This is a genomic window from Chryseobacterium proteolyticum, assembly GCF_046591535.1.
Classification (GTDB): domain Bacteria; phylum Bacteroidota; class Bacteroidia; order Flavobacteriales; family Weeksellaceae; genus Chryseobacterium; species Chryseobacterium proteolyticum.
Map to the genome: position 1 here is coordinate 115,343 of NZ_JBJLWK010000001.1, position 57,671 is coordinate 173,013.

General features: G+C 37.2%; 46 protein-coding genes (2 of these 46 running past the window's edge). 23 read left to right on the plus strand and 23 right to left on the minus strand.

Annotation, left to right across the window (positions count from 1 at the left end):
* The 14 genes from galK to ACJ5H0_RS00530 form a co-directional block, all read left to right on the plus strand.
* On the plus strand, window positions 1–957 hold the 3' portion of the coding sequence (gene galK, locus ACJ5H0_RS00465; RefSeq protein WP_411246706.1) for a galactokinase. The gene continues 228 nt to the left of window position 1, outside the view; the window shows 957 of its 1,185 coding nt (coding positions 229–1,185); its start codon lies beyond the left edge, outside the window; its stop codon occupies window positions 955–957.
* The gene (locus ACJ5H0_RS00470; RefSeq protein ID WP_411246707.1) at window positions 941–1,990 is read left to right on the plus strand and encodes a UDP-glucose--hexose-1-phosphate uridylyltransferase; all 1,050 of its coding nucleotides are present in this window, start codon (window positions 941–943) and stop codon (window positions 1,988–1,990) included. The genes galK and ACJ5H0_RS00470 overlap by 17 nt, the downstream gene beginning before the upstream one ends.
* Window positions 1,991–2,073: 83 nt before the next feature.
* Entirely contained in the window at window positions 2,074–2,868 is a 795-nt protein-coding gene (locus ACJ5H0_RS00475) for an HAD family hydrolase (protein WP_411246708.1), read from the plus strand.
* A 55-nt stretch (window positions 2,869–2,923) separates the two neighbouring features.
* Window positions 2,924–3,658, plus strand: coding sequence for a helix-turn-helix transcriptional regulator (locus ACJ5H0_RS00480; RefSeq protein WP_172278220.1), 735 nt, complete (start codon window positions 2,924–2,926; stop codon window positions 3,656–3,658).
* Between the two features lie 71 nt (window positions 3,659–3,729).
* Window positions 3,730–4,263, plus strand: a complete 534-nt coding sequence (locus tag ACJ5H0_RS00485; protein ID WP_411246709.1) for a dihydrofolate reductase family protein — start codon at window positions 3,730–3,732, stop codon at window positions 4,261–4,263.
* Between the two features lie 328 nt (window positions 4,264–4,591).
* A complete protein-coding gene (locus ACJ5H0_RS00490) occupies window positions 4,592–5,284 on the plus strand; it encodes a type 1 glutamine amidotransferase domain-containing protein (RefSeq protein WP_411246710.1) in 693 nt (230 codons plus the stop codon).
* Window positions 5,285–5,335: 51 nt separating this feature from the next.
* Window positions 5,336–6,319: an alpha/beta hydrolase gene (locus tag ACJ5H0_RS00495; RefSeq protein ID WP_411246711.1), complete on the plus strand. Its 984-nt coding sequence runs from the start codon at window positions 5,336–5,338 to the stop codon at window positions 6,317–6,319.
* Between the two features lie 472 nt (window positions 6,320–6,791).
* Window positions 6,792–6,986, plus strand: coding sequence for a hypothetical protein (locus ACJ5H0_RS00500; RefSeq protein ID WP_273647725.1), 195 nt, complete (start codon window positions 6,792–6,794; stop codon window positions 6,984–6,986).
* Window positions 6,987–7,043: 57 nt separating this feature from the next.
* A complete protein-coding gene (locus ACJ5H0_RS00505) occupies window positions 7,044–7,496 on the plus strand; it encodes a hypothetical protein (protein ID WP_411246712.1) in 453 nt (150 codons plus the stop codon).
* Entirely contained in the window at window positions 7,493–8,407 is a 915-nt protein-coding gene (locus ACJ5H0_RS00510) for an alpha/beta hydrolase family protein (protein ID WP_411246713.1), read from the plus strand. Before ACJ5H0_RS00505 ends, ACJ5H0_RS00510 begins: the two co-directional genes overlap by 4 nt.
* Window positions 8,408–8,567: 160 nt before the next feature.
* On the plus strand, window positions 8,568–9,362 hold the full coding sequence (locus ACJ5H0_RS00515; RefSeq protein ID WP_411246714.1) for a hypothetical protein: 795 nt from the start codon (window positions 8,568–8,570) through the stop codon (window positions 9,360–9,362).
* A 180-nt stretch (window positions 9,363–9,542) separates the two neighbouring features.
* Window positions 9,543–10,409, plus strand: a complete 867-nt coding sequence (locus tag ACJ5H0_RS00520) for an AraC family transcriptional regulator (protein WP_411246715.1) — start codon at window positions 9,543–9,545, stop codon at window positions 10,407–10,409.
* A 72-nt stretch (window positions 10,410–10,481) separates the two neighbouring features.
* The gene (locus ACJ5H0_RS00525) at window positions 10,482–11,537 is read left to right on the plus strand and encodes a hypothetical protein (protein ID WP_411246716.1); all 1,056 of its coding nucleotides are present in this window, start codon (window positions 10,482–10,484) and stop codon (window positions 11,535–11,537) included.
* A gap of 201 nt (window positions 11,538–11,738) precedes the next feature.
* Window positions 11,739–12,554 (plus strand): helix-turn-helix domain-containing protein, encoded by an 816-nt coding sequence (locus ACJ5H0_RS00530; RefSeq protein ID WP_411246717.1) that lies wholly within the window; start codon window positions 11,739–11,741, stop codon window positions 12,552–12,554.
* A 1-nt stretch (window position 12,555) separates the two neighbouring features.
* Here ACJ5H0_RS00530 and ACJ5H0_RS00535 read toward each other — a convergent pair whose 3' ends face one another.
* From ACJ5H0_RS00535 to ACJ5H0_RS00550, 4 genes are all read right to left on the minus strand, one after another.
* On the minus strand, window positions 12,556–13,002 hold the full coding sequence (locus ACJ5H0_RS00535) for a YybH family protein (RefSeq protein WP_228456939.1): 447 nt from the start codon (window positions 13,000–13,002) through the stop codon (window positions 12,556–12,558).
* Between the two features lie 321 nt (window positions 13,003–13,323).
* Window positions 13,324–13,959, minus strand: coding sequence for a universal stress protein (locus tag ACJ5H0_RS00540; protein ID WP_411248031.1), 636 nt, complete (start codon window positions 13,957–13,959; stop codon window positions 13,324–13,326).
* A gap of 62 nt (window positions 13,960–14,021) precedes the next feature.
* Window positions 14,022–14,468, minus strand: coding sequence for an inorganic phosphate transporter (locus ACJ5H0_RS00545; protein ID WP_411246718.1), 447 nt, complete (start codon window positions 14,466–14,468; stop codon window positions 14,022–14,024).
* Entirely contained in the window at window positions 14,446–15,435 is a 990-nt protein-coding gene (locus ACJ5H0_RS00550) for an inorganic phosphate transporter (protein ID WP_411246719.1), read from the minus strand. Before ACJ5H0_RS00550 ends, ACJ5H0_RS00545 begins: the two co-directional genes overlap by 23 nt.
* Before the next feature lie 334 nt (window positions 15,436–15,769).
* On the opposite strand from ACJ5H0_RS00550, the gene ACJ5H0_RS00555 reads away from it, so the two are divergent.
* Entirely contained in the window at window positions 15,770–16,405 is a 636-nt protein-coding gene (locus tag ACJ5H0_RS00555) for an FMN-dependent NADH-azoreductase (protein WP_411246720.1), read from the plus strand.
* Between the two features lie 171 nt (window positions 16,406–16,576).
* Here the strand turns inward: ACJ5H0_RS00555 and ACJ5H0_RS00560 are convergent, their stop codons facing one another.
* Window positions 16,577–16,723, minus strand: a complete 147-nt coding sequence (locus ACJ5H0_RS00560; protein ID WP_172278248.1) for a bacteriocin-like protein — start codon at window positions 16,721–16,723, stop codon at window positions 16,577–16,579.
* Between the two features lie 27 nt (window positions 16,724–16,750).
* A complete protein-coding gene (locus ACJ5H0_RS00565) occupies window positions 16,751–16,894 on the minus strand; it encodes a bacteriocin-like protein (protein WP_172278250.1) in 144 nt (47 codons plus the stop codon).
* A gap of 317 nt (window positions 16,895–17,211) precedes the next feature.
* Between ACJ5H0_RS00565 and ACJ5H0_RS00570 the strand changes: the two genes are divergently transcribed.
* Both ACJ5H0_RS00570 and ACJ5H0_RS00575 read left to right on the plus strand, forming a co-directional pair.
* On the plus strand, window positions 17,212–18,087 hold the full coding sequence (locus ACJ5H0_RS00570; protein WP_411246721.1) for an alpha/beta fold hydrolase: 876 nt from the start codon (window positions 17,212–17,214) through the stop codon (window positions 18,085–18,087).
* Window positions 18,088–18,140: 53 nt separating this feature from the next.
* Entirely contained in the window at window positions 18,141–18,734 is a 594-nt protein-coding gene (locus ACJ5H0_RS00575) for a dihydrofolate reductase family protein (RefSeq protein ID WP_411246722.1), read from the plus strand.
* Between the two features lie 41 nt (window positions 18,735–18,775).
* Here ACJ5H0_RS00575 and ACJ5H0_RS00580 read toward each other — a convergent pair whose 3' ends face one another.
* From ACJ5H0_RS00580 to ACJ5H0_RS00605, 6 genes are all read right to left on the minus strand, one after another.
* Window positions 18,776–19,672, minus strand: coding sequence for an aminoglycoside phosphotransferase family protein (locus ACJ5H0_RS00580; protein WP_411246723.1), 897 nt, complete (start codon window positions 19,670–19,672; stop codon window positions 18,776–18,778).
* A 116-nt stretch (window positions 19,673–19,788) separates the two neighbouring features.
* The gene (locus ACJ5H0_RS00585; RefSeq protein WP_411246724.1) at window positions 19,789–21,213 is read right to left on the minus strand and encodes an MATE family efflux transporter; all 1,425 of its coding nucleotides are present in this window, start codon (window positions 21,211–21,213) and stop codon (window positions 19,789–19,791) included.
* A gap of 279 nt (window positions 21,214–21,492) precedes the next feature.
* A complete protein-coding gene (locus tag ACJ5H0_RS00590; RefSeq protein WP_411246725.1) occupies window positions 21,493–21,675 on the minus strand; it encodes a hypothetical protein in 183 nt (60 codons plus the stop codon).
* Between the two features lie 181 nt (window positions 21,676–21,856).
* The gene (locus ACJ5H0_RS00595) at window positions 21,857–22,786 is read right to left on the minus strand and encodes a bifunctional helix-turn-helix transcriptional regulator/GNAT family N-acetyltransferase (RefSeq protein WP_411246726.1); all 930 of its coding nucleotides are present in this window, start codon (window positions 22,784–22,786) and stop codon (window positions 21,857–21,859) included.
* A 138-nt stretch (window positions 22,787–22,924) separates the two neighbouring features.
* Complete coding sequence (locus ACJ5H0_RS00600) at window positions 22,925–23,773, minus strand: universal stress protein (RefSeq protein ID WP_411246727.1); 849 nt, start codon at window positions 23,771–23,773, stop codon at window positions 22,925–22,927.
* A gap of 24 nt (window positions 23,774–23,797) precedes the next feature.
* A complete protein-coding gene (locus ACJ5H0_RS00605) occupies window positions 23,798–24,244 on the minus strand; it encodes a MarR family winged helix-turn-helix transcriptional regulator (protein WP_411246728.1) in 447 nt (148 codons plus the stop codon).
* 237 nt (window positions 24,245–24,481) lie between these two features.
* Here ACJ5H0_RS00605 and ACJ5H0_RS00610 point away from each other — a divergent pair, with 237 nt between their 5' ends.
* A complete protein-coding gene (locus tag ACJ5H0_RS00610; protein WP_411246729.1) occupies window positions 24,482–25,612 on the plus strand; it encodes an alpha/beta hydrolase-fold protein in 1,131 nt (376 codons plus the stop codon).
* A 51-nt stretch (window positions 25,613–25,663) separates the two neighbouring features.
* Here the strand turns inward: ACJ5H0_RS00610 and ACJ5H0_RS00615 are convergent, their stop codons facing one another.
* From ACJ5H0_RS00615 to ACJ5H0_RS00640, 6 genes are all read right to left on the minus strand, one after another.
* Window positions 25,664–28,765 carry a non-ribosomal peptide synthetase family protein gene (locus tag ACJ5H0_RS00615; protein WP_411246730.1) on the minus strand — a complete coding sequence of 1,034 codons (3,102 nt, stop codon included), beginning with the start codon at window positions 28,763–28,765 and terminating at the stop codon, window positions 25,664–25,666.
* A 389-nt stretch (window positions 28,766–29,154) separates the two neighbouring features.
* Window positions 29,155–30,081, minus strand: a complete 927-nt coding sequence (locus tag ACJ5H0_RS00620) for a hypothetical protein (protein WP_411246731.1) — start codon at window positions 30,079–30,081, stop codon at window positions 29,155–29,157.
* Window positions 30,082–30,147: 66 nt separating this feature from the next.
* Window positions 30,148–31,257, minus strand: a complete 1,110-nt coding sequence (locus ACJ5H0_RS00625; RefSeq protein ID WP_411246732.1) for a hypothetical protein — start codon at window positions 31,255–31,257, stop codon at window positions 30,148–30,150.
* 306 nt (window positions 31,258–31,563) lie between these two features.
* Complete coding sequence (locus ACJ5H0_RS00630; RefSeq protein WP_411246733.1) at window positions 31,564–32,118, minus strand: response regulator; 555 nt, start codon at window positions 32,116–32,118, stop codon at window positions 31,564–31,566.
* Window positions 32,111–32,776 carry a sensor histidine kinase gene (locus ACJ5H0_RS00635; protein ID WP_411246734.1) on the minus strand — a complete coding sequence of 222 codons (666 nt, stop codon included), beginning with the start codon at window positions 32,774–32,776 and terminating at the stop codon, window positions 32,111–32,113. Before ACJ5H0_RS00635 ends, ACJ5H0_RS00630 begins: the two co-directional genes overlap by 8 nt.
* Window positions 32,754–35,126 (minus strand): ligand-binding sensor domain-containing protein, encoded by a 2,373-nt coding sequence (locus tag ACJ5H0_RS00640; protein ID WP_411246735.1) that lies wholly within the window; start codon window positions 35,124–35,126, stop codon window positions 32,754–32,756. The genes ACJ5H0_RS00635 and ACJ5H0_RS00640 overlap by 23 nt, the downstream gene beginning before the upstream one ends.
* 351 nt (window positions 35,127–35,477) lie before the next feature.
* Between ACJ5H0_RS00640 and ACJ5H0_RS00645 the strand changes: the two genes are divergently transcribed.
* A complete protein-coding gene (locus tag ACJ5H0_RS00645) occupies window positions 35,478–35,954 on the plus strand; it encodes an OmpH/Skp family outer membrane protein (RefSeq protein ID WP_411248033.1) in 477 nt (158 codons plus the stop codon).
* A 118-nt stretch (window positions 35,955–36,072) separates the two neighbouring features.
* On the opposite strand, the gene ACJ5H0_RS00650 is transcribed toward ACJ5H0_RS00645, so the two are convergent.
* Complete coding sequence (locus tag ACJ5H0_RS00650; protein WP_411246736.1) at window positions 36,073–37,197, minus strand: endonuclease/exonuclease/phosphatase family protein; 1,125 nt, start codon at window positions 37,195–37,197, stop codon at window positions 36,073–36,075.
* Between the two features lie 190 nt (window positions 37,198–37,387).
* Between ACJ5H0_RS00650 and ACJ5H0_RS00655 the strand changes: the two genes are divergently transcribed.
* Both ACJ5H0_RS00655 and ACJ5H0_RS00660 read left to right on the plus strand, forming a co-directional pair.
* Window positions 37,388–37,981, plus strand: a complete 594-nt coding sequence (locus ACJ5H0_RS00655) for a TetR/AcrR family transcriptional regulator (protein WP_411246737.1) — start codon at window positions 37,388–37,390, stop codon at window positions 37,979–37,981.
* 113 nt (window positions 37,982–38,094) lie between these two features.
* Window positions 38,095–39,360 (plus strand): MFS transporter, encoded by a 1,266-nt coding sequence (locus tag ACJ5H0_RS00660; protein WP_411246738.1) that lies wholly within the window; start codon window positions 38,095–38,097, stop codon window positions 39,358–39,360.
* A 62-nt stretch (window positions 39,361–39,422) separates the two neighbouring features.
* Here the strand turns inward: ACJ5H0_RS00660 and ACJ5H0_RS00665 are convergent, their stop codons facing one another.
* The 3 genes from ACJ5H0_RS00665 to ACJ5H0_RS00675 form a co-directional block, all read right to left on the minus strand.
* Complete coding sequence (locus ACJ5H0_RS00665) at window positions 39,423–39,596, minus strand: hypothetical protein (RefSeq protein ID WP_411246739.1); 174 nt, start codon at window positions 39,594–39,596, stop codon at window positions 39,423–39,425.
* A 161-nt stretch (window positions 39,597–39,757) separates the two neighbouring features.
* Entirely contained in the window at window positions 39,758–39,916 is a 159-nt protein-coding gene (locus tag ACJ5H0_RS00670; RefSeq protein WP_411246740.1) for a hypothetical protein, read from the minus strand.
* 227 nt (window positions 39,917–40,143) lie between these two features.
* On the minus strand, window positions 40,144–41,007 hold the full coding sequence (locus ACJ5H0_RS00675; protein WP_411246741.1) for a helix-turn-helix domain-containing protein: 864 nt from the start codon (window positions 41,005–41,007) through the stop codon (window positions 40,144–40,146).
* A 342-nt stretch (window positions 41,008–41,349) separates the two neighbouring features.
* On the opposite strand from ACJ5H0_RS00675, the gene ACJ5H0_RS00680 reads away from it, so the two are divergent.
* Complete coding sequence (locus tag ACJ5H0_RS00680; protein ID WP_273647752.1) at window positions 41,350–42,480, plus strand: 1-acyl-sn-glycerol-3-phosphate acyltransferase; 1,131 nt, start codon at window positions 41,350–41,352, stop codon at window positions 42,478–42,480.
* A gap of 120 nt (window positions 42,481–42,600) precedes the next feature.
* Here the strand turns inward: ACJ5H0_RS00680 and ACJ5H0_RS00685 are convergent, their stop codons facing one another.
* Window positions 42,601–43,230 carry a class I SAM-dependent methyltransferase gene (locus ACJ5H0_RS00685; RefSeq protein WP_411246742.1) on the minus strand — a complete coding sequence of 210 codons (630 nt, stop codon included), beginning with the start codon at window positions 43,228–43,230 and terminating at the stop codon, window positions 42,601–42,603.
* A gap of 1,012 nt (window positions 43,231–44,242) precedes the next feature.
* Here ACJ5H0_RS00685 and ACJ5H0_RS00690 point away from each other — a divergent pair.
* A protein-coding gene (locus ACJ5H0_RS00690) for an SDR family NAD(P)-dependent oxidoreductase (RefSeq protein ID WP_411246743.1) crosses the window boundary here: on the plus strand, window positions 44,243–57,671 show its 5' portion. It continues 3,575 nt past the right edge of the window; the window shows 13,429 of its 17,004 coding nt (coding positions 1–13,429); it begins with the start codon at window positions 44,243–44,245; its stop codon lies beyond the right edge, outside the window.

The following is a 57,671-nucleotide window of genomic DNA, read 5'->3' on the forward strand; positions in this document are numbered from 1 at the left end:
GAATATACATTTGATGTCACAATAGAGGTAAAACCTGTACCGCAAATGTGGATGAACTATATTCTGGGCGTTTTCAGCCAGTTGCAGAAGTCAGAAAACCAGTTTTGCGGAATGGAAATTGTCTTCAGTAGTACCATTCCAATGGGATCCGGACTTTCTTCTTCGGCAGCCCTTGAATGTGGCTTTGCCTATATCCTCAATGAACTTTTTAACCTTCATCTCACCAAGAAAGAAATCGCGGTGATCGGGCAAAAATCAGAACATACTTTTGCAGGAGTTCAGTGCGGAATTATGGATCAGTTTGCCTCCGTTTTCGGAAAGGAAAATAAGGTCATTATGCTCGACTGTAATTCTTTGGAGCATCAATATTTTGATGCCGACCTTAAAGGATACAGCCTGCTGCTTTTTGACAGCTGTGTAAAGCATAGTCATCTGACATCCGGCTATAACGAAAGACGTAGAGATGTAGAACACGGCAAAAAAGTCTTATGGAAAAATTTCCCTGAGATTGAAAAATTCCGGGATTTTACATTGTCTATGCTTGATCATACAAAGGAAGAGATGGGTGATATTTCATACAAAAGATGTCTCTATCTGTTGAAAGAAATCCAAAGAGTAGAAATGGCGGCCAAAGCAATTTCGGAAGGAAATATTGAATATCTGGGAACACTTCTCACAGAAACCCATGCCGGGCTGTCCACTGAATTTGAGGTCAGTTGTATTGAACTTGATTTTTTGGTTGAAAACACATTGCAGAAGGAAGGGGTTCTGGGAGCAAGAATCATGGGAGGCGGCTTTGGGGGCTGCAGCATCAACCTGATTCAGGAAAACAGAGCTGAAGAAGTGATTAAAGCCATCAGTGAAAAATATCTTGAACATTTTAATATTCAGATGAAAGTGTATCAAGTTAAAATTTCAGACGGGATAAAAGAATACACCAATGAATACATCATTTGACCGTAATAAACATCCCCACAGAAGATACAATCCTCTCCTGAATGAATGGATACTGGTTTCTCCCCAACGGGCAAACCGGCCCTGGCAAGGACAGAGAGAGAAGACCGCAGCAGATGATCGTCCTGCCTATGATCCGGACTGTTATCTCTGTTCCGGAAATATTCGTGCTAACGGAGCCCGCAACCCTGACTATAAAGGGACTTACGTTTTTAATAACGATTTCGGGGCGTTGCTTAATGAAGAGGTTGATTTCTCAGAAGGACATTCAGGATTTTTTACCCTGCTTCCGGAACGTGGAATCAACAGGGTTGTTTGCTTTTCTGAAGACCACAGCCTTACCTTACCGGAAATGTCCGTGGAACAAATAAAAAATGTGGTGGATGCATGGCAGGCGCAGTTCATTGAATTAGCCGCTTTGGACCATATTAATTATATTCAGATTTTTGAGAATAAAGGAAGCATCATGGGATGCAGCAATCCTCATCCGCACGGCCAGATATGGGCACAGTCATCAGTTCCGGCAATGGTTCAGAAAACCCAGGATCAGTTGAAATCTTATTTTGAAAAGAATAAAAGAACATTGCTGGAGGACTATATTGAGCAGGAAATAACGGCCGGCGAACGTATGGTCACAGAAAATGAAAATTTTGCAGCATTAGTGCCGTTTTGGGCATCATGGCCTTATGAAACAATGATTATCAGTAAACAACAAAGAGAAAATATTGCAGCATTTTCTGAGGATGAAAAAGAATCACTTGCAGCCATACTCAAGGACCTGACTACAATTTATGACAATCTTTTTGAAACGTCATTTCCTTATTCTGCGGGAATTCATCAATCACCTACGGACGGAAAGCAACATCCGGAATGGCATTTTCATATGCATTTTTATCCACCGCTGCTCAGGAGTGCGGAAGTAAAGAAATTTATGGTAGGGTATGAAATGCTTGCAGAGCCTCAGCGAGACATTACCCCGGAACAAAGCGCGGCAATATTAAGAAACCTGCCCCGGATTCATTACAAGAAAAAATAATAAAATCAATACCTTTGGAAAGAATATGCAGATGGTAATTCTGATACATACAGAATATAACATCTCTTTTTCTCAATAAAATTATGGAACAAATTAAATTAATTGTGACGGATATGGATGGGACGTTTCTGAATTCCAACCATGAAATGAGCCCTGAATTTTCGGATATTTATAAAGAACTGAAAAAAAGAAATATTGTATTTGTTCCCGCGAGTGGCAGGCAGATGCCGGGGATTACCCATTATTTCGGGGATATAGAGAGTGAGATCGGCTTTATCGCTGAAAATGGAGGTTATGTGATCTATAAAGATCAGGAGCTTTTTGCTGATATATTGGAATATAAATATATTGTTGAGATCATCAAAGCGGTTCGGGAAATACCGGGAGCGAAAGCGGTACTCTCAGCTAAAAAAATGGCATATTATGAAACCGAAGATCACCAGTTTGTAGATTTTTTCTCAAAGTATTATACCGAAAATATGAAAAAGGATGATCTTACTGAAAGAATTGATGATACAGCCTTTAAAATAGCAGTCTATCATCCTGAAGGCTCTGAAGAATATCTGTATCCGGTTTTGAAAAGATTTGAAGAATTTGGTCTGGAAGTGGTTGTTTCGGGAGAATACTGGCTGGACATTATGAATAAGGATATCAATAAAGGAAACGCTTTGAAAATCCTTCAGAAATCTTTGGGAATCTCTCCTGAAAATACGATGGCATTCGGAGATTATATGAACGATATAGAAATGCTGAAGAATGCCAAATATTCTTACGCGATGAAAAATGCACACCCGAACGTAAAGCAAGTGGCCAATTTTGAAGCGTGTACCAATGACAGCTTTGGAGTTTTAAAAACAATCAAGGGCTATCTGGACTGATTGTAGGCATTGGTAGTAAGAAATGCAATAGAATATCGGGCTATAAAATAAACCCATGGAGTATAAAAAAGTACATCCGCATAAAGCATTAGAATCCTTCATTCATTTCTATTGGGAATTGAAAGGAAATGAACAGGAAGAGCAATGGGAAAGAGTTTTTCCGGATGGCTGTGCTGGTATACTAATGAATGTAGGAGATCCTTGTTTGACGGATAACGGTTCGGTCGTAATGGAGTTCGGAAAAACTTATGTAGTGGGAGCAATGACTTCATTCAAAGATAGTTTTATTGATACTGATACTCATTTAATCGGTGCATGCCTGAAGCCGGCAGCTTTTGCCAATTTCTATAATTATACTTCACAGAATGAGCTGGTAGACGACACGATTGAATTTGAAAAATCAAATTCCTTTAACGTTGACAAAGCATTAGAGGATACTTTCCATTATTTTGATCAATTCTTTTCCGCTAGAGTACAGAATAAGAACAACAAGTTACAACCTGTACTTAACGAGATACATTCTGCAAAAGGAAAAATCAGCATATCTGAGCTTGCAAAAAGGAATTTCACGTCCGTAAGACAATTGGAAAGGGATTTTAAAAGACTTATCGGAATATCACCAAAAGAATATACCAATATAATCCGATTTCAGAATGCTTTGCACCTGATCAGAAATCCGGATCAAAACAGGAGTCTCTTAGATATTGCATTTGAATGTGGCTACTATGACCATTCACACCTTAGCCATGAAATCAAAAGAAATACAGGACTTTTGCCATCGTTACTTTAATTTGTCGCATTTTTACAAAGTATACCAGGCTGGGTAAAAGTAAATTTGCAGATACATTAAAATTCAAAACAATGCGAAAAATATCACTTTTTATTGCGATGAGCTTAGATGGTTATATCGCGCAACCCAATGACGATTTAAGCTTTTTAAAACTTGTAGAGAAAGAAGGCGAAGATTATGGCTATGCGGAATTTACTTCTCAAATTGATACCATAATTATTGGTAGAAGAACCTATGATTATGTAGTAAATGAAATCGGAGCATCTCATTATGATAATGGGGAACGGGATGTTTATGTAATTACCAGAACAGAAAGGCCGCAAGTAGGCAGAACGATTTTTTATACGGGTAATTTAACCGGATTGGTTGAGCGTTTAAAATCAGAAAACGGTAAAAATATTTATTGTGACGGCGGGGCGGAAATAATTAATGAATTATTGAAGCAAGACCTGATAGACGAGTTTGTAATTTCGGTTGTCCCGGTTTTGTTAGGTGATGGGACAAGACTTTTTAATGACAGAAGACCAGAACAGGTACTTGAATTTATTACCGTAAAAACATTTGAAACCGGTTTGGTACAACTTCACTACAAACATAAAAAGTAATAAGAAAGCCGCTCTTCTGAATACTCCCAGCACAAATAAAAGTTCAGTAATAACATGCAATAATGTTTCATTATTATCTATAACAAATACTGTTATTGGAGTGTTCATCATCTTAGTTAGTCATATAATTTTGTTCATAAACAGAGATTCGGTTACATTTTGTATGGATTCGGTTACAGTGAGCAGATTTTTTTTTGTATATTTTAGTCTCTCAAACAGGATATTATATTCTGTTGGGCATTAAAAAACACATATATATCAATAATCTGCTGAATATAAATTATAGAGAATGGATTTGGAAGGCAGATTTTAAAGTAAAAAAATACTGATGAAAAAACTCTTACTGATCGTAACAAATGTAAATCAATATGCAAGTGGATTGGCAACAGGGTTATGGCTAAGTGAACTTACTCATATTTATCACGCTGCAAAAGAAAAAGGCTGGGTTGTCACTATTGCCAGTCCTAAAGGAGGAGATGTACCTATTGATCCAGAAAGCTTAAAACCTTTGGTTTTGGATACAATCACCAGGAATTACCACGAGGATCTTTTGTTTATGAAAGAATTAAACAGCTCCAAAAGTCTTAATGAAGTAAAAAACGAAAATTTTGATTGTATTTATCTGGCGGGCGGTCATGCTACGATGTACGACTTTCCAGATGATGTAACCTTACAGGTTATCATTAAAAACCAGTTTGAAAAAAGTAAAATGGTAGCTGCTATTTGCCACGGAGTAGGAGGGCTGCTTAACGTAAAACTGTCCAATGGTGACTATCTGATCAAAGGCAAGTTAATCACTGGATTTGATTGGTTTGAAGAAACGATAGCGAGAAGAAAAAGAGAAGTTCCTTTTAATTTGGAAGCAGCGATTAAAGAACGGGGAGCTAATCTAAAAAAAGCTTTTATACCCATGACTTCTAATGTTGTCGTATATAATAATCTCGTGACCGGGCAAAATCCATTCAGCTCTAAGGAAATGGCAAAAGTTGTTGTAAAAGAGCTTGTGAAAACACAAAAATAAATACGCGGATAGGTCTTTATTATTTACATATTAATCACTAAAATTTTTATTATGGCACAATTTCTTCCTGCGGAAAAAGATCCGCAAATCTTAAGAGAAATCAGAGAATTTCTAGACGCGCTTAACAATAGCGGTGGTAAACCTTTGGAAACGATGACACCTCAGAATGCGAGACAAGTTTTAATAGACGCTCAAAAATCAGTAGAGTTCGATTTTTCTGACATTGTAGAGACAGAAAGAGAAATTACACAAGATGGTATTACAGTAAACATCCACATCGTAAAGCCTGCCAATGCCTCTTCTGATAAGCTTCCTGTATTTATGTTTACCCATGGTGGGGGCTGGGTTTTGGGTGATTATCCTACCCATAGGAGATTAGTTAGGGATTTAGTGGTCAACAGTGGTGCAGCTGCTGTTTTTACAGATTATACTCCCTCTCCTGAAGCACAATATCCGGTAGCTATAAACCAGATATATGCCGCTACAAAATGGGTGGCCGAAAATGGCGCTGAAATCGGTGTTGATGGGAAAAATTTGGCAGTTGCAGGAAACAGTGTAGGAGGAAATATGACAGCTGTACTCTGCCTGATGGCAAAAGATAAAGGAGGTCCTGAAATTAAATTCCAATTATTATTATGGCCGGTAACAGATGCTGATTTTACGCGGGAATCATGGCAGAATTATGCGGATGGTCGTTTTTTAACTGCTTCATTAATGAAGTGGATGTGGAATAATTACCTTCCGGATCTGGAAAAAAGAAAAGAATATTATGCTTCACCATTCCAGGCATCACTGGAAAAACTGAAAGGGCTTCCGCCTGCATTGGTACAGATTGCAGAAAATGATATTCTGCATGATGAAGGTTTGGCCTATGCAAGAAAATTAGATGAGGCAGGAGTACCTGTAACTATCGAAACCTATAACGGATTTATTCATGACTACGGATTACTTAATCCTCTTGATCACATTGAAGCGATCAGGTTCTCTTCGCAACAGGGAGCTTTAGCTCTTAAAAAGGCCTTATTTTCAAAATAATTGAACCAGAGACCCATCTTTGATTATTATTAAAAAACGGATGATGGATTGATATTCGGGAGTAAACCTTTATTCTCTAAAAACCAAATGGCACCATTGAAGATGAATGGTGTCATTTTTTTATATCGGTTGAACGGTGTAACTTTTTTATAGATTATCTTTAATCCAGCTGCATAGAGCCATTTTTATATAATTTGCATATTTACACTTATTATAACCGGACTTTTTGTTCTCTTCAATATTGTTTAGGTTAGTATTTAACAGGGATGATTACAATGATCTATTTCGTTTCATAAAAAAAGTAACGTTCTATAATTAAGATAGTTGCGGTGCTTCAATATGCTCTAAATTTATAAATATAAATAGTGTATGCTATGAATATATCTAATTAAAATTTATGTTTGCCCTGTTAAAAAAAAGCGAAATCCGAAAAGCTTAATAGAGTAGGAGAAAATTAAACTGTTTATTAATTATGAGTTCTGAAAGTAACAGAAAAAAGAAAGTTATTGATGATTTGTTGAAGAAGAAAATCGAAGGTCTTAAAGGAATTTATGGTGGTGTTGCATGCACGGCACCTCCTAAGCCGATTGTTATTACTCAATGCTACATCTGTACAGTAACTTCCCCGACCAATCCGAGCGGACCAGTTGTTGCAATTGCTCCTTAATTACTAAAATAAGAAGGAATGAGCAATCATTCCTTCTTATCTAAAACTAGACTTACTATGATAAACAAAAGCTTACATGATGTGCTGGCCTACAGAAATGATGATGTTATTGATCGTTTTTTAACCATGTACAATATTGAGAAGGAAGAAGCTTTAAAGATATTTAACGAAACATTGAAATGGCTATGGCTGGGTAACCACATTGATGATGTTTTTATTGATGATTCTACCTTAATAATTGATGAGATGTGGCATAACTTTATTCTTTTTACGCAGGACTATGAAGCCTTTTGTTCTGCACATTTTGGACGTTTTATACATCATCAGCCTGAAAAAAGAAAACAACAGGAGTGGTATAATGAGACATTTAATGTTGAAAGCCATACAGACCGATTAAAAAGTTTATATGAAAGGGTGTATGATAACCTGGGAGAAGAGACCTTACTAACCTGGTATGAAGAATATCCTAAAAAATATTCTCCAGAGCAAATAAAAAAACTTAGAAAATGAAAAGAATTATTTATTTCTGTTTACTGATCCTGTCGAATCTGGTTTTCTCTCAAAATTTATCAACCGGTTTTGAGGAATTACAACCGGAAAAAATAGGGGGGTATACCGTAAAAAATACTGAAGGGAAAGAGGTTTATAAAACGGAATATCAACATCTTGACTCAGTAAAAATTTTCGGATATAATTATTTATCAGAAGACAATCTTAAAATAAGAGGGTTTCTTATAGAGCCCAAAATAAAAGGGAAGTATCCTGTAATTATTTTCAACCGTGGAGGCAATGGTGAACTTGGAGCTGTAACTCTACCAGTATTAACGGATTTTCTATCAAAAATTGCGGCTAAAGGCTTTGTGGTAATAGGCTCTCAGTTACGGGGAGGAGCACGTAGTGAAGGAAAAGATGAATTTGGGGGGAAAGATATTGGAGATGTCTTAAAATTATTTGAAATTATTGATCATCAGGAGACTATTGATCCCAAAAAAGTTGGAATGCTGGGTGTAAGCAGAGGAGCAATGACCAACTTTTTAGTCCTAAAAGAAACAGACAGAGTAAACGTAAATATTACGGTAGGAGGCATTGCTGATTTAAATCAAAAAGACAGACCGGAAATGTTGGAGCTTTACAAAAAACTCATTCCTGATTTTGAGAAAAATTCGAAAAAAGAAATGGATAAGCGCTCTTCAGTTCTTGCTATTCCTATGATCAAAAATAAAAAAGTAAAAAATATGATTATCCATGGGGCCAATGATGAAAGGGTAAATGTTGAAAATGCAATTGTATTGTTTAAAAATTTAAAGGAAAATAATTTTTCAACAAGACTACTGATTTATGAAGATGCTAATCATGGAATTAATAATAACACGAAAAGCCTGATAGAAAATATAACCAAATTTTTCAAGGAATATCTCTAAACCTTCTGATGAAGTAAATGTGGCATTAGTTCGTTTTAGAATATCATTTGAGAAACAACAAAGGTCGATTTACTCAAAGAAAATAGAAGAAGCGATTGAGAAAAAATACACTAATGACTATAAATAAAAATAAATAAATAACATTAAAATTTTAAACAACATGAAAAAATTCTTTAGACCATTACTTCTGATATCAATGTTTATGATTTCATTTTCCTGTAATGATGATTCACAATCTACAGAGAACGACTCTGTATCAGCTTTACATTCCAATTTAAGTAACAAAGCCGGCGATTGTGGATTAGTAACAGAAGGGGATGATCAAAAATGGGAGGCTATAGATCCTGTGGAAGTGGCGATACTTCATAATAAATTTTTAGAAGTGGCTGTGAATACCGCACTTCAAAATCCTGGTAAATCTGACATAGAAATTTTGACAAGTCTGGATATTCCGAATGTAAGTAGTGACTATATGAATTGCATATCGACCAGAATATCCAATACTTCAGATGATGAGATGGATAAAGTTATCATGAGCAATTTGAGTGATGATAGAGCCGTGGGTCTTTATAATGAAATATTAGATGATTTATCAGGGGATAATAAATCGTTTTCCACAATATCAAAAGAAATGGATGACACTAGATTAAAAATCAATTCTCTTTCTAATCAGAAAGATAGAGACATCCTATTAACGTGTTTAGAAACAGGATTAGCATCATCAAAATTCTGGCTTCCTACAGAATTGGAAGGCGATGGAGTTGGCTATCATTATCTTTCCGTTGTAAACAGTACTTCAAAAGTAGGTGGTGATACACGATTCAAGAAAGATATGCGTGGTGCAGGATATGGAATGGTTGCATGGTCTTTTAGTGCTTTTTTAGGACCGGTTGGTGCTAGTGGGCTTGTATACGGAGCTGTAACCGGAGCTATAGGTTCTTCATTTTTACCATAAATCATGTGACATATAACTCAGGAAGAAAGTCCTTCAAATAATTTTGAGGGGCTTTTTTCAGGTTGGCTGTATACTATAATCTTTGATCATAGAATTATAATTTTTTGTTCATTACCATATACACTCCGGAAATTTGTATTTTTAATCCATCATTGGTGCAAGAAAAAGTTGTTAAAAGAAATGGAACCGGTCACAAAAATTAAAACGTATCACTTTCTTCCCTGCAAGTATGGTTTAGAGTTGCTTTTAGATATTGGTCGTATTGAAACATTAAATCATTTTGTATTAGATAGCACATTGCACCAGCTTAGTTTTTACGAAATTCTTTTTATTGAAAAGGGAGCCGGTACCTTTACATTGGATGAAAATAAGATTCCCATTACTCCTGGAACTACTATCTTCACAAGCCCTGGACAAGTTCGGTGCTGGGAAATCAAAGAAAAGGTTGAAGGATATACTTTATTTTTTGATAAAGATTTTCTCTATCTCTTTTTTTCAGACGAGCTGTTCCTGTATAGATTTCAATATTTTCATCAATATTCATTTCCAACCGGGATGAAGATACCGGAAGTATCATTTCAGAAATGTATGAACCTTTTACATGAAATAGAAGGGGAGTTCGGGCAGCTTCAGAATGACAGCGGCCATCTGATCAGGTCCGTCTTATATCAGCTGCTTGTCATTCTTAACCGTTATTATGCAAGTGTTTATCATATTCAGGGGGATACCTATGTTCATCCGGATTTTTACAGGTTTCGATCTTTACTGGAAAATAGCTTTATAAATGACAGGACTGTAGAGGCTTATACCCGAATACTTAATGTCAGTCCAGGATTTCTGAACAAAATATGCAGGCAATTCAGTGGGCTATCAGCACAACAAATGATTCACCATAAACTGATTTCAGAAATAAAGAAAGAGCTGTATCAAAACAAATCTGCAAAAGAGATTGCTTACGGGTTTGGTTTTTCTGATCCTTCTAATTTTAACCGCTTCTTTAAAAAACTTACGGGGAGCACTCCTCAACAATACCGGAAGAGTTTGTAAAATGACCATTTAAAAATTAAAATGACCTTTTTGCAGTATAAGATTGTTCCTAATTTTACCCAAAAAAGGAATATGAAAAAATACATACTCAGCTTTCTGCTTTTTATAATAAGTGTAGCGATAGTACAGGCAGAACAATTATATGTTAATCCCAGGACCGGCAACGATAGCAGTTCCGGAATAAAAGAACAACCTCTGAAGACAATTGCAGAAGCAGCAAGACGCGTCAACCAAAATAAGGAAAAGGAATCCACTACAATCATTCTTTCGGAAGGTATCCATCTGATCACCGAGACTGTTGTATTCAGTAACGATAAGTATACCCCTAAAAACCGTTTGGTTATTCGTGCGGAGATTATGCCCGATGATGCAGATTGGGGGCCTCAAAAAATGCCGGTTGTCGTTACAGCAGCACCCCTTGTACCGGGTGTGGGAGGAGAAGAGGCAAGAGGCATACAACCGGAGGTTAGTCATGTGACTATTGAAGGTCTTAGATTTACGGGAAGCCCAGACTATTCTTATATAGATGGTAAAAACTTACGCCGGTCTTATCCCATTTGGAGGGATGGCAAAAAATTAGATGATCTTCTGGTAACGCAGTGTCTTTTTACCGGAAATCCGGATGTATTGCCGTTGCATGTAGGAGTTATAGCTAATGGATATGGTCTGGTGGTTGATCATTGTGTATTTTTCAATTGCAAAAATCCTGTTGTTTTCTGGAAAAATGAAGGACCTAAGGGGAGCAGAAGTGCCATGCGTTATTCATTGGTTTATGGAGGGTATTTCAGTGGGGTCTGGACTACAAAAGGTACTGATGGTGACTATTTTGATTTTCATCATAATATCATTGCAAATACGACTACGGTATGGATAAGGGAAAAAGGAAGTACACTCAGATACAAAGCTTCTGATTGCATTTTTACAGACTATAAAAATATGGCAGGATTTGGTGACGGTGCGATAGGTGGTAATGATTTAACTTCCTCAGATTTTCTGGATATGAAAAACGTGCAGACTACAGGAACTGTACAAATTGAAAAAGATCAGAGTAAGCGTAATTATCTTCAGCTGGCGGAGGGGTCGTTGGGCTCAAACCTAAAAGCAGGACTTTTTAAAAAAAATCAATAAGTATATAGTTTAGATGATAAAGAATCTTGTCGTTTTTAAAATTGCAGGATCTTTATTTTACTGTAACCAATGAAAATTTCGCAAATATCATATATCTCAGCCAGGGCCAAAAAGTATGTGTTTTTCTTTTGATCTGTCATGTTTTTTTTATAACTTTAACAGGCTTTGGATTAGCGAATTACTTAATTATTTATTCCGATTATGCAGATTTTGCCATCAGCTGTTTTAGCGCCTTACGTAAAGAATTATACGGTTGTAACGATTGGTAAAGATATCACGGATGCTGTATTTTATCCCAGTGGTTATATCGATTTGATTATTAATATCTCTGGCGGATCAGCTGCGACTATCATTAATGGCAAAAGAAAAGATACCCCGTCCGTAGAGTTGCTGGGACATATTACACTTCCAACAAGACTTACGGTCCTGAAAAATACGACGGTGCTCATCGTAAGAATTTATCCTCATGCCAGCACTTTATTTTTTGATGATCCGGTCTCTGAATTTACAAACTATGCCACTGATATGTATGATGTAACAGCAGAAAGTACAACCTTGTATGATCGTATCATGATGGCGGGTGACTTGTCCGGCCAGGTTAAAATAGTAGAAGATTTTTTGTTGCAGCAAATGAGAAAAAATGAAAACCGATTGAAAAAAGTGTCGATGGTTCTGGCTCTTAGTAAGCAGATTTCCTTTGATCATCAGCCATTAAATTTAAACCGGTTATCTGAAGACTCCGGACTATCGGAAAGATATATTCAAAAACTTTACATGAACAATATCGGTATCAGTCCGGCAGCCTTTACGTCCGTCATCCGATTTAACAGATCCCTGCATCTGGTGCTTAATACCCGGTCATCACTGACTTCTATCGCTTATGATTGCGGGTATTATGACCAGGCACATTTTATCCGGGAATTTAAAAGATTTACGGGTATTGTTCCCTCAGAATCCCGGAGTTTCCTAATTGAAAACGGGAAAGATTTTCAAGAGGCTGTCAATGTAGGCTTTTAGCCTATTTCGCTGGATGATTACTGCTAAACATATCGCGATGCATTTTCCATCCGTTTTTTGTATTTTTCCAGATGACCATTACTTTTCCATCGTCTATTTTCTTACCGTCAAGATCTCTCATTTCATAAAAGCTTTCTTCAGTAATGAATGTTTTATCATTCCCATATAAATGCTGAATTGTAAATGTAACATGTACCTTAGGTCCACCTTTAAAGAATGAAGCTATTTGCTCCCGTCCGCACACCGGTGAAGCGCCGGGAGGGAACAGGCATGCATCTTCAGTATATCTGGTAAGAATAGATCCATCGTCCTTATTGGCGAGATCTGCATAGATGGCATTGCTTGATTCTATGGCTTTCCTGGCACTTTTTGATACCATATCTGTATTTTGGGCTTTGCAAAAACCGGCAAACGCTATGAATACGCTTACCATAACTACTTTTTTCATTTTAATTTTTTTTGCAAAGTAACCGATTGATCGAAAATGAAAATTGTATAATTGCGAACTAATATTAATTTTTTCTTTTAACCTTATGCAGATTAAAGGATGGTTTGATACAAATGAAAAATGAACAATATTAATTAAGCATGAAGTACCAATATTGCTTTGACGGATTTGTTAAGAATTTCTTCTACAGTGCTGCTGCTAAATAAGCGGTAAATAATATTATGATTTCTTTTAACGAGACACAAAATGTCTGTTTCATTATTATCAATAAACTCTATAATTCCATTTGATGTTTTACCCTCCTCATCGATATAATTGAAATTAATTTCTACGGAGGGAAATTGTGCCGTGAGCTTTTTTTTCACCATTCTTTATAACCTTAGGGTTGGTTTCTTTTTCAGAAATATGAAGAACCTCAAGTTTTTTAGGCTTAGAAACTTTCAGAATCTGATTTAAAGCTTTAACATCCCTTACAGATAATTTTGTTGTTTTATAATCGGTGGCCAGCGTAATGACAGGAACTTCTGGCATTGCACTTTCAATAGGAACAATTAAAGTAGGGATCCGGATTTTAGATAGCGCCATACTGGTGTTGCTACCTACAATTCCCTTGATACCCGTAGCACCTGTAATCCCCATTACCAAAAATGAAACTTCATGGTATTCTGCATATTTGGTCACCACATTTCGAAGAAAACCCACATCACAGATTGTTTTAACCGGAATGTCTTTATATTCTTCACTCTGAATAAAACTTTCTGTCCATTCCTGAAGAGCCTTTCTTTTTCGCGCATAATAATCCTCGATAAAGACAACATTGTAAATATTATTATTGATTCCCTCTGTGGGATGTATGGCATTTAAAACTGTTATCTCCATTTTTAAAGCTTTAGCAAGGGATAATGCATAAAGCATAGCGTTCCCGGCACTGTGAGAGAAATCGGATGCAACCAGTATTTTTTTTCATTTTTTTTGTTTTTGATGATAATTTGATTAATCTAAAAGGAGACCATGTTAAATTAAATAAACAGGTGAAAGAGTGTAAACAATAACAAAGATAATATTATTGAAACAGGTAAAGTAAGAATCCAGGCCATCCCGATATTTTTCAATGTGCCTGCGTTCAGGTTATTCTTGCCTCCTGATGCTACCATAGATCCGGCAATTCCACTTGACAATACATGGGTGGTACTAACAGGTAGCCCCAAAAATGTACTGATACCGATGGTTGAAGCCGCTACAATTTCACTTGAAGCACCTTGAGCATAATTCAGGTGTTCATTACCAATCTTTTCACCAATGGTTACTGCAATTCTTTTCCAGCCGATCATTGTTCCCAATCCCAATGAAACTGATATGATAATAATAACCCATACCGGTGCAAACTCAGTAAGTTTATTTAATTCAGCTGCCTGATGCATAAGTTGGCTCCTATTCGTATCATCAATGATTATTTTTTTTTTCATCATTGATCATTTTAATGGACTTTACGAGGGTTTCAACCTGTTTTCGGAAGGCATAGGTTCCTTTTTTATCTTTTTCACTTTTATAAGCCAGCTGTTTTTTTACAGCTTCGATCTGTTGACTTATGGAAACCAGTTCATTTCGGTTTTCAATAGATGCATCGGCTATGCCTTGTACGAGCTTTTCTGTATGATTCAGGGTGTAGATGATCCTGTCATTGGGAATATCATGATTGATCGCAAATTTGGCAGGAAGGAATGCAATAAGGATGAGCATAAAAAGACCGACACCCTTTTGCCCGTCGTTGCTTCCATGAAAAAAACTGACCAAAGTACAGGTGGTAATTAAAATGCCCCTGATCACCAAAGGAGGTTTGTCATTTTCTCCTTCCGGGATATGAAACAGTGCTTTATAGCGGAGAACATATTTAAAGAACCACATTATCAGAATAGCCAGTCCAAAACCCACAATAGGAGAAAGGATGAGTGACAGTCCTATTTCTTTTGCCTTTTCCCAGTTGACACCACCTCCATAATACCAGCTAAAACCAAGACCGGCACCAATCAGTGAACCGATGAGGGTATGTGAGCTCGAACAGGGAATACCCAGGTACCAAGTTCCAAGATTCCAGATGATGGATGCAATTAGCACAGCAAGTACCAGGCTTGCCCCGACAGCTATGGGAAGTGTCATAAGCGTGTCCATGGGTACCAGTTTCAGGATTCCCATCGCTACAGCAATCCCACCCGTGAAAACACCGAGAAAATTCCAGAGACCGGACCAGGGGATGGCAATAACGGGCTTAAGGGCTTTGGTATAAATAACTGTGGCAACTGCATTGGCTGTATCATGAAAGCCATTTACAAATTCAAAGACAACTACAGCAAATAAGGATAAAGCAAAAACGATCACTAAGCCTATGGTTAATTCTGATTCTCCAGAAAAAGGCAGGGTAGTGTTTAAAAGCATACAATATTTTTATTTAAGTAAAAAGATATCCGTGCAGTATGCCCCAATGATTGCGTTAAGAATAGATGCCCGGTACTTTTCACTTTAACAAAGAAAAGTGATTTAATTTATCTGTATTTAAACGGATCATTAATAATTTGTTATGCTTTAGGGACCGACTGTTTTAATGTGGTCAATCGGGATCTGGATCGTAATTTATCTGGACTACTTATATATGTATGTCTGGTACCTTAATGGGGATATAAAGCAAAATACCTTTGCGTAGAAGATGGATCCACGAGTTGAATAAAGGATTCAATATAAAAGAAACTAATTAGCTTATTAAATTTAGATTATGAGCAATGTATTAATTATTAACGCCAGTGCAAGAAAAGAACGGTCATTAAGCCGTCATCTTTCAGAGGTATTTACTAAAGAATGGAAAGAAAGGCATCCTGAAGATCATATTGTCTATAGGAATATAGGGCAGGAAAATATTCCACACGTCACGGAAAAATGGATTGCAGCAGCTTTTAAACCTGCCGGAGTGAGAACAGATGAAGATATAGAAACATTACAAGTGAGTAATCAGCTGGTCGCAGAACTGAAAAATGCTGATGTTATCGTATTGGGAACCCCGATGTATAATTGGTCGGTACCCAGCGTGCTAAAAGCATATATAGATCAGGTGGTAAGAGTGAATGAAACGGTTTTGGTAAATAAAAACAAACCAGAAAATCCCTATACGGGCCTATTGATAAATAAGAAGGCTTATCTGTTGATGGTTCGCGGAAATGCAGGGTATGATCCCGGAGAATTTTATGAACATATGGATTTTCAAACTACTTATCTTAAGACTGTACTATGCATAATGGGGATAAAAAACATCAATTGTATGACACTCAATGGAGTAGATTTTGAAGGGAGCTCATTAGAAGCCGCTAACAAAAAAATAAAAACGATGATCTTGAATGAAAATACAATAGCTTAGCCCTGGAACTTCTTCTGTTTTTGTCAATGAATAGTCGGCGGAAACAGAAGTTATACCCTCTGAAAAAATGATTAAGTGCAGATGATTAAGCAAAAGCATCCTTTAGATACTTCTAAAGGATGCTTTTTATTAAAGTTATTGAACCGTATTGATCGGATCGCCTTTCAGCTTTTAACTTAATATTTCACACGGTGCAAAGCATACTACCGATGGACATCTTTTAATTCCCGGAGGAGGGCAGCAATCATTAGAGCAACCTACTGCTCCGCCATTGATATTCTTCAATTGGTCTCTTGTAATTTTTGTGAAATTTTTCATAATAATAAAATTTGGATAAAATTAAAATTAAGGTTGGTTTCCGCCACCGCATCCATCGAATGGCATACATTGCCATTTTCCACCGATTAAGCAGATCTGGCCACCAGGACAGTTAATTCCTCCTTTAATTGTTTTCAAATCCTCTCTTTTGATTTTTTGTAAATTTTTCATAATAAATTAAGTTTAGTTTCGAGTTAAAATTAATCAAATTTCATTTACATCCCAAAGTTATCTGATAAATTTTCAGGTAAAATATGATTTGTCTATTGATTTTACATTGTTTTTATAGATATATAGTAAAAAAAAAATATTTAAGAAATAACAGGAATTCCTGCAAAAAACAGGATCGGCAAAGAAGTCTTTTTACCCAAATAAAATCTTGCCCTATGGCAAGCGAATTTTTCTAATGGCTTAGTAATTTTGGATAAAAGTTTTTTGATCTGTTTGAGAATAAGATCAAAAAAAATAAACCAAATTAAAATATTGCTATGAAAAATCTATTCAAATTTGATACGTTTCGTAAGCCATTGATCATGATTGTTATTATGATGTTAACGGCTTCGCATTTGTACGCACAGAAAATCAAACCGTCAGGAAGTGGGTATGTTCCGGTAGAAGGAACTAAGGTTTACTATGAAGTATACGGAGAGGGCAGACCGGTAGTTTTATTGCATGGTGCTTTTATGACCATTGATATGAATTGGGGACAACTGATCCCTGAATTATCAAAAACCAGGAAAGTGATTGCTATAGAATTGCAGGGACACGGTCATACACCTTATTCGGACAGGAAATTGTCACATGCTACATTAGCAAAGGATGTGGAAAAAGTAATGGATTATCTTAAAGTTGAGAGTGCTGATGTAGTAGGTTATAGTTTTGGAGGTGCCATCGCTTATGAGTTTGCTATCCAGAGTCCAAAGAGATTAAAAAATCTTGTCATCATTTCTGCTACTTATAAAAGCGCGGGTTGGCTACCGGAAATTAATAATGCTTTTAAGGGAATGAAACCGGATGTTTTTAATGGTAGTCCTATGCAAACTGCTTATGATGCTGTAGCTCCTGATAAGACAAAATGGACCAAATTTCTTGAGCAAATGATGGCTTCTGCATCGGAATCTTATAATATGGGAGATGAGAATATCGAAAAAATTACAGCTCCTGTACTGATCATAGCTGGGGATAACGACGGCCTCGATAAAATTGAGCTTGTAAAAACCTATAAATTATTAGGTGGAGGTATTGCAGGAGACTTTGGAGCCTTGCCCAAATCACAATTAGCCATTGTACCGGGGCAAAACCATGTCAGCCTTATGATGCAGACTTCGACCATACTGAATTACCTTAATGCTTTTTTAAAGTAATTTAATTAAAGGATCAGCGTAATAATTTTAATACATCATAAAAAATTAATAAAGTGAGAAAAATAACCGTTTTATCCATGATAACATTGGATGGTATTATGCAGGCTCCCGGAGGACCTGAAGAGGATACCTCCGGAAACTTCAGATATGGAGGGTGGACAGCGTCCTATGGAGATGAGCTTTTTGGAGAGATTATGAAAGAAGAGATGAAGCCTTCAGATTATATTTTAGGAAGGAAAACATTTGAAATTTTTGAATCCTATTGGCCTGAGCATGCAAACTTTTGGCCTGCAATTAATGAAGGGACAAAATATGTCCTGTCTAAAGAGAGGGAGACATCTGATTGGAAAAATACCGTATTCTTAAAAACTTTGGAAGATATCAGAATGCTTAAAAACACAGAAGGATCGGATATTCAGGTATGGGGAAGCAGCGAGCTAATTCACCTGCTGCTTGAAAATGATCTGGTAGATGAACTAAGGCTTAAAATCTATCCGTTGATCCTTGGCAAGGGAAAAAGACTTTTTGATGAGAATGGAATTCCTTCAGCATTTAAATTAACAGAAAATCACGTGACTTCGAAAGGGGTTATGATCGCAGCTTATCAACGTGACGGAGGCGTCGTAACGGGTAATGTTGAAATATAATGACCTTTTTATTGAACTAATTTAACCTAAATATTTAAAAATTATAAATTGTTTATGGCCCAGTTTTCAATTTTTTGGTAATCATCATGCTCTTTTCGTACAGTATGAATATACAGATGGAAAAGAGTATAATGGATACGGTAGCATTGTAGCCGTTCTTCTATATGCTCAAAATTGATATACCCGGGTTTCATATTCAGCCAGATCGAAAGAAAATCAGGACCAGTATCCCTTATCCAGGGTTCATTCATATGCAGTAAATCATAAAGCGGGTCGCCAAGCATCATTTCGGCCCAATCCAGAACAGCGGTTACTTTTCGGTTTCCGTCCAGTAAAAGATTATCAAACCCGAAGTCTCCATGAAGGATATATTTTTCATTGGGCAGATAAGGGAAAAAGCTTTTCATTTTTTCGATAAGATGTGTGAAAAGCTGTCTGTTAAGCCATGAGGTCTGGGCAAGATGTTGCCAGCTTGCAGTCGTTTTGCTATTATAAAATGATAAGAGAAAATGCTGCCAGCTTGGAAACATACCTTTTCCATGGGCATCGGTAAAGCCCCAACCGCTGAGGTTCGTGGTATCACTCAGGTGGATATTTTCCAATTGCCGGATGATTATTTTTGCAAGCTCTGTTTGCGAATAATGATCAAGATGGTCCATGATCTCATCGGAAGGATCACCATTTGCCTTTCTTGAAATACAGTAGTATTCATTATCATGATAATTTCCGTATTCCAAAACTTCAGGAATAGGAATTTTCGTATTATTCAGATGTATAAAAGCCCAATGGTCTTTCATAAAATCCTGTACATGATTGCCTGTTCTGATAATGTGTTGCTGCCCTTCAGCAGTAAAACTATATGCCTTAGACCACCATCCTTCAGCAATAAATTGGAGGTTAAAGATCTTTCCAAATTTTTTGGTTAAAAAATTTTCCATACTTCAATTTTTCAAGCATTAATTTACAAATTAAAAACAGCTGGACCTAACTAAAAAAGGCCACTCAATAGAGTGGCCTCTTCATTTTAGAAAATTATGGTATAATAAGTCCTGGACTAAACGTTGACCGTTTTCCATTTACCTCTTTTGAAAAAGATAAATGTCGTAATTGCGATGGCCGTTTCCGCAACCGGTATTGCGATAAAGACACCGGTTGATCCCATGCCTACGTGTTTGGTAAGGATATAGGCCAATGGGATCTGAAGAAACCAGAAGCCAAAGAAATTGATCCATGTCGGGGTTTTTGTGTCACCGGCTCCGTTAAGGGCATTCATCATTACCATACCAATGCCGTAAAAGACAAAAGCGGTACTCATAATCCACATAGCCTTTTGGGCAACTTCTTTGATCTGGATATCATTGGTGAAAAATGAAACCAGCCAATCTCCAAAAAAGAGAAATAATATGGTGACAATGATCATGAAGATGACATTGTATTTTACAGTAGCCAGGACAGAATCTTCAGCGCGCTGAAATTGTTTGGCTCCAAGGTTTTGCCCTACCAGGGTAGCGGCAGCATTACTCATACCCCAGGCTGGCAGCATAAAGAACATCATCAATCGCAATGCGGTCTGATAACCGGCAGATCCATGATCACCACCCGTGGTTGCTACCAGCTCAGCAAGAAATATCCAGCTGCATGACCCGATAACAAACTGAAGTATACCAGGAGTTGCAATCCCAACCAATGATTTTATTACCGGCCAGTCAATACGAAAATGATGAAGCTTGATTTTTAGCTGATGCTTTCCGTTAAACAGGCAAAATAGCTGGTAAACCACTCCCATTGACCGTCCGATAACCGTTGCCATAGCCGCTCCTGTTAGTCCGAATGCAGGGATGATACCCCAGCCGTTAATGAATATAGGACACAGAATGATATTGCAGATATTGGCAATCCATAAGCTCCGCATGGCAATGGCAGCGTTTCCTGCACCACGAAATATACCATTGATCAGGAATAATAGCATTATGACAAGGCTGCTTCCCATCATGATCCGGGTAAAGTTTACTCCCGCATCAACGGTTTCCTTGCTTGCTCCCATGATCCGTAAAATATCCCCGGCATAGATCATCCCCGCGATGCTTAAGACAAGGGTTACGGCAAAAGCCACGATAATAGCCTGCATACCGGCATGTGCTGCTGCATCAGGATCTTTTTCTCCCACCCGTCGTGAAACCACCGCTGTGGCTGCCATACTCATACCAATTGCGATAGAATACATTACCGTAAGTACAGATTCCGTTAAGCCCACTGTTTGTATGGCATAGCTGCTGTTTTCGAGATGCCCTACAAAATAAAGATCTACCAGTGCAAATACCGATTCCATGATCATTTCAAGCATCATGGGAATGGCGAGTAAAATAACAGCTTTATTAATATTACCGGTCGTATAATCCATTTCGGTACCCAGTAATGATTGTTTCAACAATGTGAAATAGCGCAAACCCTTCGATGGGGTTTTCTTATGATATGACATAAATGTAAAATTAAAAGTAAGTAATAGTAATATGGAACGGAGAGGCTTCGTTCTTTAAAGTGTTCTTATGTTTTAAGCCCGGTGATTAACCAATGATTACACTGGTGAGGGCTACTATCACTTTCATATGCAGTAGTAATTGAATCGCAAATATAATTATTTTTTAATTGCAAGTGACTAATAAGATGAAAAAAAATCAGACAAATAATAAATCCGGACTTATATAATATGTTTATTTATATTACTTTAGTTCTTATGACGTATAGTTTTTTGTCTGACTTATTGATATAGAAAGAGAATATTACAAGGTATTAAAATATTTTTAATCGTGTTGTAGATGCACCCGTTAGGAACGATCAATGCTTTTACAGGACTGGTTCTGGCAATACTTATAATATTTTCCGATACAAAGCTTTTACTAGAAGAGGCCTGGTTGTCACTTCCTAAAATGATCAATTCCACAGAAGGCAGGTCTTTGAGAAGATCGTTGATGTTTATTGATCCGTTTCATCCAATAGGATATCGAATATTAATATCTATATTATCAGTGTTGCTTAATAGAACAATTCCTGATTTTTTTCAGGAACTAATGCAAGCATACTTCGATAGCCTATGTCACCACTGTCTAATTTTAATATTTAAATTAGGAGATATCCTTCAACATATGAATAGTTGTTGCATAATGCCCGGAATCTCCTATGGAACTGTGTAAATGTTTGTATTCCAATTTCTCATACATTGATATTGCTCCTTTAAAAACCTCAAAAGATTCTAAATAAAGTTGCTTATAACCTGCTTTTTTTGCTCTCCTTTCTATCATTTTTAGCAAATATTGTCCAACACCATTTCCTCTCAATTGATTGGAAAGATAAAATTTAACAATCTCTGCGCATGCAGAAGGCAACCCTATGGTAGGATAGAAGCCACATCCACCTAAAACTACATCATTAGATTCTACTATCCAATATTCTGCGTTTACATCTTGAAAAAGCTGATATAATTGGTTTGTTCTGGGATCATCATATACACTTCCTTCTTGAGGAGCGTTGAACTCTTCAAAAACTGTACGAATAATATCTGCTAAGGCTTTATTGTCTTTTTCTTCAATAGGTCGGATAATAACAGGATCTATAACTGCATGATGATCTCTGTGATGAAGTAGAGAATCAATCGTGTTCATACTCCGAATGACCGTTTTCAGATTTTGCTCGGAAAGATCTGAAAATAAATTTTCTATTTGAATGTCTGAATCACGGTTGATCTTTTCATAAGTGCTGCGTCCTAAATCTGTAAGACTAATCACGCTGGAACGGTTGTCTTCTCCTGATTTTTTTCTAATAGTCAGTCCCAATTTTTCAAAACGTTTAAGGATGCGGCTTAGAAAACCTTTATCCAATCCCAGAGTAGCAGCTACTTCAGTAGGTCTTACATCAGCATTGAAATAAATCTCACGCATAACCCTGACTTCCGAAATACCCAGGTCTCCATCAAGAATACCCTTGTTGAGTAATCCCAGTACCTGTGTATAATACCTGTTGAAGGCTCTTATTTGTTCAATATAATGTTGTTTCATGATGTAAATATACATCAATAGTTGACTTTGTCAACTATTTTACATCAAAAATACATTATGTTATTTTAGTTTGCTTATTTTCTGTTGTTTATAATCTGATTAAGCCAGCTTTTGAAAATAAAAGATAGAATATAGAAGTTATTTTAATATCAAAACAGGTTGATTTACATTTTGGTAAATTCCTTCAGAAATACTTCTGCTTGCCAGATAATAAAGGAAACTATGTCTTCCCGGTAGCGCAATAATCAGATCCGTTCTATTTGATGAGGCAAAAGTCAGAATTCCGTTGATAATATTTTCGTCGTAATAATAATGAATAGTACTCGGAATCTTGGTTAAATATTGGTGGATGTACTTTTCCAGGTCTCTCTTTTTATCTTCATTATCATCGATCCCTTTTCTTGTGTTGATATTGAGAAACATAAGGCGAACATCCATCTGCTCGATGATGGACTTGTGGTGAAACAGCCGGTCTAATTTTGTTATGCTGTTTATATCACAGGGTATTAAAATATTTTTAATCGTGCTGTAGGTGTAACCGTTAGGAACGATCAACGCTTTTACAGGACTGGTTCTGGCAATACTTATAATATTTTCAGACACAAAGCTGTTACCGGAAGAAGCCTGGTCGTCACTTCCTAAAATGATCAGTTCTACAGAAGGCTGGTCTTTCAGCAGTTCATTGATGCTTCTCGTAAGCGTCCATTCGCTTACCGCTTTTAGAACAGTTACTTCAGGTGATTTTTCAGTGATGATACCTGTTAATTTACTAAGGAGTAATTCTGTACTTTTAATGAGGCTGTTTACATTTTCTTCATTCACAAGCAGATGACCTTCGGCTATGTGGAGATAGTCAAATTCAGATTCCTGTGACGTTTTTAAAAGAATAATATGTGTGTATTGATATTGTGTGGCCCATTCTGCAGCAAGTTTTACGGCATTTTCGGTAGTTGATGTGAAGTCAACAGGTACAAGTATTGTTCTCATATCAGTAAATTTAAACTCAGTTATTCAAGATTTGTTGTCATTTTTTTTTACCAGGAAAAGAGCATCCTGTATTTTCTCTATACCAAGGTTGCCGGCTGCTTTTTCATACAGTTCCAGTGCCCACGGATAAACAATTTCTACAATTTCCTTTCCCTTTGCGGTAAGGAATATCTGTTTATTCCTTCGGTCATTGCTGTATTCTATTCTTTCAACCAATTCCCGTTTTACAAGATTGTTGATCAGGTAGGTAACACTTGATTTGTCTTTGCTTATTTTATTGCTTATCTCCTGCTGATTGATCCCGTCATTCCGGGATAAAACTCCAAGGATCTCTATAAGCTCAAAAGAAAGATCCGGATCATACTCGTTGATTCTGGTCTGGATTTTCTGTCGCAAACGGCTTTTCATTTCACTCATTGCCAAACCAAGCTCCAGAGCTAATTCTGATATGTTGTTTTCTGTGACGGGCATATGATGAATATTAACGTATAGTGGAGGTTTGATCAATCGCTGTTGTATAACAAATATACTTAAAATTAGTTTGAATTAAAACTAATTTTTCAAAAAAATGAAAGATTTTTTTTCTGTTGTTTACTTATTTAAGAAGAATATTTTCTTATTATTGAATTAAATTATAGGGAAAACTTGATTTTTACACGGAATGTAAGAAATGAGTGTTCGTATTTTTCTTATGTTAAAATCAAAATAATGCAATATTTACAAAAGATATTTCTCATTTCTGTTTTGTTTTCGTCAATGCTATTTTGTCAGAATTACAGTGTTTCAACAACGGCATTACCGGGAAAGGATTTTCCGAAGCTGGATTTTGAAAAGAAGGCTCAGTTCCGGGTGTATTTTCCGTATGCTCAATCTGTAACTTTAGAGGGTGGGGATGGTATGAAAAATATAAAATCTACCGCCTCAAAAGATAAAGACGGTTTTTGGAATATTTCAACAAGTCCTCTTGAAATTGGATTTCATTATTACTGGCTGAACGTGGATGGAAAACGGGTCAATGATCCGGATACTCAGCTGTACTTTGGCTACGGTCAGCCGACCAGCGGGATCGAAGTTCCTTCAGGGGAAGATTTTTTCTTTGAGAAGAATGTAAAACATGGACAGATTATAGAGGATGGTTTTAATTCAAGAATAACAAAAGGTAAGCGAAATTTTAAGGTTTATCTTCCTCCGGGATACGGATCAGAGAAACTACCGGTATTGTATCTATACCACGGAACAGGAGAAGATATAACGGGTTGGGAAAGACAGGGGCATATTGCCTGGATTCTTGATAATCTTCTGGCAGAAAGAAAAGTAGAGAAAATGATTGTCGTAATGGATTACGGAGTGGCATTAAATTCGGAAGAAGAAAAACTAGCGGATAATTCTTCCAAAACAGTCATTTCATCCCGAAATCTGGATAAGATTTTTATCGAGGAGCTGGTTCCCTATGTAGAAAAAAAGTATAAAACCAATGGTAAAAAAGCGATTGCCGGACTTTCCCGTGGAAGCTATCAGGCGATGCTGATAGGGGTAAGTCATCCTGAAATGTTTACAGCCATCGGGTCATTCAGTCCTGTAATTTATGGAGGAACTGAAGATGAGCCTTTTAAGGAGCTGCCGGTTGATCATCTTTTAAAGTCACGGAAAAAGCCTTATTTCTTTGTCGGGATCGGGGAAAAAGAAGAAGCACGATTCTTTGGATTCAATAAGATTCTGCATGATTTCTTTACTCAGAATAATTACCCCTATACTTCATACAGATCCGCGGGAACCTATCACGAATGGCTTACCTGGAGAAGATGCCTTTATGAGTTTGTACAACACATTTTTAGATAACTTTATATTAAAAATCCCCGGCCTTGGCCGGGGATACACCATAACTAAAAACTAAGAATGCATGCCCAGATACTTTAAATAAGCATCAAGGACAGGTTTGTTGAATACAGGTTCTTTAATGTCTGAGTCTTTGAGGAACTCCTTTACATTCGAACAGTCCCAAATGTAAGTATGCTGGTAAAGTTCCACAGTAGACAGGCCTTCATGCATATTATCTTTAAACAGACTTGTTAATGGATACAATCTGTTTTTGGTATTATTTTCCCAATGCTTACGCCATTCTTTATAGGGAAGGGGAGTAAGTTCATAAGGGTAATTCTTTTTGAGCAGGCCAAAGAAATCCTCCAGCGTCAGATTAGTTTCAGGGCTGGCAATCAGATTGAATTTCTTGCCGATTGCATTTTTATTTTTCGTGATATGGGCCATTGACCGGGTCATGTAGTCTACGGTGATCAGGCCTTCTCTAAGTTCTGTTAATGCAGGGTAAGATTTAAACTCTATACAGTTTTTTACCAGTCCGGACCACCACTGATAAGGTGCGCTCGCTCCGGATTTACTGTGACACATCGCATATCCCAAACGATACGTAATCAGCGGGAGACCTTCCCGGGCTGCAAGATCCGCTATAGCTTCCATTACATATTTGCTTCGCACATAGCCAATATCTTTACTTACCGACATGATATTCTGTTCTATGTCGTCAGATTCCAGCATGATCTTTTTTCCGGTAAATAGATGTCCCCAGCTATAAACTGAAATTGTAGATAAAAGAGCCAGGCACTTTGTTCTTTCTGTTCCTGCCAGACGTATAATTTCCCTTATTCCATCTACATTGGGTGCTTTCATATAAGAATAAGGCTCAATAAAATTGACGGAACTTCCGGAATGATATATCACATCAATAACAGTGGCAAGCAGATCGAATTTTTCTTCAGATAAACCCAAAGAAGGTTTTGCCAGATCACCTAAAACCGGAATAATCCTTGATCTCTGCGAGTGATTTTGCGGGATATGAAACTGAATAAAGCACTGGTTGATTTTTTCCATGGCATGAAATTCATCCTGTGCTCTTACCAGGCAGTATATATCTGCATCCGTTGTATCTAAAAGCTCCTGAAGAAGATGGATTCCTACAAACCCTGTGGCGCCTGTGAGAAATATGGCAGATGGATTTTCCAGTTTTTCTGGATCAAAATTATCCTCGAATCGGGTGCCGGGATTCAGGTAGACGTCCTGTTGTAATTCAACATAAGGTTCTACGTCTTCAGAAGGAATTGCTTCTCTTGCCTCGTGAGCACGTGCTATAAGCACATCGCTGAGTTTTTTCAGAACAGGGTATTGATAAATATCGCGCAGATATACTTTTATATTTAATTTTTCCTGTAAAGCTACCGCAACAACAGCAACCAGAAGCGAATTTCCTCCGATATCAAAGAAATTATCAGTGATATTGATAACCGGAAGTTCCAGTTCTGATGACCAGATATCAGCTATTATTTTCTCGGTTTCATTTGTTGGCGGTTCGTGTGAGATAAGTTCCTTTGCCTCTTTTTTTGCAAGGCTGCTTAAGAGGTCCGTATTGGTTTTTCCATTCGCGGTCAATGGTATTTTGTCGATACAGATGATCTGGGCGGGGATCATATATCCGGGTAATTCTTCTTTGAGAAAATTCCTGATTTGCTGGATATCCTTTGATGTTCCGGGTTTTAAAACAATAAAGGCGACAAGATATTTGTTATTCCCTGAAGTATTTTTTGTGATTACTACAGCTTCTTGTATTCCTTCCAGTCGATCGAATGTGCGTTCTATTTCTCCCAATTCTATTCGGAATCCTCTTATTTTTACCTGATTATCCATTCTTCCCAGAAACTGGATTTCTCCATCGGAGGACCATCGGGCAAGGTCTCCCGTTCGGTATAGTTTTTCAGTTTCCATAAAAGGATTAATAATGAATTTTGAAGCTGTGAGTTCCTCATTGTTTAAATATCCTTTAGCCAGTAAGGTGCCGCCTATGTATAATTCTCCGGTTGCTCCTATGGGTAATAGTTCCATTTGATTTCCCAATATGTAAGCTTTAGCATTTGCTATAGGCCTGCCAATGGAAGAAACATATTTTCCGTGAAGATCTTTAACCTTCTTAAAAGTAGCATATACGGTACATTCTGTAGGACCGTAATAATCGATAAGTTCATAGTTTAGTCCATCGGTGAGTACAGGCTTTAGTTTTTCACCTCCTGTAAAAAGATATTCCAGCTGAAGATCATTATGATTTCTGGTGTGTGCCACGACTGCCGGAACCAAAACAGTAGGGGCAAAACCGTGGGTAATTTTGTTTTTCTGATAAAAGCTGGCCAGGGCGGAAGCTTCAGTTCTCTCTTCGCTGTCCGCTATAAAAAGGGTCGCTCCGGAAGTCAATGCCGACCAGGTTTCCCATACCGATATGTCGAATGCCAAACCGGCCACCAGGCTGAGATGAGAAGTGGGGGTGACATTAAAATAAACATTATGCCAGGTTACCAGGTGCTGGATACTTTCATGAGTGATCATTACTCCTTTAGGGTTGCCTGTGGAGCCGGAGGTGTAAATGATATAAGCAAGAGTGTTGTGATGAATGATCACCTCCGGATGCTGAATGGAAGAATCAGTGAGGTCATCCTTATGGTTAAGATAAAAGATCTGGAAGTTTGGGTCTTTAGATAAATTTTGAGAGAGGATCTGATTCGTGATTATAATTTCCGCTTTAGTATCATTCAGAATATACTCTACGCGTCTTACCGGATAGGCAGGATCTATAGGAACATAAGCAGCACCTGTTTTTAATATTCCAAGAATTGCAATGACCCATTCCAGGGAGCGGTCCAGCCACACAGGGATGTACATTCCTTCTGTAATCCCTTTTGCAATGAGTGTATTGGCGATCTGGTTGCTTTTTTCATCCAACTCACGGTAGGTTATATGCTGATCCTGATAAACAGCAGCCACGTTATCCGGATGTAGGGAAACTTGTTTGAGAAATAATGAAACCAATGTTTGTTCCTTTTTGTATTCCCAATTTGTTTTATTGAACTCGTACAAAATTTTGTTCCTTTCTTCTGAGGACAAAGGAAGGATAGTGTTGATTCGGGTTTGTGATGTTAAGTTTGTGTTTGGCATATTAGTTTTTTTTGATTTGGTTGTATGTTGTAATGTTTATGGCATGGTTGTTATTTTGGGTTATAAAATTTAGAATAAACGAAATGTGAAATTTTTTTTCATGGAGTCATATTTTTTTATGTTTTAGTTTTATTTGTTAAATTTCATGAAGTATCTGTTAATGTTTTATTCATAATTGATTTATTTTAATGATTAGTCAATAAATTTAAGATTATAAATTGAAGGTACTGCATAGTAAGTGTTAAATTTTCACCATAAAGAGATTTAAATTAAACGACTGTCTACTAATGAGACAGTCGTTTTTTAATACGAAACCTTGTAAAATGAGGGATTTCTACATGTTTAAGTTTCAGTTGTGTTATTAGAATCTATCCGCGGTTTTGTATAAATTAATTCGCGATTTTATATCCGTAAAAGGAGCTTACGACAACCTGGTATATTGGACTGCCGGTTACTCCGGCGGCGGCTGCCATGCTTACGGTTTCATCTTTGTTAAGATACGTGATACACGATACGTTTCTTCCCGTCAGTGTACCCGGAGCAGGTTGGAAAGATTGTACCAAAATATTGTCTGTGCTCACCGCATAGTTTTTCATAAGATACAATACAACCCAGTCGAAACTTGGTGTACCCGGAATATTTCCGTTATCAAATTGGGTGGAACCATAAAACATATAATATCCGTTTGAAGGTGCAGTAAACCGACCGTTATTGATATTCAGTACATTTCCCGTGTTAATTACTGTTCCCTGAGGATAATTGATTTCCCTTCTGATGTAAGGACCGGTGCTGGCGGTAAGATCCTGTCTGCTTGTGGTGCTTACTGTAGAAAACGGATAACTGGTGGTGGCTGCGGGCAAGCTGTCAGAGCTTGAAAGCAAAATAAGCTCCCATGTTGTTCCTGTCGTTGTTCCTTTACTTATAAAAAATGCATAGTAACCTGCGGGAACATTAACAGTGCCAACGCCTGCTCCTGTTTGATTGTCGATTAATTCTGCTCCGTTGGCTGCAATAGATAATACGGCTGTTCCTGTATTTTTGAAATGATAGGTTCTTCCTGCAAAGTTACCGGAACCAGTAATGGCGGCAGGTAGCGTCAAAGTTCCGTTCGTATTGCTGCTGTAGGCCAGATAGTAATCCGTAGGGGCGACATTTCCACTTGCTGTAACAGCTCTGTACGTAGCGGCAAATGAACCGTTCACAGTGAGTGTGCTCCCGGGAGTGGTAGTGTTGATACCCACATTTCCTGTTTGCGAATAGCTCAGAGTGCTACTCATGGCGGCCAGTATAGTCAGGAAAATTGAATTTCTTTTCATATAAATTGTTGTTTTTAAATGGTACTTAGATCTGTTGTTCTTTTTACGGACTGAAAGTTCATTGTATTAATTTTGGAACTTTACAAAATCTAAGTAAAAAGAAGGGTTACCGCCATTAAATCCTGTTGGTACTACAAGATTGGTTTTATGCGCAACTATGGGATAAATACCAGGAGCTGCGAAGTACAATACTCTGGTCTGATCTCTCGGTACAAAATTAATGGGGTCAGGGCTCGCGGTCCCACAATAAGCTTTCCAGACTTCTCCTATACCATCGATGTAAAACCAGTAATCATTACATGTAGATGTGATTGTAATTCCTGAACGAAAAAAATACCATCCTTTTGCAGGGATGTTTACGGATATCCCTGTGACTAGGTTATCTCCACCTGCGGTTCCGGTGAAAGGATTTACCAATGTTCCCGTATAAGAAGTCCAGTTATTGGCAAATGCAGTAGTAACAGTAGATGACCAGGTGGCTAATCCATTAGAGTCGCTGGTTAATACATAGCCTAATTGTTGTGTTCCATCCTTAATCTGCAGCGCTCCGTTTGTTGTGCCATTATCAATAACAATTTTAGCATCAGCCGCACCAGCCGGGATCGTATTGGATCCTAATAAAACTTTACCAGTACCGGTGATACTCAGATTATTTCCTACGGTAGTAACGATGTCTGTAGCCTGGGAAAGGGTGCCTCCTAACTTAACATCATTCCCGGAAAGGTTTAGACCGTTACTGGCCGTATTTGTTATTCCACTTATGCTTTCCCATGTGGGATTTGCTCCGCTAAGTCCTGTACTGATCAACTGTGCACTTTGATTGGGAAGGACCAGAATATTTGTATTCCCATTAATTGTTTCAGGTAAAGCAGAACTTATGGTTATTGTAAAATTACTGTTATTGGTAATCCTATACATACGTCCTTTAAAATTTCCGGTGCCATTAATTGCGGGAGGAAGGCTAAATGTCGTATTCGTACTACCATTATATGAAACATGGAAATCAGTGGCGGTTAAACTGTAAGATGCCGTATTAACTGTCTTATAACTTGCCGCTACCGATCCGTTAATGTCTAATGTAGAGCCAGGGGTTACCGTATTAATTCCAACATTTCCCGTTTGTGCAAAGGTAATAGTTGATAAGAATAATACTAGTGGGATAAAATTTTTACTCATTTATTAAATGTTTATGGTTATGGTTTTGATGTGTCAATAATCTTATATCAGAAAAGGAAAAGTCGTGATATTAAAGTATCATTTACAAGGCGTAAAATTATAGGAATACTTCCACAAGAGCCTGTAATGGTCTGTAGAATGAAATAAAGAATCGTGTAGAAAATTTTCTACACGATTCTCCGGATCACTAACCCTTTTTTAAACAGAACTAAAAGAGTCAGTTGTCAGTGTTTGCAAATTTTACTTCAGGAAGTATAATTTTGATAAAGTTTAATAAGATCTGCAAGATGATTGGTCTTCAGTTTGTTATGGATCCTTTTTTTTATAGGTGCTTATGGTGCTCATCTGAATGTTCATCTCATTGGAAATTTCTAAATTTCCATATCCCTTCACCATTAAAATAAAAATCTGATATTCTCTTTCCGAAAGCCTCTTTATGGAATCTAACGGAGAGTCCTGTAGTAATTGATTAACAATACCGGAAGGGTAGTAGTAGCCCTCACGGAATATCCTGATTACTGCTTCTGATATTTCCTCCACTTTGCTCAGTTTACTGAGGTAACCGTTAGCTCCCTCTTTTATGTATTGTACGGCAATCTCTTCTTCATAAGCCGAAAATATCAATATTTTTACATCCGGATCGATTTCTTTAATTTCAGAAATCATTTTTTTATTTTTACTTTCAGGCATGTTGATATCAAGAATAATCAGGTCGTACTTTCGCTGGGAGATTTTTTCCAGAGTTTCCGGGTAATCTTCTGCCTGATCAACGGATATATCAGGGATTCTGGACTCCAGTATCAGGCTTGTTCCCGTAAGAACTACATCATGATCATCAGCTATAAGAATGTATTTAATCATTTTTTTTATTTTTTAAAATCAATCGGCAGGTAGTTCCCCCTGTCTTGTTTCTGGTAAAGATTATTTTACTTTCTATCATTTGTAGTAGTTGTAGCACCAGATGGATTCCCATCCCATATTTTTGGAGTAATAATTTTTCATTTTCGATGTTGTTCTGTAGCTCTTCATAATAATCTATTTTTTGCTGATCCATTCCTGAACCGGTATCTTCTACAATTAAAATAACGCTTCTGTACTCGGTAAAAGCATCTATGGTTATGGTTCCTCCTCTTGTATATTTTACTGCGTTATCCAGAAGGTTATGGATAATGGCTGCCAGAATATTTTTACTGATCCGGGTGTGTATTTTTTGATCAGCATTGTTAATAATGGATGTATGATTGCTTTCAGCTATGGTACTGAAAAGCACTATTTTTTCTGTGATCAGATCATGCAGAGAGTATGTTTCCGTTTTATCGGTTCTGTGGTGGCTGTAGATATCAGCATACTCTTTGAGCGTTGCCGTAAAATTATACAGTTGATCGGAGGATTTATAAATTGAAGCGAGCACTTTTTCAGTCCGTTGTTGATTGAATTCTTTATTCCCTAATATTTCCTTTGCAGTTAATGCAATAAATTTTACAGGAGTGGTAATATCATGTGTTATGGTACCGATCAATTTTTTTTTGCTGCTCGATTTCCTTATGAAGCTGAATTTTTGTTGTTTCAAGCTTTTCGACGGTAGCGGAAAGTTTTTCGGTACGTACGGTGATAATTTTTTCCAGTTCCAGATTTTTCTTTTGCAAAAACCGGATCCTCCATTTGAGAAGGAGGTATAACACAAAGAATAGTAATAATATCATCACTATCTTAAACCATAAGGTCTGATAAAAATAAGGTCTTACGATGAGGCTGATTTTTTTATAGATATATTTTCCCTTATCGGAAACAAGCATTCTTGCAATGAAAGAATAATTCCCGTACCTCAGATTGGAAATGGAAAACTTCCTGTCTTTCCCAATGGATTCCCATTTTGCGTTGGGAAGCCCCATAATTTTAGCTTCTATCACAATATTGTCGGGATTTGCATAATAGGGAACATCTATAAAGAGGTCTAATCTGCTGGATTTCTGTTCAAGAAAAAGAGTTTTATGAAAGGATTCGTCTTTGTTATCTACCATTGCTCTTTCGATGTAGAGGTTTTTAGGGTAGTAACTTTCGATTTTTAAGGGGTTAAAAAATACTAATCCATTCAGAGAAGGGAGCACAAAATCTCCATTTTTAAGTTTATTGCCACTTACATTGCTGCCACCATTGAATTCATTGGTGAAAAAACCCGAATCTTTTGAAAATCTGTAATAATTAACCTTAGAATCCGGGGCCTGAACAAATTTCAGAAGCTGACTTTCATGAACTTTATATAAGCCGTTATTGGTAGGGATCCAGAAAAAACCTTTTTGATCTTCGAGAATGGTATGAGGAGATGAAATATTACCATCAGCATCATAAGGCATCCTGATAAGCCTGTTGTTTTTTAGTAAATAAAATCCCTTTCCCAAAGTTGTGATCCACAAGTTACCGTCTTTTGACCTTATGATATTACGGATAGACAATTCCTGGTCAGCGATTACCGGATGTATTTGGTTTGTGCTCAACCGGATATTGTATAAACCCTTTACCGTACCGACTAAAATATGATCAGGATCGACCTTTAAAAATTTGGTAGGCTCACTATCCAATACAATTCTTCTTTCCAAAAATAGAAGGGAGTTGTCTTTGTATATCTCAAATGTTCCGCTAAATTCAGAAACACTATTCTTTTTGGGTTTTGCAACCAATGCATAAGATTTTTTTGCATCGAAAAAGAAATCTTTTAAAAAAAACTCTTTTAAAACAGTGAAGTCCCGGTACGAATTTGATTTTTTATAGATCCTTAAATCCCGGTCTTTTCGTATCATAAGGTTTTCATGCGGGTCGTATGCCATAAAAAAAGGAGCTGTATTTTTAAAATGCTTCCTACGGATCATTCCATTACGGGTGTAGATTTCACCAAAGGGATTAATGACCGAAGCGCTGTCGTAAGGAAGAGTCGCATAAAAAACGGATTCTGCTTTCGGCGAAGATCCTTTGACGGTAGTGAAATCATGAAGATTGATAACCTGCAATCCTTCCGTACTACTCCCCAGATAAAGTTTCTTGTACCATTTATCATAATATACACTGATCAGGTTGTCATTTTTTATATTGTCCATTTGGACGATCTCGGATATGATAAATTGTTCCTTTTCATAGGTGCAGAGGTAAAACTTATTATGGCTTAACACGAAAAGCTGATTGTTTATTCTGCTCCAGAAAATCTTACTATCCGTGTCGGTCAGCAAAGGGACCTGATAGGAATTTGTGATTTTTCCTTTTTCTATTTTTTCTACTTTATTTGTGGTAAAGTTGATGTAAAAAAGGATTTCATTGATTGTAAAGATCCTGGGAATATTTTTGTAAATGGCTTTAATTTTTAGCGTTTCTTCAGGTTTAGAGCGAAAACTGGTAAAGGTAAGGCTGTTTTCTTTGATGTAATACCTTCCATCCTTATCGTTCATGTAAAAGTTGATGCCGGGATACCGGGTATAGCTATAATTGGAACAATACAAAAGGTAGCCGGTATTATCTTTTGATACTACTGTAGGGAATTGTTTCAAAGAATTTGTTACCCGTGGAATTTTATTACGCAGAAGGATGGTTTTCCCGTAATCACCGGCTGTGAAAATACTGTCTTTTTCTGGGTATCCATAGAAGTATGTAAAACGCTGACTGCTCAACGGGAAGTTTTTATAGACCAGAAACTGAGCGCCATCATACCGTACAATTCCATTTTCAGTGGTGAGCCATATAAATCCATATTTATCTTTTATAATGTCTTTTACACTGTTTTGCGGGAGTCCGTTATCGGTATTATACAACTCGATGTTGTATTTCTGGCTGTAGACCTTAACAAAAATAAATATGAAAATTAATAGTATATTTTTATTCAAATCTTATTTTTTACGAATAAAACAAAGATATAACGGAATAGATAATAATAAACCAATAGTAGGTGAAAAAAACTTTAATTAACAATTTTGGATAAAGTTTATTTAATTATTTTATTTTTACAGCTGAATTTTAGCTATTGATATAAAAAATGTTGATACTTACCTGTAAGGACAATAGAGGCGCTAAATCTGCGTTGATAAATATAATTTTAAATTTTTTTTTTTATAATTTTCCGCTAGAATATCAATATAGAATGTAATAACAGTTCCCAATGAGAAATAAAAAAAATTGCACTAACCCTTATATTATTTTTACTTTTCAGTTTAAGTAAGGCTCAGAAGATCGGTGTTATAGATACCAATGTGATATTGAGTAAGCTGCCAGATTATAAAGAGGCTGAAGCAAGGCTTAATGCCCAGATAGCTACATGGAAAAGTGAGCTTCAGAGTATACAGTCGGAATATGAAAAGAAAAAATCGGCATTGGAAAACGATAGGGTATTATTGGTAGGAGAAGAATTAAAACGAAGAGAAAAAGAAGTATTCGATTTAGAGAAAAACATTAAAACGACTACCAGTTTAAGATTCGGAAGTACCGGTGAAATCAACAAGCTGAAGGCCAATATGGTTTTGCCTTTTGAAGAACAGATTCACAATGCAATGGAAACCATTTCTGAGAAAGAAGCATTAGGTGCTGTGATCGATAAGAGATATAATAATGTTCTGTACCTTGAGAAAAAGTTCGACTATACTGAGAGAGTTTTAGATATCTTATTACATAGAACCCCTGTAGTGGAAGTGAAAGAAACAACTAAAAGAAAAAGATAACTTTAGAGATATAAAAATTAAAAAGCCTGGATCAGTCACAGGCTTTTTTTATAGCTATTGGTTACCATAATGCAGTATGCTTTCATGGTTCCTATCTTTTGGGATACTCACATTTAAGTTATCGGTTACTTGTTCCATTTTGTGTGACCAGCTCAAAGGTGGATAACACTCCTTTATGATCCGAAGGCCAGATACCTATCGGAGGAACAAATGAATCCTGGGTATTCTCCGGAGTACGTATATTTTTTACAATAGACTTGTTATAGCCTATAATATGGGAGCTTTTTAAAGTAAGATTGGGAGCCTGCATAAAGAAAATATAGTCAATCCGCTCTCTTTCATCTGCGTCAGGAGCCCATGTTAACTGATTGACGGGTTTTGCCGGATTATCGGAGGGGTAGGTGAACCCGGGATGGGTAACGGGAGAAGGATGCATCATTCGATATGAGTCTTTAAAACCTGCATTATTCAGGAGTTTGGTGGTATCCCATTCGTAAACTACGGTATGATGATCATATAAGTTGGCTGTACTACTTACCCAATCAAACATAGAAGGCTCATTAAAATCTCCTCCCAGAAATACTATGGAACCTTTTGTTTTTTCTGTATTTGCATCGGAGATAAACGCTGAGATAGCTTCATCTCTATAAGATGCAAGATTCATTTCCGATATTTTTGTGAGATTGGTTTCTGGACCATTGGGTAGTTTTGACCATGTCGTCCCACTGTACCCACGAGGAAGATAACAGGCATAATGAGTATAATCAAGATGACTGGTGTAAGCAGCGATGCGCTGTCCGTTAATTTGAGTGACCAGTTTGTAAACTGAGCCGTGATCATTACTCACCGGATAGACAGAAGCGTTTTCAATAATCGGATACCTGGATAATATCCCCGAATCATCTGAACGGAAAGAATAGTAGGTATAGCCTTTGGAATGAAGTGACTGAACCAGTTTATTTGTAAAGTCGACATTATTATAGTTTCTGACTTCGCTGAGAAATACAAAATCAGCATCCGACCGGACAATTTCATTGACAATAGCATCATAGCCTCCCGTTACAGAGGTTCCTTCCTGCCATACATTGATCTGGAAAAGTTTCAGTTCTTTTACAGTAGCAGTGGCCGACCATTTGTTTTCCGTCTTTTTATTTGAATTCTTTAGCAGATCTTGCCTGGATTCCTCCTGAGAACAAGCCATCATGCTCAGTGAGCATAGCAGTAATATTTTTATTTTTTTCATATTGTATTTTCAAGTTTAGTTTTGGTGTTCTTTTTTTACTAAAATAAATATTTTTTGGTTGACAAGGATAATTTAATCAACATAGATTTATGTACAATTTGAGGTATAGGTTAACTTTTAAGGAAAATAAATATTTATTAATTAATAAATATTCATTAATTTTACAGCCTGAAATTTTAGAACTTTACTCATGCGTTTAAAAGAAGGTGATAAAAGAGAGCTCATTAAGACAGAAGCGATTAAAATGATCATCAGAAACGGACTGGAGGGATTCAGCATGAATAAACTTGCGAAGGCCTGCAAGATTTCTGTTGCTACTCCTTATCTGTATTTTAAAGACCGGGATGATTTAATTTTAACGATTGCCAAAGAAGAGGGGCAAACAATGTCTGATGCCATTCTAAAGAATTTTGATCCTGAAGCTCATTTTGAAGAAGGCTTACGGGTACAGTGGAGAAATCGGTATGGCTACATGACCACTCATCCCGACAAACATTTGTTTTTTGAGCAATTGAGGAACTCAAGCTACCAGGAAGAATTTCTTCATCATTTTTTACGGGGATTTAAGGAGACTTTAGGGAAATTCTGGGACAATGCAGTAAAGAGAGGTGAACTCAGCCCAATGCCTTTTGAAGTATACTGGTCGGTTGCTTTTTCACCCATGTACTCTTTAGCAAGGTTCCATAATGAAGGAAAAAGTCTTGGCGGAAAATCCTTTAAAATGACGGACGAAATTTTATGGCAGACATTTGATCTTGTCGTAAAAGCCTTAAAAAAGAAGTGATAAAATTTCCATTACAACATTATTATTTACACAAAAACTAATCAAACAAGGGATGCTAGGAGCTTGGTCATAACTGACGACTCCCGGAATCTTAATTTACTTTTAAAGAAATTATGGAACAACAACCTTTGCCCTTTACGGGCTATCAGAAGTTTGTCATATTTATTTTAGCAATTACCCAGTTTACGGTAATATTGGATTTTATGGTAATGTCTCCACTGGGCGATATGCTCATGAAATCACTTAGCCTAAAACCTTCAGCTTTTGGCTTTGCCGTTTCTGCCTATGCTTTCAGTGCAGGAGTTTCAGGATTGCTGACGGCGGGTTTTGCCGACAGATTTGACAGGAAAAAACTTTTACTATTTTTTTACATCGGATTTATTATCGGAACTATTTTTTGCGGTATGGCACAATCTTATGCGGCCCTGGTCGCCGCGAGAATTATTACAGGCCTTTTTGGAGGAGTGATAGGCTCTATTTCTATGGCTATTATAACTGATTTGTTTGTGCTGCAACAAAGAGGTAGGGTAATGGGATTTATTCAGATGGGCTTTGGAGGAAGCCAGGTTCTTGGGGTGCCTATCGGGCTTTATCTGGCTAATAAATGGGGCTGGGAAGCACCTTTCTGGATGGTAGCGGCTTTGAGTGTCGTTATTGCTGTTTTAATTTTCCTGAAATTGCAGCCTGTAAACAAACATCTTTCGGTACAACGGGATAAATCTGCTTTTCAGCATTTGTGGCATACAATTGCAAAAAGTAATTACAGGGTAGGGTTTGCCGCTACAGCTTTGCTTTCGATCGGAGGTTTTATGATGATGCCTTTCGGAAGTGCGTTTGCAGTTAATAACCTTGGGCTTACCAACGAACAGCTTCCTATGTTATTTATGGTTTCTGGGGTTAGCTCATTGGTGATCATGCCTTTGATCGGAAAATTAAGTGATAAAGTAGACAAGTTTAAAATATTTGCAATAGCTTCAGTATGGATGATGGGGATGTGCGTGCTTTATACTAACCTGTCCGTAACTCCGTTATGGCTGGTGATGATATTTAATATCCTGATGATGATTGGTATTATGAGCCGTATGATTCCTTCTTCAGCTTTAACGAGTGCCATTCCGGATTTACAGGACCGTGGCGCTTTCATGAGCATTAATTCTTCTCTGCAGCAAATAGCAGGTGGAATAGCAGCAGCGGTTGCAGGCGTGATCGTTACCCAAAAAAGTAAAGGGGCTCCCTTAGAACACTATAATATAGTGGGATATGTGATCGTTGCTATTTCTATATTAGGTATCTTCTTAATGTGGAGAGTGGACAACTTAGCAAAAAAGAAAACCGTTGATAAAGCTCCCATAGAAGACCCTGTTCCTTTATCGGAGTAAATAGAATGCAAATAAAAATGTTCGGATTTTCCGAACATTTTTTTTTAAGCAAAGAATGAAATTTAGAATGACACTTGTTGGTTAGCTCTTTTTTGTTTGATGTACTGATATACCGAACCCGCAAGAAACAGAATAAAAAGCGCTCCCAGCGTTTTTCCTATAATCGGATCGCTGATATCTTTTGCCAATGGATGTCCCAATGGAATACGGGTAAAAGTTTCATTAACCGTGGGCACGAGTGACAGAAAAAAGCTGAAAGAGAGTGAGAAATTTTCAAAATACCGTGCTCTGTTACTGTTTTGCTTTTTTGAAAAAAGAAAATATGCGGCAGACACCAAAACGATGATAAAGATGGAAAAAATATGTCCTGCATTAAAACCTCCATGCTTCGAAATTCCTAATGCTGTAAGTGAGGTGATAAGGGTTCCGTAAAAATATATTTTCCCGGTAGTCTGCTAAGATCGATCTTGCCGTATTTAATAAATGATAGTAATGCTCCTGCAATGGTAGCAATTCCAATAATCGTATGGAATATTCCTAAACCTGATAGTCCCATTTTATGATGTTTTTAATTTATAAATCCTTTATTTGAAAAAATACAGTTCAATTGTTTTTTTTCAATATTTTCCCAAGAGGAACATTGCAAAGTTGCGTCAGAAAAAAAGAAATAGCTTTGTGATTTCGTTCAATTGTTTGGTATTTTGGTTCATAAAAAAGCATCCTTAAACCGGTTTTAAGAATGCTATAAGGGACGATTTTTAACAGAAATAAGGAAGTGGAATATTATATCGGGTTATCGTCTTTTATTTTTTGACGATAGTTCGTTGGACTCTGATGATATTTTTCACCAAAGCTTTTTGTAAAATTAGCCAGATCATTGAATCCGCATTCAAATGCAATATGAGTGATGCGCTGATCTGAAACCGCAAGAAGTTCGGCAGCTTTTTCAAGCCTTTTGTTTCTGATATAGTTGGCAGGGGTATCATTATAGAGTTTTGAAAATTCTCTTTTAAAGGAAGACACACTCAGGTTAGCCCGTCCTGCAAGCTGTTCGATCGTTAATTGTGAAAACAGATTGGCTTCAATGATTTGCTTGAAAGTGTAAGTTGTAGGAGAAAAAAGCTGTGATAATATCACTTGTATTGCTTCCGCATTTTGGGTTTGAGCTAACAAAAGTATAATTTCCTTGAGCTTCAGAATCAGGATATCTTCATTTACCAAAGACGGATTCTCAAAATAAAACAACAGTCCTTCAATATATTTTTGAATTAAAAATTCATTGTTGATTTTTTCATTGGATTGATTTGAAATGATGTTTCCGGGAGGATGAAGTAATAAAGGCAATTCCCGATCGTAGATTTTCTTTAGTATGTCCGGATAAAAAGTAACAATTACAACTTCACAGTTAGTCTCGGAGGCAGCATGATAGATTTGCTTACCGGAGGTGATACAATTGAGAAGTAAAGAATAATGGGTAGGTATATTAATTTCATCATTATCCTTCTTATATTGTAGTTCCCCTTTTAAAACATATAGAAAACACGCCTGTTCGGTAACTGGAAAATCATAATTAAAAGGTGAGGTCAATGCAATTTTTTGCATTAATGTCTTACCAAACAGGTCATATTTTTTATAATCATTTACCATAACTTTATTTTTTATCCGGTCCTGTGATGGATAGCATTATTATCAAGAGAATGTTTTGCATGCTATTAAAATATCTATCAAATATAGATAAGAAAATATGATTTTAAGTGAGAATGTAATAAAACAATATTTTATCAGCTGTTTTTAAATTATCTCGACATAATTAATCAAGATATTGGTCAATAGTACTTTGTTGTACCGGTCAGTTTTTCAATCTGTATTTTCTTTTTAAACATAAACTTTCAATAATCAATTTACCGAATAACAATTATGACATGAATCATCGGGCGTAGTCAATATTTTTTTGTTCTTTTGCAGTGCGTTTAATTTTTAAATAATAATATGTCAAAATTTGATGATATCAGGCCTTTTTATGATGATGAAGTTAATGATGCTCTGAAGAGTGTTGCAAAACATCCTATGATGAAGGCGTTGATGCGTTTTACTTTTCCTGATCAGGACGAAGAATTTTGGCTTGGACAATTTAAAGATATTCATTCCATTAGCGATTTTCAACACCACTTTATAGCGTATACCGTTCGCCAGATCCTGAAGCAAAGCTCTGAAGGATTAAGTACTTCCGGATTCGAAGACCTGGATAAGGATACAGCCTATCTGTTTGTTTCCAGTCATCGTGATATTGTTCTGGATACCTCTCTGCTCAATTTGGTATTGCTGGATGAGGGACTTGTAATGACATCTTCAGCAATTGGGGATAATCTGGTACAGAAATCATTCCTTCATATCCTTGCAAAACTGAATCGTAATTTTTTAGTTCAGCGTGGACTGCCGATCCGTGAACAACTAAACAGTTCAAAGATCATGTCCGAATATATTTATGAGCTGCTTACTAAAGAAAACCGATCCGTATGGATTGCACAAAGAGAAGGCCGAACCAAAGACGGCAATGACGCTACACAACAAGGAGTTCTGAAAATGCTTGCCATGGCAGCAGGGGAGCAGTCATTAACCGACTTCTTTAAAAGTCTGAAAATAGTTCCGCTATCTATTTCATATGAATATGATCCTACAGATGTTCTGAAGATGCCGCAACTTATGGCGAAATCAAGAAATGAAGTTTATATTAAAGATAAGGATGAGGATTTTACAACAATGCTAAGCGGAGTGCTGGGCCAGAAAAAACGCATTCACCTGCATGCAGGAAAGGTACTCGGGACTGAGCTTGATGAGATCGGATCAGAATTTGATAACAAGAACAAACAGCTACAGGCCATTGCTCAGGTAATCGATGATTCTATTATCCGGAATTATAAACTCTGGCCAACAAATTTCATTGCCTACGACCTTTTGCATAAGACGAATCAATATTCCGGATGTTATACGGAAAATGAAAAGATGCTGTTCGAGAGAAGAATGGAAATGCGTATCGATATTTCCGATGCAGAGCTGAAACAAAGTTTTTTAGCAATGTATGCAAATCCGGTTATCAATAAAGATAAATACAATAAATAGCAGGCTTTAGCATATTTGAAATCTGTAAAATAGAATTCTTTTTTAATGCGAAAAGGGAATGAGATAAACCTGTAAACTCAAACTCTTTTGAGTTTTATCATGTATGATATAACACACAGGTCAATTCAGTTTTCCGATCAAAACCATGTCAGTAATCATTACACCATCTTTATCGGAAGAATTAAAACGTTTTACCTGCAACATTTCAAAATTATTTTCTTGGAAAGCTTTTGCTAAATAATCTTCCTGATGGTAATAAAGGTAAACCTGATCTCCTAAACTGGATGTGATCAATCCTGATTTGCTATAATCATCCTCCATCGTACTCAAATAAAATACACCTCCGGGCTTTAACAATGCGGAGACATCTTTGATTAAGGTGATCGCTTCATCACGTGTTAAATAAGGAAGACAGAAGCCACAAACAATTCCGTCAAATTTTTTTTGGAGCTTATGAATATCCCGGCAATCCATCAGTTGAAAATCTGCTGTAGGATTATTGGCTTGGGCAAGATCAAGCATTTTCGAGGATAAATCGATTCCTAATATGTTGTATTCTGGTTTTCTGTCCAATAAATATTTAGTAATATTTCCCGGACCACAGGCAATATCAAGAATATCGGCACGATCAGCCTCTATTTGATCGCAGAAGAAATTAAAAGTGTTCCCAAACAAGCTTACATCCATGAACTTATCCTGGTATATTTTTGCGGCTTTATCAAATGCCTCAACGGGTTTTAATATTTTCATGATTTTAGATTTTTAGATACCAATTTAAATAAATATTATTAATCCCAAATAAAGAGTAGTGCAGTTTTGAATATATACTTAAAATGGATTCATGATCAATTGACTAGAATAAGCAAAAGTCATGTTATTAATACTCGATTTGTCAATTTCACCTGATAACATAAATGAGTAAAATTGAAGACTCACAAGCTTTTTGCTGGTTTTTGCTTTAAGTGCAATTGAAAGGATTCTTCATCTAAACCTTATTTTTAGTTAATTAAGAAAATGTGAACAACATAAAATTATGCGATAAACGAAATTTAGGGTTGAAGGGTGAAGATTTAGGTTACTCTATTATGGGTGTTTCACCGTAAAATGAAAAAATGATATTAATAAAGCTTAAAAATAAAATGATTTATAGATTTCCATTATTAGACTTTTTAATTTGAAATTATTGACTAGATTATATTGGACTATATTGTTATGCGATAAAGCTTTACAGTTAATAAAAAATTCACCCTGACGTGATTATTGTTATGCAGAGAATAATATTGGTCTAAAAGCTTTATAATGAATAAACTAACTGCAATATCTCAATTTGTTATATTTAATTTAATTAAACAACCTTATAATTTAATATTATTTTAATGCTGTTTGTATTAATAAAAAACTTACATTAGCATATCACCAAAATGAGACATAAAGAATCAAAAAGTATGAAAAGCCTATGAATAAAGGCTTTATATGTTAAAACTAAATGAACAAAATTAAATTTCTATGAAAAATGTGTCAACACAAAAAAAAAATTAAACACCTGTTCAGGGTCTTTGAGACTTTTAATCCTAACCTGAACAAATTTTCATCTACGGATCACATTCACTCTTCCAAAATATTGAATTTAATACGGCATTAATCATCTACCGCTAAATATTCTATAGAATACACTTTATGTGAGGCTATTTTAGAACAACCCAATGATTATAAGATCAGGTGGGTGGGATAGCTTGTTTCTATTTTAAAAAAACATATCAACATGGAAGATACTTCAAAAAATAATCTTCAGCTGGATAACCAGTTGAACAGGACAGATATTGCCGTTATTGGAATGTCATGCAGGTTTCCCGGAGCGGATAATTATCATGATTTTTGGAATAACCTTATCAATGGAACCTTCAGTGTAACGGAGATTCCGGAATCGCGTTGGGATTGGCGGGAATACTATGGTGATCCCGCGTCGGACATACCAAAAACTAATAGCAAATGGGGAGGATTTATCAATGATATGGATAAATTTGATCCTTTATTCTTTAATATATCCCCTAAAGAAGCTAAATATATTGACCCCCAGCACAGAGTCTTTTTAGAGGCAGCGTGGCATGCAGTGGAAGATGCAGGATACAGCACGGAGAGCCTGTCTGGCAAAAAAGTAGGAGTGTATGTTGGGGTTTCCAAAAATGATTACGCAGAAATGCTACAATCTACGCATCAGGAGATTAGCTCGTTCGTTTCTACTGGTACGGTACATTCTATTTTGGCTAACAGGGTTTCTTTTTTCCTTGATATCAGAGGGAAAAGTGAAGTGGTAGATACCGCTTGTTCCAGTTCTTTGGTGGCATTGCATAATGCTATCAGGGATATTCGTTCAGGAAATTGCGAATCTGCTCTGGTAGGTGGTGTGAATGCATTGATTACACCAACCATGTATTTGTCTCACGGGAAATCAGGGATGCTCTCCTCAGAAGGTAAATGCAAAACCTTTGATGAAAGTTCTGACGGATACGTACGTGGAGAAGGAGTAGGATGTATTTTCATAAAACCATTGTCTGCGGCAATAGCAGATAATGATCATATTATAGGTGTGATTAAAGGAACAGCAGTGAATCATAATGGCCGTTCCAATTCATTGACTTCCCCAAGCGTACGTGCACAGGCTGAAGTAGTAAATGCTGCTTTGGAAGATGCTGCTTTGGAAGCAGGAAATGTAAGCTATATTGAAGCACACGGTACGGCAACGCCATTGGGTGATCCTATTGAGATCAGTGCTTTGAAAAAAGTCTACAGTCAGTATGGAGCGGATGAAAATATCAATTGCACTTTAGGGGCACTAAAAACAAATATCGGTCACCTGGAAAGTGCTGCGGGTATAGCTGGGCTTATCAAAGTTTTGCTATGTATGCAGAATGGAAAAATTCCGGGGATATTGCATCATAAAAAGCTGAATCCATATATCGATTTAAAAGGAAGTCCTTTTGTTATTTCTACTGAAAATACAGAATGGAAGCCTTCTGAAAGCGGAATTCAAAGTGGAGCATTGACAGCCGGGGTAAGTTCTTTTGGAATGGGGGGAGTAAATGCACATGTTATTTTACAGGCGTATGATGGAGAACAAATCAGAAATACGGAGGAAAACGTAAGGAGTTATACCATCCCATTATCTGCAAGAACAGAAAAACAGTTAAAAGCATATGCTGAAAGAATTACAGATTTTATAAGAAAAAATGGGGCAGAATTACGCATACAAGATATTGCCTTTACCCTTCAAAACGGAAGAGATACAATGGCTGCTAAAGCTGTTTTCGTAGTTTCTGACGTAGAAGATCTTATTAAGCAGTTAGAAGAATATATTTCCACAGGAAAAATTAACAAAACCGAGACGGATGCTGAAAATCAACTGGCTGATGGTGTAAGAATTTCTTTACCGGGATATCCTTTTGAAAGAAGAAGATGCTGGATGGATGGAGCTTCTGTATCAGTGGCCACTTCAAATTCAGCAATTGTTCGGGAAGTGGGATCACCATTGATGCAGTTTTTAAACAAAGATCAGCAACAATGGGAATATGAAGCTCTTTTACAATCAACAAATTATTTTATTCGTGATCATGTAGTGCAAGGCGAATGCATGATGCCGGGAGTTGCTTATCTGGAAATTGCAAGATCGGTAGCAGAACAGGCTTGTGGACGTCCGGTTAATGAATTGAATGATGTATGCTGGATGCATTCAGTAAAAGTATATGAAGAGAATGTTCCTTTACAGATCAAACTTACACCAATAAATACAGGATTTTCATTTGAAATCACAACTACTGACGGGGTTCACTCCAATGGAAATGTCTCACTGAAAAGCAATACAACTTCCGCAGGATCTATTGACTTGCAAAAAATAAAACAACGTTGCTCCACTGTAAAAACAGCAGAAGAAATCTATCATGAATTCGCAAAAGAAGGTTTGGCTTACAAGGAAACTTTCCAAACCATCACAGAAGGCTTTTTTGCCTCTGATGAAGCAATATGCCTATTAAAACCTACCAAAAAAGAAAATCCGGTTTCCTCAAAAGTCTGGGAACCGTCTCTATTAGATGGGGTTTTTCAAACCGTAGTTGGATTATGCATCTGGGGTAATGTAGAAGCCCAACATCAGTTATTACCATTTTATTTAAAAGCGATCCGTTGTTATGGTAATCTGGCAGATGCTCATTATGCTTATGTCAAAAAATCAGATACATACCAGAATGGAAACAGGTTTTCATTTGATTTGTTTTTGTGTGATGAACATGGAAATGTGATCCTTGAATTTAATGAATTTGTGAAAAGAGCTTATAAATCAGGACCTGTAACCATTGAGGAAACTGTTGTACCGGTTATTGAGAGCTTACATTATACGGCTGATTGGTTAGAAAGACCATTAGGAATCCATGCAGAAAGACCTGCTTCTGTTATTATTTTTGATACGGATGCTTACTTATATGAAAAGATAAAGGGAGAATTACCATATACTACATCAGTTTTGGTATTGCCGGGGGATTCTTATGAGAAAAAGGATGAATATACTTATCAGCTTAATGTTACTGATGCGGAATCCTTTAAAAATCTGACTAAAGATCTTGCAGAAGACGGAATTGTTACAGATAACTGGATCTACAGATGGGGGATGAGCCGTGGTGAGCAGGTCGCTGAAAATATGCAGGATATTTATGCATTATTGTATCTGTCACAAGCTTTAATTACTGCTGAATATTCAGGACGCATTAAATTACTGTTTGCATACAATTATAATGATACAAAATCTGCTGCGATACAGCAAATGGCAGGTGGATTTGCGAGAACCTTGGCTTATGAGAATCCAAGAATTTCAATTCTAACACTGGGAATCAGTGAGGCAGATGTATCTTCTTATAAGGATATCATTGTGCAGGAGATGACGCATTATGTGATGGCTCCTCTCCTGGAAGTAATTTACCGTAACGGGCTAAGACAGGAAAGAACCGTTGTTCCGGTAAAACAACTGGACAATGCATCATCAGAACTGTTGTTAAAAGAAAACGGATGTTATATCATTACCGGTGGCACCGGTGGTTTAGGAATGGTATTCGCTGCTTATTTGGCGGAACACTATAAGGCCAATATTATATTAATAGGCCGAAGCTTAAAGAATGAAGCCATTGAAGAAAAGCTTCAGCAATTAAAACAACTTGGAGGAAATGCAGCATATTACAGAGCTAATGTGGCTGATAAAAGAGCACTTTCTGTGGCTATTTCCAAAATCAAAAAGAAATTTAAAACGATTAACGGAGTCATTCATGCAGCTGGTCTGATTGAAGACTCTTTTATCATCAATAAAAAAGCGGATTCATTTGAAAGAGTGATCACTCCAAAAGTATATGGAACGATCAATCTGGATGAATGCCTTCAGAATGAAACGCTTGATTTCTTTATCGTATTTTCTTCAATAGCTTCATTGATGCCTAATCAGGGACAATGTGACTATGCTTCTGCTAACAATTTCCTTGATCACATGATGGAAATCAGGAACAGAAGAGAAATAGAAAAAGGAAATCATGGAATCAGCCTGGCTATTAACTGGCCTTTATGGGAAAGCGGAGGAATTACCGTTTCCGATGAAGAAAGAGAGCATTTATGGCAGGTATTCGGAATGAAACCGATGCTTAATGAAGATGCCTTAAAAGGTTTTGTAAAATTATTAAGCACAGACAATAACTCAATATCAGGTCAGGCGGTATTGATTGAAGGAATTGCAGCTAAAATAGAATCTCACCTAAGTGTCGAGCATGTATTTGATCAAGCCCATAGTGAAAAAAGAGACTCTGAAAAAGGCGATTTCTCTTCAGTACTTAGAAATATGATTGCTGATATTTTACCTAAAACTTCAGTAATAACAGATACAGACAGCTTCAATAAACTAGGTCTTGATTCTTCAGGACTGGTAAAGCTTTCTGCAAAATTGACTGAATATGTGGGAGCAACAATCAATCCTGTTTTATTGATTGAATACAATACCATCAAAAATCTTGCTGCTAATATTGCCAATGAGGTTCCATCTTTTGATCCTGAAAAGATCAGAGAATCTCTGCCAAACGACACTACAAAGAGCTATATAGCAACTCCTTCATTGGTAGATGCAGAACGATCAGACGTAAACAACTTACTGTTTAGAAAACGATACAGCAATGAAGAATTCTTCATGCAGGATCATGTGGTGGATGGAAAATACAATGTTCCGGGAGCCTGCTACATTGAAATGGGAAGACAGGCTGCCACATTGCTTGGAAAAAGGATCTGCAGTTTATCCAATAATTACTGGCCGGAAGTATTATCATCAGCAGGACCTGCAATCAATGCTTTTATTCAGATGGTACCAAAGGGTTCATTGTATGCTTACGAAATATTTAGTGAAGATACCAATGGTCGAAAAACAGTACATGCAATGGGTGATGTCAACATGGAAACATCCATTGAACCGGGCGAACTGGGAACTTTTGATATTCAGGCAGCTCAAGAAAAATTAAATATAAGTATAAGCAGGGAAACGGTTTATGAACAAATCATCGCTGAAGGATTACACGTAGGACCTTCTTTTATGCCGATGAAGGAACTGTGGACCAATAAAGAAGAAGCTCTAGGACACCTAATCTTGCCTTTACACGTGGCAGAAACATTGTCAGATTATATTTTACATCCGAGTATGCTTACAGGAGTATTCCAGACCGCTATTATTAATAATAAGCCTAATGGTTTGGAAAACTCCAAATACATTCCGGTGGCCATAGATGAGATTGTATTTACTGGTCAGATTCCTGCGGAGTGTTATGTACATACCATAGCTCACGAAGCTAACAAAACCAGAAGCGGCATCAGAAAATTTGATGCTCAGGTGATGGATATTGAAGGAAATATTATTGCCAAACTTAATGGGTTTTCAATCAAAGAAACAACCAATGCATCCATTACTGTAACTTCAACTCAATCAGTAGCCCCAAGAGTGAAAGCTGTTGAGAGTGGTGAACTTGCGATAGAGCGTATTGAAAGTCTTTTGAAAGCTTTGTTACACGAAGGAGTTGGTCTGGAAGAAGAGGAAATGGATGCTGAAACATCTTTTGAAGAACTGGGAATTAACTCCAGAATGATCATCGATCTGAATAGATTGTTAGCAAAAACCTTCGGAAACTTATCCAAAACCCTATTTTTTGAATACCGCAATATCAATGAGCTGGCAGGGTATTTTCAGAAAAAACATGTGGGTGTATTAAAAGATCTATTAGGTGAACCGGAAGAAATTGATTCAACACCGGAAAGGGTAGAAGAGATTGCTTCTGTTGAGCATTCAACAGAAAAAAGCACAAACAAAGACATTGCTATTGTTGGAGTGAGTGGAAAATATCCAAAATCGAATACGCTTTCTGATTTCTGGGATTTGATGAAAAAAGGAGACGACTGTATTGAAGAAATTCCGCAGGATCGTTTTGATTATAAGGGACATTTTGATGAAGATAGAGAAAATGGACTGTTATATGCCCGTTGGGGTGGTTTTATCAATGATGTTGATCAATTTGATCCATTATTTTTTAATATCTCACCAAGAGAAGCAGAGAAAATCGATCCTCAGGAAAGGTTATTTTTAGAGGTAGTCTGGTCTACGTTGGAAGATGCCGGAATTACCCGTGAGAAACTCACAGAACAATCTAAGAAAGTAGGTGTTTTCGTAGGTGCATTATGGCAGCCATACGTTAACCTTGGAATAGAAGAAACAGCCAAAGGAAATCCTGTCGCTCCAAGTGGCCTTTTATACAGTATTCCTAACAGAGTTTCTTACTTCTTTAACTGGACAGGGCCAAGTATGGCCATAGACACTGCTTGTTCTGCATCATTAACGGCTTTACATTATGCCTGTGAAAGCATCAGAAGCGGAGAATCGGAAAGCTGTATTGCCGGAGGTGTGAACTTATCATTGTCATTGAGCAAATATTTATTCCTGAGTCAGAATAATTTCTTAGCCAGTGACGGACGTTGCAGAAGCTTTGGTATTGGAGATGGTTATGTACCAGGTGAAGGGATCGGTGCAGTTTTGCTTAAACCTCTGGAAAAAGCAATTGCGGATGGTGACCAGATTTATGGGGTGATCAAAGGAACTACCGTTAATCATAATGGAAGAACCAATGGATATACCGTACCAAGTCCTAATTTACAAGGGGAATTGATTCAGTCTGCTTTGCAAAAGACCGGAATTGATCCACGCACCATATCGTATGTAGAAGCTCATGGAACAGGAACATCTTTAGGAGATCCTATTGAAATGACGGGACTTTGTAAAGCTTTTGATGAATATACAGATGATAAACAATTTTGTGCCATCGGTTCTGTAAAATCAAACATCGGGCATCTGGAAGCCGCAGCGGGTATTGCAGGACTGACAAAAATTCTGTTACAGTTTAAACACCAGCATTTAGTACCATCTATTCATTCTGCAACACTGAATCCGAATATCAGTTTTGAAGATACACCCTTCTATGTTCCTCAAAGTTTAGTGCCATGGAAAAGACCGTTGATCATTAATCAGAACGGACAATCTGAAGAATTGCCATTAAGAGCGATGTTAAGTTCTTTTGGTGCCGGGGGAAGCAATGCTCATCTTATTATCGAAGAATTCAGAATACCAGAACAGACTTCTAAAAATGAATTAGAACAGGATCCTGCGATCATTGTCTTATCAGCTAAAAATGAAGAACGCCTTCAGGAACAGGTGTTTAACTTAAAATATAGTTTAGAAAAAGATAACACCTTATCATTGGCGGATATCGCTTATACTTTACAAACAGGAAGAGAAGCCATGGAAAACCGGGTAGCCTTTGTTGTGAAGGATATTCCATCATTAATAGGTGTACTGGATGACTTTTTAAAAGATACAGATTCTCAAAAAACATATACAACAGGAACCTGTAAAATAGGAACTAAAGGAGAAGAAAAATCTACCGAAGTTCAGAATAGGATCAAGGCCGGGGATTGGACTGGAATTGCTGATCTATGGATACAAGGATTCTTATTCGACTGGAATTTGCTTTACGCTGGAAAACAACCTCGTAAGATCAGTCTGCCTACCTATCCTTTTGCAAGGGAACGCTACTGGCTTCCTAATGCTGAAGGAAAATTGAATCCAACAGGAAAAATTGTTGACAGAACATTACATCCACTGGTACACCAGAATACATCTGACCTTGATCAACAACAGTTCAGCAGTACTTTTAGTGGTGAAGAATCATTCTTAGCGGATCATCAGGTACGCCATAATAAAATCTTACCAGGAGTTGCTTATCTGGAGCTGGCAAGGGCTGCGGGTAAATTCAGTACCCATCAGCAAGTTACCCAACTTAAAGAAGTAAGCTGGATCAATCCTTTCTGGGTTCATCAATCAGAAACACTTCACATAGGATTACACCGTCAGGAAGATGTGGTTTATGAAATATACAGTGGCCATGAAGACACCCTGATTACTCATAATAGTGGAAGACTTTCCAATGTTTTAACGGCAGCTCCTGCAAAAATGAATATTCAGCAGCTTAAAAAAGGCTGTGTCAATGAAATCACAGGATCAGAATTGTATAACGCCTTTGATTTAGAAGGATTAAACCTAAAGAGTAGTTTTCAGCAGGTAGAGACCTTATATGTGGCAGAAGAATATGCTTTGTCAAAAATAAAATTGGTGAATAACGAAGGTTGCGTATATCCGCCTTGTATTATGGATAGCCTTCTTCATGCCATTTATGGTTTAATGGATTCTTACGCATTGGTACTGCCTTTTTATGCAGGAGAAATTAATTTCTATAAAGGACTTGAAGAAGCCCAGGAGCTTTGGGGTTATGCGGTGAGAAAAAAAGAAGGAGATAACGACAAGGTTGTAACTGCCGATTTTTATTTATTAAATGAAAACGGAGAAGCATTATTATCCTTTAAAGACTTTATCTTCCTGCCTTTGGGAAGCAAGGATTCCGATCATTCAGGAATAAAGACTTCTTCGAATGAAAAACGAAAAGTAGTGTATTATCAACAGGAATGGAAAGAAGAAGCCTTAAGCTCAGAACAACTTGAAACCGCCAATCAGATAATTCTTATTGCTGGTGGTGCCATAGATTTGTGCGATAAGCTTCAGGAAGAACTGGGACTGGAAGTTATATCCATCAACCAGGAAAAGCCAGTGGCTTTCTTCAATTTCGTATTATCTAAAATAAAAGAAAAAATAAAGGAGAAAGGGCGTACCCAAATTACGATCGTTTGTCAGAACAGTGATTACCCTGAGTATGGTTTTGTATCCGGATTGCTTAAAACAGCACATCTTGAGTATCCTGGAATTAAAGGTAAAGTACTTGCCGTGGATCATTTATCCGTTAAGAATTTGGGAGAACTTACTTCAATGATTGAAGCGGAGCAGCATAATAAAGATGTTGAAGTAGCCTATACTAATGGTGTAAGAACCGTGAAAAGATCAGTGTCTGTAACTTTTGATTCACAAAATACGGAAGGTATAACCTTTAAAAAAGGAGGAGTTTACCTTTTAACGGGTGGTGCAGGAGGCTTAGGTTTGAAGCTCGCAGAGCATATTTGCAGTAAAAATAATATTACACTGGTACTAACAGGCAGAAGTGTATGGTCTGAAACCATTAAGACTTTAGTGTCTAAAATACCTGGAGCTGTTTATCATCATTGTGATCTGAGCAACTTTGAAGAAACCCAGAAACTGGTACATCTTATTAATCAGGAATATGGTCCTTTAAATGGCGTGATTCACAGTGCAGGTGTCCTTAGAGATAGTTATATCATCAATAAAACATCTTTACAGGTGGATGAGGTTTTTGCAGCTAAAGTAGAGGGGACAAAAAACATTGATGAAGCGACCAAAGATCAGCCATTAGATTTTATGGTATTCTTCTCTTCCATAACAAGCATTAAAGGAAATGCCGGACAGGCGGATTATGCTGCTGCTAATGCTTATTTGAATACGTATGCGACTTACCGAAATACAGAAAGGAATAGTAAAAAAGCAAACGGTAAAACTTTAAGCATCTGCTGGACTTTATGGAAAGATGGCGGAATGCAGGTGAATGAAGAAGACATAAAGCATTTGGAAACACACCTGGGATCACTTTCACTTCCATCCGCAGATGGTATAAGGGCTTTTGATACTTTATTAAAAAATGGGAAAGGAGAAATTCTGGTTACCTATGAAAACACTCATGAAGATGTACAGATTTCTAAAATTAAGGTAGAAGATGCTCCAATAGCCCAAGTAGCTATTGGTCAATCTGAAATTTCAGAAAAAGTTTCAGGTAAAATTATCGAAACAGTAGCAGTGTTGTTAAAATTAAACTCTGCGGCTATTAAAAGAGACAAAGCATTTGGTGATTACGGTTTTGAGTCTGTTTCATTAACCAGATTTGCCCGCCAGTTAAATGCATTTTATGAGCTTAAATTATTACCCACTGTTTTTTATAATTATCCGACGATCAATGATCTGAAAGATTTTTTAATGGAAGAACATTATGCGTCAGTAACTCAAAAACACAGCTCATCTGTAGTTGTAAAATCAGAAGAGGTTCAACCTGCCACGATCATACACAAACGAGTTGCTTTCAATAATGAGGGACGTACCGCATTACCAAAAACAGCTGTGAATGTCATCAGTAACAATACTGATACAATACAAAAAGCAGTTGCTATTATTGGGATCAGTGGACGTTTCCCTGGGTCAGATGATTTAGATGCTTTCTGGAAAAATATCAGTCACAATAAAGATCTGATCACTGAAATTACCCCAGACCGATGGGATTGGAAAGCGTATTACGGAGATCCGTTAAAAGAAAAAAATAAGACCAAAGCTAAATGGGGCGGACTGATCTCCGACATTGATAAATTTGATCCTTTATTCTTTAACATCTCTCCGCGTGAAGCAGAACTGATGGATCCACAACAAAGAATCACTCTGGAGGCCGTATATCATGCTCTTGAAGATGCAGCAATTGCACCGGATAAGATCAAAGGAAGTGACACCAGTATTTTTATTGGAGTTTCCACATCCGACTATTCTATGTTAGTGAATAATCAGTCTGATTTAACCGGACAGGGACATTATGCAACCGGATCAGTACATTCTATCCTGGTCAACAGAATATCTTATTTATTAGATATTCGTGGGGCAAGCGAGCCTGTGGATACCGCTTGTTCTAGTTCACTGATTGCCATTCACCGTGCCGTAGCACACATCAGAAACGGAGATAGCAAAATGGCAATTGCCGGAGGGGTAAATGCACTTCTTTCTCCGGAATTGACTCTTTCATTCAGTGAATCTGGAATGCTAAGCGTAGATGGACGTTGTAAAACATTTGACGAAAGTGCTAATGGTTATGTACGTGGTGAAGGAGTAGGAGTGGTGATCTTAAAATCATTGGAACAGGCAGAAGCAGACGGAGATCATATTTACGGAATTATCCGTGGAAGCGCAGAAAACCATGGTGGAAAAGCCAATACACTAACTTCTCCAAACCCGAATGCTCAAAAAGAACTGTTGGTTAAAGCGTATAGCAGAGCAGGAGTTCATCCGGCAGATGTAAGCTATATAGAGGCTCATGGAACAGGAACTTCGCTGGGAGATCCCATTGAAATAGAAGGATTGAAACTTGCTTTTAATACTTTATATAAACAGAGAAATCAAACTCCGGCAGAAGTTGCCTATTGCAGTATTGGAAGTGTCAAAACAAATATTGGCCACCTGGAAGCTGCTGCAGGAATTGCAGGGGTAATGAAGGTCATCCTGGCGATGAAACATAAAACACTGCCTGGAAATCCTCATTTGATTCAGACCAACCCATATTTAAATCTGGATGGAAGTCCGTTCAGGTTGCAGCAAAATACAACCGACTGGAATGTTGCTGACAACAAACCAAGAATTGCGGGAATCAGTAGTTTTGGTTTTGGAGGAGCCAACGCTCATTTAATTATAGAAGAATATATTCCTACCAGAAAAGGAATTGTGGAAGGACAGCCTGCTGTTATTTTATTATCTGCAAAAAATGCAGACCGGTTAAAAGCTAAAGCATTGCAGTTGAAAACATTCTTGCAAGCTCATCCGGATACTGATTTACACGAACTGGCTTACACGTTGCAATCAGGGCGTGAAGCGATGGAAGAACGTCTTGCATGGATTGCAGAAAGCCAGGAAGATCTATTGACTCAGTTGGAGAACTACACCAATGGCAATAGCTTTGGATTCTATCAAGGAAATATCAATCAGGAGCAGATCGGCTTCCTTCTCGAGGGAACTGCAGGAAAAGCCTATGTGGAAACAGCTTTTAAAAATAATGAGATCAAAAGCCTTGCTCAGCTGTGGGTAAAAGGAATTGATGTTGATTGGAAACTATTGTACACAGATATGTTACCAAAACGCATCAGTCTCCCTGTTTATCCATTTGCAAGACAACGGTACTGGATCCCTGATTCTCCTAAAAGAATAGTGCATGCACCAATCACAGAAAATCATCTGCATCCTTTGTTACATACCGATGAATCTAATGGTAAGCAAAAACAATACGCGGCAGTATATGATGGAACTGAATCTTTCCTTTATGATCACATCGTAAATGATGAGAAAATACTTCCGGGAGTAGCCTATCTGGAAATAGCGAGAGCAGCAGGGGCTTTGAGCTCCCAAAAGCAAGTGGTAAAATTAAAAAATGTGAGTTGGCTGAACCCGCTAAAACTTGAAAATGGAATGGTCTCTATTGCCGTTACATTGGATCCAGAACCAACAGGTCTTAATTACAAAATTTATAATCAGAAAAATAGCCAGCTTCTTTATGGAAACGGTTTGATCATTACCGGTGAGGGAGAACCTCTCGGAAGATATGATCTGGAAATGATGAAAACGGCCTGCTCAAATGTTATTCCTGGAGCAGAAGTTTATCACAATTTCAAAGAAAACGGATTGAACCTTGGAAAGAGCTTCAGAGGAGTTGCCCAAATTAACGTAGGGGAGAATATCGCTTTATCAGAGATCCGTCTTGAAGAACTGGAAGGTTGCATGTATACACCGGGTATTATGGACAGTCTCTTGCATACTATTTACGGATTGGTTATTTCCGCAAAAGAAGCCTATTCATTGGAGTTACCCTATTTTGTAAAAGAAGTATATTTTTATGAGCCTATAACAGATGCTTCAGTATTGTGGGGCTATGCCAGAAAAAGTGAAAATTACAAAGACGGCGATCAGGTCGTTGCATACGATCTGGATCTCCTGAATAATGAAGGAGATGTATTGTTAAGCTTCAAAGATTTTGTGGCACTTCCCTTGGATGGTCTTGAAACTAAGGTACAGGAAGATACTCCTGACGAAACTGTTGAAAAATCGGTTGACGAACAAATAACAGCACCAGTTGAAGCAAGTTTGCTAAAGAAAAAAGCAACCGATAAGATCATCAGTATTGTTGCTGAATTAGTAAGAATGGAGCCTGCCGAAATTGAAAATGATAAAAAATTCGGAGATTATGGGTTTGATTCCATTTTATTAACCCGTTTCAACAATGAGCTCAACGGTTATTATGATCTGGATGTGATGCCAACGGTCTTTTATAATTATGCAACCATCAATAAACTGGCTGCATTTATGACAGAAGAATATACGGAGGCACTCACTGCATTGCACGGAGAATCTCCTGCTGCTCCAATAGTTAAACCGGTTGAAAAGCTCACGATAAAAAAGACCGCTTTTTCAACAACGGTGGCAACGCCTGTAAAGCAACCTGTAAAACAGTTCATTCCTCATCAACCAAAACCACAATCTGCCAATGAACCTATCGCTATTATTGGGATGAGTGGCCGTTTTCCGGGATCACCGGATCTGGATACTTTCTGGAAAAATATCAGTGAAAATAAAGACCTGATCACAGAAGTTCCTGCAGACCGATGGGATTGGGAAAAGTATGACGGAGATCCTCTAACGGAAAAGAATAAAACCCGATCCAAATGGGGAGGATTCCTTACCGATATCGATAAGTTTGATCCTGCATTTTTCAGTATTTCTCCAATGGAGGCTGAGCTAATGGATCCTCAACAACGTATTCTCATGGAGTCCGTATACGAGGCGCTGGAAGATGGTGGAATTGCCACAGAAAGCATTAAGGGGA

Coding starts and splice junctions, on each gene's coding strand:
- ACJ5H0_RS00470 (WP_411246707.1), top strand. CDS start 941: ATGAATACATCATTTGACCGTAATAAACATCCCCACAGAAGATACAAT.
- ACJ5H0_RS00475 (WP_411246708.1), top strand. CDS start 2,074: ATGGAACAAATTAAATTAATTGTGACGGATATGGATGGGACGTTTCTG.
- ACJ5H0_RS00480 (WP_172278220.1), top strand. CDS start 2,924: ATGGAGTATAAAAAAGTACATCCGCATAAAGCATTAGAATCCTTCATT.
- ACJ5H0_RS00485 (WP_411246709.1), top strand. CDS start 3,730: ATGCGAAAAATATCACTTTTTATTGCGATGAGCTTAGATGGTTATATC.
- ACJ5H0_RS00490 (WP_411246710.1), top strand. CDS start 4,592: ATGAAAAAACTCTTACTGATCGTAACAAATGTAAATCAATATGCAAGT.
- ACJ5H0_RS00495 (WP_411246711.1), top strand. CDS start 5,336: ATGGCACAATTTCTTCCTGCGGAAAAAGATCCGCAAATCTTAAGAGAA.
- ACJ5H0_RS00500 (WP_273647725.1), top strand. CDS start 6,792: ATGAGTTCTGAAAGTAACAGAAAAAAGAAAGTTATTGATGATTTGTTG.
- ACJ5H0_RS00505 (WP_411246712.1), top strand. CDS start 7,044: ATGATAAACAAAAGCTTACATGATGTGCTGGCCTACAGAAATGATGAT.
- ACJ5H0_RS00510 (WP_411246713.1), top strand. CDS start 7,493: ATGAAAAGAATTATTTATTTCTGTTTACTGATCCTGTCGAATCTGGTT.
- ACJ5H0_RS00515 (WP_411246714.1), top strand. CDS start 8,568: ATGAAAAAATTCTTTAGACCATTACTTCTGATATCAATGTTTATGATT.
- ACJ5H0_RS00520 (WP_411246715.1), top strand. CDS start 9,543: ATGGAACCGGTCACAAAAATTAAAACGTATCACTTTCTTCCCTGCAAG.
- ACJ5H0_RS00525 (WP_411246716.1), top strand. CDS start 10,482: ATGAAAAAATACATACTCAGCTTTCTGCTTTTTATAATAAGTGTAGCG.
- ACJ5H0_RS00530 (WP_411246717.1), top strand. CDS start 11,739: ATGCAGATTTTGCCATCAGCTGTTTTAGCGCCTTACGTAAAGAATTAT.
- ACJ5H0_RS00535 (WP_228456939.1), bottom strand. CDS start 13,002: ATGAAAAAAGTAGTTATGGTAAGCGTATTCATAGCGTTTGCCGGTTTT.
- ACJ5H0_RS00545 (WP_411246718.1), bottom strand. CDS start 14,468: ATGAAAAAAAAAATAATCATTGATGATACGAATAGGAGCCAACTTATG.
- ACJ5H0_RS00550 (WP_411246719.1), bottom strand. CDS start 15,435: ATGCTTTTAAACACTACCCTGCCTTTTTCTGGAGAATCAGAATTAACC.
- ACJ5H0_RS00555 (WP_411246720.1), top strand. CDS start 15,770: ATGAGCAATGTATTAATTATTAACGCCAGTGCAAGAAAAGAACGGTCA.
- ACJ5H0_RS00560 (WP_172278248.1), bottom strand. CDS start 16,723: ATGAAAAATTTCACAAAAATTACAAGAGACCAATTGAAGAATATCAAT.
- ACJ5H0_RS00565 (WP_172278250.1), bottom strand. CDS start 16,894: ATGAAAAATTTACAAAAAATCAAAAGAGAGGATTTGAAAACAATTAAA.
- ACJ5H0_RS00570 (WP_411246721.1), top strand. CDS start 17,212: ATGAAAAATCTATTCAAATTTGATACGTTTCGTAAGCCATTGATCATG.
- ACJ5H0_RS00580 (WP_411246723.1), bottom strand. CDS start 19,672: ATGGAAAATTTTTTAACCAAAAAATTTGGAAAGATCTTTAACCTCCAA.
- ACJ5H0_RS00585 (WP_411246724.1), bottom strand. CDS start 21,213: ATGTCATATCATAAGAAAACCCCATCGAAGGGTTTGCGCTATTTCACA.
- ACJ5H0_RS00595 (WP_411246726.1), bottom strand. CDS start 22,786: ATGAAACAACATTATATTGAACAAATAAGAGCCTTCAACAGGTATTAT.
- ACJ5H0_RS00600 (WP_411246727.1), bottom strand. CDS start 23,773: ATGAGAACAATACTTGTACCTGTTGACTTCACATCAACTACCGAAAAT.
- ACJ5H0_RS00605 (WP_411246728.1), bottom strand. CDS start 24,244: ATGCCCGTCACAGAAAACAACATATCAGAATTAGCTCTGGAGCTTGGT.
- ACJ5H0_RS00610 (WP_411246729.1), top strand. CDS start 24,482: ATGCAATATTTACAAAAGATATTTCTCATTTCTGTTTTGTTTTCGTCA.
- ACJ5H0_RS00615 (WP_411246730.1), bottom strand. CDS start 28,765: ATGCCAAACACAAACTTAACATCACAAACCCGAATCAACACTATCCTT.
- ACJ5H0_RS00620 (WP_411246731.1), bottom strand. CDS start 30,081: ATGAAAAGAAATTCAATTTTCCTGACTATACTGGCCGCCATGAGTAGC.
- ACJ5H0_RS00625 (WP_411246732.1), bottom strand. CDS start 31,257: ATGAGTAAAAATTTTATCCCACTAGTATTATTCTTATCAACTATTACC.
- ACJ5H0_RS00630 (WP_411246733.1), bottom strand. CDS start 32,118: ATGATTAAATACATTCTTATAGCTGATGATCATGATGTAGTTCTTACG.
- ACJ5H0_RS00650 (WP_411246736.1), bottom strand. CDS start 37,197: ATGAAAAAAATAAAAATATTACTGCTATGCTCACTGAGCATGATGGCT.
- ACJ5H0_RS00655 (WP_411246737.1), top strand. CDS start 37,388: ATGCGTTTAAAAGAAGGTGATAAAAGAGAGCTCATTAAGACAGAAGCG.
- ACJ5H0_RS00660 (WP_411246738.1), top strand. CDS start 38,095: ATGGAACAACAACCTTTGCCCTTTACGGGCTATCAGAAGTTTGTCATA.
- ACJ5H0_RS00670 (WP_411246740.1), bottom strand. CDS start 39,916: ATGGGACTATCAGGTTTAGGAATATTCCATACGATTATTGGAATTGCT.
- ACJ5H0_RS00675 (WP_411246741.1), bottom strand. CDS start 41,007: ATGGTAAATGATTATAAAAAATATGACCTGTTTGGTAAGACATTAATG.
- ACJ5H0_RS00680 (WP_273647752.1), top strand. CDS start 41,350: ATGTCAAAATTTGATGATATCAGGCCTTTTTATGATGATGAAGTTAAT.
- ACJ5H0_RS00685 (WP_411246742.1), bottom strand. CDS start 43,230: ATGAAAATATTAAAACCCGTTGAGGCATTTGATAAAGCCGCAAAAATA.